This is a genomic window from Jeongeupia naejangsanensis (genome assembly GCF_016865585.1).
GTDB lineage: Bacteria > Pseudomonadota > Gammaproteobacteria > Burkholderiales > Chitinibacteraceae > Jeongeupia > Jeongeupia naejangsanensis.
The window spans coordinates 562,923-617,975 of the sequence record NZ_JAESND010000001.1; the positions used below are offsets into that span (position 1 = coordinate 562,923).

The window sequence follows — 55,053 nt, forward strand, 5'->3', positions numbered from 1 at the left end:
GCACGTCGCGCGTCGGCGACTTCCTGCAGTTGCAGGGCCTGCCGCTCGGGCTGGCGATCGCCCGCGGCGCCGATCTGCTGATGGATTCGATCATGCTGCTGTGCCTGATCTTCATCGCCTTCGCACTGATCGACCTGCCGGTGCAGATCCTGCTGTTCCTGCGCAGCCAGCGCATGACCAAGCAGGAGCAGAAGGACGAGTACAAGACGTCCGAAGGCCGGCCCGAAGTGCGCAACCGCATCCGCCAGCTGCAGCGGCAGATCGCCCAGCGCAGCCTGCGCAAGGCGGTCCCCGGCGCCAATGTCGTCATCGTCAATCCGACCCACTACTCGGTCGCGCTCAAGTACGACGAAAACCGCGCCGAGGCGCCCTTCGTCGTCGCCAAGGGCGTCGACGAAATGGCGCTGTACATCCGCGAGCTCGCGAAAGAGCACGACATCGAGGTGCTGCCGCTGCCGCCGCTCGCCCGGGCGATCTACCACACCAGCCAGGTCAACCAGCAGATCCCGGCGGCGCTGTACAACGCCGTCGCGCAGGTGCTGACCTACGTGCTGCAGCTCGACGCATTCCGCCACGGCCGGCGCAAGTCGCAACCCGCGATGCCGACCGACTTCACCATTCCGGAAGACCTGTTGCCCAAGGCCCGAACATGAACGACCTGACCCGACTCCTCGCCGATCTCGCCAAGCAGAAAATCGCCACGCCGCTGTTCCTGCTGGCCATCCTGTCGATGCTGATCCTGCCCCTGCCGCCGATGGTGCTGGACGTGCTGTTCACGTTCAACATCGTGCTGGCGATCGTGGTGATCCTCAGCAGCGTGTCGGTCAAGCGGCCGCTGGACTTCTCGGTCTTCCCGACGATCATCCTCGCAACGACGCTGATGCGGCTGATGCTCAACGTCGCGTCGACCCGGGTCGTGCTGCTGCACGGCCACGAAGGCACGCACGCCGCCGGCCAGGTGATCGAGTCGTTCGGCAAGGTGGTGATCGGCGGCAACTTCGTCGTCGGTCTGGTGGTGTTCGTCATCCTGATGATCATCAACTTCGTCGTCGTCACCAAGGGCGCCGAGCGGATTTCCGAAGTGTCGGCGCGCTTCACGCTCGATGCGCTGCCGGGCAAGCAGATGGCGATCGACGCCGACCTGAACGCCGGGCTGATCAACCAGGAAAAGGCGCAGGCCCGCCGCCGTGAAGTGGCGGCCGAGGCCGATTTCCATGGCGCAATGGACGGCGCATCCAAGTTCGTCCGCGGCGATGCGATCGCCGGCATCCTGATCCTGCTGATCAACATGATCGGCGGTGTCGCGATCGGCGCACTGATGCACGACCTGAGCTTCGCCGAAGCCTTCAAGCAGTACGCGCTGCTGACCATCGGTGACGGTCTGGTCGCGCAGATTCCGGCGCTGCTGCTGTCGGCTGCGGCGGCGATCATCGTCACCCGCGTCAGCGATGCCAACGGCGATCTGGAGCAGCAGGTCGGCTCGCAGCTGCTGACCTCGCCGTCTGTGCTGTACAGCTCGGCAGCGATGATGGTCGTGCTGGCCATCATCCCGGGCATGCCGTGGCTGCCCTTCCTGTCCTTCGCCATCCTGCTGGGCTATGTCGCCTGGCGCCTGGCCGGGCGCGAGCCGGCGGCGCCGAGCAGCAACACCCAGGCCATCGAGCAGGCGCTGCTCGGCAACCCGCAGCCGGAGCCCGACTGGACCAGCATTCCCTACGTCGAAGTCCTCTCGGTGTCGCTCGGCTACAAGCTGGTCAGCATGATCGACAAGGCCAATGGCGCGCCGTTGCTCAAGCGGACCCAGGGCGTGCGTCAGAGCCTGGGCGATACCCTCGGGGTACTGCTGCCGCCGATCGGTGTCCGCGACGATCTGGGCGTGAATCCGTCGCAATACGTGATCCAGCTCAACGGCTCGGCCATCGTACAGGCCGAAGTCTACGCCGACCGGCTGATGGCGATTCCGTCTCCGCATCTGTTCGGCGAGGTCGACGGCATTCCGGGCATGGACCCGGCGTATAACCTGCCGGTGATCTGGATCCAGCCGGAAGACAAGGCGCATGCACTCGGCCTCGGCTATCAGGTCGTCGACTGCCCGAGCGTCGTCGCCACGCACCTGAGCAAGGTCATCCGCGAATACCTGCCCGAGCTGTTCCGCCACGACGACGTGGCCGCGCTGCTCGAGCGGCTGGCCGCGCTGTCGCCCAAGCTCGCCGCAGCGCTGGAAAAGGCGATGACGCACACACAGTTGCTCAAGGTGTTCCGCACGCTGCTGACCGAAGGCGTCTCGCTGAAGGACATCGAGCCGATTGCCACCACGCTGCTCGATGCGGCCGAAACCACCAAGGACCCGATCCTGCTGGCCGCCGAGGTCCGTTGCACGCTGCGCCGGCAGATCGTCACCGGGCTGATCGGCCAGAAGCCGGAGATGAAGGCGTTCAACCTGACCGCCGCGCTCGAGAACATCCTGCTCGGCGCGCTGAGCCAGGCCCAGCAGACCGGCAAGGCGGCGCTCGACAGCTATCCGGTCGACCCGAATGTGCTGTCGCAGCTGCAGATCAACATGCCGATCATCCGCGAGCAGATGAAGCAGCAGGCAACGCCGCCGCTACTGCTGGTCATGCCGCAGATCCGGCCGATTCTGGCCCGTTACGCCCGGCTGTTCGCGCCGGGACTGGCCGTGCTGTCGTACAACGAGATTCCGGAAAACAAGGACGTCAGCATCGTCGGCACCCTCGGCTGACGTTTTCCACCCGCGCCGAGTACCGTTTACGGTGTTTGCGGTGCGGTCAGCACCTGCAGCACCTGCGCAGCGACATCGAACAGCCTTGGTGCAAGCAGCCCCGGCGCCACCGCACGCCGCCGCAAACGCCAGCCGCCGCGTTGCCCTACCCGTCCGGCGCCGATCCGGCATTCGACCAGCGTGCAGCCGGCGCGCAGCGTCGCCGCGGCCAGCGCGGGCTGCAGCGCACGCAGCAGGTCGCCGGCAGTCGCCGACGCCACGCGGATCTGCAGCCTGACCCCGACGCCGGCCGGGATCACCGCCAGCGCCACCAGACCGATCGCCGGCAACTGCACCGTCAGCAGCAGCACCGGTTCGGCGTCGTCATCATCCGGCGCTGGCGCGCTGTCATCGGGCTCCAGCAGGCCCAGTGTCAGTGGCAGGCCGCCCCACGCAAACGCCGGATACAGCCAGCGGGTTTCGCTCGCTTCGGGTGACCGTTGCAGTGTGGCGCCGACATCGGCCTGCAGCAGCCAGCCCGGCAGCGGCGCTCCACCCGGCAACAGCTTCGGATCGACGTCGGTGGCCATGCGCGTCTGCATCAAAAGGCGCCAGCCGGCCGCCACGGCCATCAGGTCGGGTGCCGCCCAGCCAACCCGGCGCAATGCGAGCTGATCGACGGACTGCATCGCGTAGGAAGACGGCAGCACCGACGCGGATGCGCCGGCCGGCGTCTCGTCGACCACGGCCAGTTGCAACTGCGGCATGGTCGCCAGTACGCGCAACAGCAGCACGTCACCGGGAACAACCGTCCTTCCGGCAAGCTGCGGCAAGGCCAGCCGCTGACCGGCATCGGTCAGCCCGGTCAGGTGACGGTCGCCTTCGCGACCGGTCACGATCGTCACCTGCAGCAGGCTGCCGACGGCCAGCGCCGCGCCCTGAGGCAGGGTGGCGGTTCCGGTGGACGGCGCGGCAACGGGGGCCGACAGCGGATTCAGCGCAGGGGTCATGGAGTGCTCCGGTCAAGAAAAAAGCCAGCCGAGATGACGGCTGGCTTTCGGTACGGGCGAAGTGCCGTTTACTGCATCAGCGACATGACGAGCTGCGACATGCTGTTGCTTTGCTTCAGCATCGACGTGCCAGCCTGCATCAGCATCTGGTGCGTGGTCATGTTGGCGGTTTCGCTGGCGTAGTCGACATCCATGATGCGGCCACGGGCTTCCTGCGTCGTGGTGCTCATGTTCGACAGGTTGTTGTACACGTGGTCCAGACGGTTCGAGTTCGCACCCAGGGCCGAACGCAGTTCGCCCACCTTGTCGAGCGCGGTGCTCAGCTTGGTGATCTGGCCGTTGGCGCCACCGGCTGCGGTCAGTTCGGTACCGGTTGCAGCAGCGGTGTAATTGCCGCTGACGGCGGTCAGCGCGGTATCGACAGCGGTCAGCTGGGTGCTGACGTCAACGTCCATCACTTCGGCAGCGCTGGCGCCGATCTGGAACTTCAAGGCTGCGGCAAGCTTGCCGCCGGTCGGGTCCAGCAGCGACTGGCCGCCGAACGAGGTGTTCTTCATGACGTTCGACAGTTCGAGACCGAGCGAGTCGTACTCGGCCTGCATGGCGGTCTGGTCGGTCGCGGTCGACGATGCGTCGGCAGCCTGGGTCGCCAGATCCTTCATCCGGGTGAGGATGTTGGTCATTTCGTTGAACGCACCTTCGGCGGTCTGCATCATCGAGATGCCGTTCTGGGTGTTGCGCATCGCCACGGCCATGCCGCTGGTCTGTGCGTTCAGGCGGGTCGCGATCTGCAGGCCGGCCGCGTCGTCCATGGCCGAGTTGATGCGGTAACCGGTACCGAGGCGGCTCAGCGAGGTGCTCAGCGAGCTCTGGGTGTTGTGCAGGTTGTTCTGGGTGGACAGCGAAGCGGCGTTGGTGTGCAGGCTCAGCATGATGGAATTTCCTCTGTCAGTGGATTCAGCATTCTGGAAGCGACATCCATTCAGATGCCGTCACTGACACAAGGCGACACGACATCGTCCAACATTAAATCAGAATCGAATAATTTTCTTATTTACCCCGTTTCGCCACATAAAAGCTCGCCCGAAGCTCACCCCGCACAGGCCTCGGCCGGCGGCAAAGCCGCAAGAATGGCGGCCGTCAGACGCTCGACTTCCGCGTTGAATCCGACCAGATCCAGGCCGATGTCGGCACCGACGGCCAGACCTTCTTCGAGCCGCGCCGACAAGGCCCGCAACGTTTCGGCCCCCAGCGTGGCGGCGACCGACTTGATCGAATGCGCCAGCCTCGCCGCCAGCACCGTATCGCCCCGGGCCTTGGCATCGGCGATGCGCCGGGCGATGTCCGGGTAATCGGCGGAAAATTTCCGCAGCAGCTTGAGGTAGGTCGGCTTGCGGCCCATCAGCCGCGCCAGCGCACCGTCGACATCCAGCCCGTCGATGTGCGGGATGTCATCACCTGCGACGACAGCCGGCGCCGCTGCAATGTCCGCAGGCTCCTCCGCGACGTCGAAGCGCCGGTCCCATTTGCGCAGCGTGGTGAACAGCAGGTGCGGATCGATCGGCTTGGTGATGAAGTCGTTCATCCCCATCGCCAGGCATTTTTCTCGGATCGCCGTGTGCGCGCTGGCGGTCAGCGCGATGACGGGCAGCGTCGACAAGGCCTGCTGGGCACGGATATGTGCGGCCGCATCGATGCCGTCGAGTACCGGCATGTGCAGGTCCATCAGCACCACGTCAAAACGGCCAGTGCTCGCCAGCGCCACCGCGGCATGGCCGTCCTTGGCGATCGACACCTCGACACCGGCCACGCTGAGCAGGTCGACGGCGACCTCCTGATTGACTTCGTTGTCCTCGGCCAGCAGGACCTTCAGTCCGCGCAGGCTGCCGAAATCCTCGGAAATCGGTCCCCATGCGCCACCGAGCGCGCCGGGCAGCGGATCGCCGTACGACGGGAAAATCAGCGTATGCAGCGTTTCGAGCAAGGCCGACGACGTGACCGGCTTGTCGATGACGGCCGAAAACGACAGCGGCATGTCGATGACCTCGCCGCCGCGGCCCGGGTGCAGCGCAATCAGCAAGGGATGACTGCCCTGCAGGCCAAGGTCGCGGATGCGCCCGGCTACCGCCGGGCCGTCCATGCCGGGCATCTTCCAGTCGATGAACACGAACTCGTACGGCCGGCCTGCACGGTCGGCGGCAAGAATGGCCTGAATCGCTTCCTCGCCGGAGCGGGCCTCGCCGACGTAGAACGCCATCGACCGGAGCATGGTGGCCAGGGTGCGCCGTGCACTGCTGTTGTCGTCGACCACCAGCACCGAACGGCCGGCGGCTTCGAACGTCTGGACATGTTCGGGCAGGCGGACTTCCGACTCCTGCAAATCGAGCTCGAGCCAGAAGGTGCTGCCGACACCGACGGTGCTCTCGACCCCCACGTGGCCGCCCATGGCCTCGGCAAAACGCTTGGAAATGACCAGACCCAGCCCGGTCCCCTCGGCATTGAACGCCAGCGAGGAGTCGAGCTGCTGGAACGGTTTGAACAGCGCGCCGCGCCGGTGCGCCGGAATGCCGATGCCGGTATCGCGGACCTCGAAACGCACCCGCAGGCGCTGGCCGATTTCGTCGATGACCCGGATATGGATCGCCACTTCGCCGTGCGGGGTGAACTTGACCGCGTTGTTGACGAAGTTGATCAGGATCTGGCCGATGCGCAGGCGGTCGCCGACCAGACCGAGCGGCACGTCGGGGTCGATCTGGATCAGCACCTCGAGGCCCTTGTCGTAGGCTTTTTCCCAGACCAGCGAGATCACGTGGTCGACCAGCTGGTCGAGTGCGAAGTCGGACTCGTTCAGCGCCAGCTCGCCGGCCTCGATCTTGGAAAAATCGAGGATGTCGTTGACGATGCCGAGCAGATGCTGGCCCGAGTCACGGATGCGCTCGAGATACTGCCGGGCACGCGGCGACGCCTGCTGCTGCAGCGCAAGATGCGACAGCCCGATCATCGCGTTCATCGGCGTGCGGATCTCGTGACTCATGTTCGCGAGGAAATCCGCCTTGGCCTGCGACGCCATTTCGGCCTGTTCCTTGGCTGCAGCCAGCTCCGCCGTCCGGACCTTCACCACGGTTTCGAGGTCGTCGGTCAGCTCCCGCAGCCGCTCGGTGGTCTGCAGCTGTTCGGTCACGTCGATCGCCACCACGCCGACGGCTTCGACATCGGTCCCGCCGCTGCCCGGAATCGGAAAACGGATGACGCGGTAGCGGCGGTCGCCGCTTTCCTGCGTCATCGTATCGAGCACCTCGCCCGTTTCGAACACTTGCCGGTCCAGCTTGCGCATCTCTGCCGCCGGCGCCGGCGGCAGGAGGTCCTCGCAATGCCGGCCGATCATGTCGCGGCTGCTCAGGCCCAGCAACTGCTGGGTATACGGATTGGCGACGAGATAGCGGCCAGCCGCATCCCGCACCGAAATCGCGGCAGGGAAATTCCTGATCAATGACGTGAAGCGCACTTCCCGCGACAGGATCTGCCGGCGCGAACGTTGCGACGCCCAGGTCAGGAACACCAGCAGCGCAATTGCCAGACCGGTCATCAGCAGGATCACGTTCCGCGCAAGCCGGTAGGCCGAGTACACCTCGCTGGTGTCCTCTTCGACGATCAGCCCCATGTGCATGTCGTCGAGCCAGCGCCCCGCGCCGAGCACCTCTTCACCGCGGTAACCGACGTAACCGTCGAACAGCTCGGCCTGCCCGCTGCGGATGACCCCGGCGGCCATCGACGTCAGTGGATCGGTCGGCTTGTGCGTCATTCCGCCCTTGGCCTGTACGGCACCGGGCACCCTGGCCCAGACCACCTTGTCGCGCTCGCCCGGCGACGTGTTGAAGCGACTGGGCGAAATCAGCAGGCCGGCGGCATTGATTGCATAAACCTGGCCGGTGTTGCCTACCCGGCCGATCGCCAGCAGGTTGGAGAACATCTGCTCGGCATCCATGCGCAGGCAGATGTAGCCATGGAGCGAGTGCGCGTCCCGCACCGCAGCACAGGCCAGTTGGTAAAGCGCCCCGGCTTGTGCAATCGTACCGTCACGGCGCGTCATCGGATGTTCTGATCGGATCGGCCGGGAGACGGCGCCGTCGCGCAAGGCGGCACGGGCCAGCACTGCACGGACATCACCGGTCGCGTTTTCACCGACGATGTATTTGCGCGATGCACCGACAGCGACGCCGTCCACTGTCCAGACCGACAGACCGCTGAAGCCCAGCGCCACGTAGGCGGACTGCCAGTGTGCGTCCAGCCGTTCGAACATCTGCTGCCGGCGTTCTGCCGAGGGCTCGTCCAGCAGCGCAATCACCGGTTTGGCCATTTCGGGCTGCGATGCCAGCACGCGCGATTCCTGCGCATGCGTTTCGCCCCAGCGCGCAAGCAGGGGCTCCGTCTTGTCCAGCGACGCACGCAGATGACTGGCCGCGAACTCGCGCGCCTGATCGTGAATCAGCTTGAGCGAAAACAAACAGGCCGCAACGAGGATCAGAATCCCTGTTGCGGCCCAGGCGACCGTTGGACGAAGCGTGAATTGCATCAGTTTGAAAACCTGGCCCGCGAGCCCGTAAAAATAGTCAGGATTCGCCCCGGATGCCTAGCTCGGCATCGATCAGCGTGAAATCCTGTTGTCCGCCATCCTCATGTCCGCCATCCTCAGATCAGCGCGGCACGGTTTCTCCCTGCTCGCACAGTGCCGCGACGCGGTCACGGTTCTCGCGGATCCAGTCGAAGACGTCGACCGCGGAAATCGGGCCACCGAAATGATACCCCTGGACGATGTTGCAGCCCATCGACTTGAGCATGGCCAGTTCGGCGGCAGTCTCGACACCCTCGGCCACCGTCGACAGACCGAGGCTGCGCGCCATTTCGAAAGTGGAGCGCAGGATCTCGGCCATATGCGGCTTGCCCGGCGCTTCGGTCACGAAGACGCGGTCGATCTTGAGTTCGGTGAACGGAATCCGCGACAGTTGCTGCATCGACGAAAAACCGGTGCCGTAATCGTCGATCGAGATCGCGAAACCGGCCTGCCGCAAGCGGCCGATCGATTCGAGCACCATCGGTACGTCTGCTGCAAGAACAACCTCGGTGATTTCGAACGTCAGCTTGCGCGGCGAAACCCCCGAAGTACCGACCCGGGCAATGATCTCGCTGATCAGCCAGTGATCCAGCAACAACACCGGCGACAGGTTGAGCGACACCGACACGTCGGTGCCGCGACTTTTCCACGTCACCATATCGGTCAGCACTGCGCCGAGCATGTACAGCGTCAGCTCGCCAACCTGACCGCGCTCCTCAGCCAGTGCGATGAAGGACGCAGGCAGGATCACCGTGCCGGCCGCATCGTGGATTCTGGCCAGCGCCTCGAAACCGGACAGCCGCCCAGTCCGCAATTCGATCTTCGGCTGGTAATGCGGCTGGAGCATCTGGCCATCCAGCGCTTCGCGCAGTGCGTCCGGCGTCATGGCCGCGCGGTCCGACTGGGGCCGCAGACTGCGAAGCGCCAGGTGTTCGGCCAGCGAGGTGAACATCGCGGCGAGCACGTCCAGCGGAATCGGCTTGTGTACACCACCCAGCACATGGAAGCCGAGCCTGCGTGCCTTGTCCTCGACGCTGGCGATCAGCGCGTTGTCCGAATTGCTGGCGATCAGCAGCGCCGGACGATAACCGTCCTCGGCCAGCTGCTCCAGCACCTCCGGCCCGTCGATTCCCGGCAAGGCGATGTCCAGCACGATCAGCGCCGGCGGCACCATCAGGTTGCGGACCAGATTGAGCGCGGCAAAACCGTCGCCGGCTTCGTGAATGCGCTCCACGCCGAGCAGGGTCAGCTGCTCGACGATGTGTGTCCGCTGCAGCGCGCTGTCCTCGACGACAAGCACGCCCTGACGTTGCACCATCGGGTGAATGGCAACCTCGACCCTCATTTCGACCCCATCTTTTGTCGGCTGTGCGCCGGCGTAATTTCGGGCACCGATCGGCCCCAAACGGTTACGCCATCATCGCATGTTTCAATTCGCCAGAAACGCGTTGGCGCTGCTATTTGCAATACCCTGTACCCGCCGCCCTCATGCTGCAAAGCAACACAAATCAATCCTGATTGCGAGCATCAAAAAGCTTACCAAACCCACCTGGAAATCCGGATCTGATTTTCCGTACATTCACGCCCGAATCTTTCAACATAAATACAGACAGGGTATCCAACACCCCGGGGAAGGCAGGAGGCATGACGGCTCACGCAAAGCCCGCGCTGGCATGCGCCATGGCTACGTGGCGCCAGGCCCACTTGATACAACAAGGCGGCAATGCATCGGGAAGAGTTAAATCGGTGGCAACGATCGTTGCAACGATGACACGGCAGGCGGCGGCATCGGGCGTGACGGCGGGCAGTCAATATGCCGCATAAATAAACGCATCCCCGAGCAAATCGCAGCAGCACCGCAATTGATCCGGGAATCAGTACGCAAAAACCGGACTGCAACATCGGGATGGTGGTTCGACGACGTGGCGGACTGATACACAACCACCACCCCGGCAAGGAGGCCAGGCAGCAACATGAAGCGGTGCATGATGGCGAAAGACGTAAAAAAGGGCCTAACCGCTAAGGTTAAGCCCTTGTTTTTACTGGCGCGCCCGACAGGGATCGAACCTGTGACCTTCAGCTTCGGAAACTGACACTCTATCCAACTGAGCTACGGACGCAACGCCAAGGGGTGCGATCATAGCGTGTCGTTGCACCCGCGTCTACACACGGCTTTCTGATGGTCGTCTTTGCCGGTATAATTGCCGCCACAAAAATAGGTATTCCAGCAGTTCCAACAAACAAGACTTCAATTGCATAGGGATGGCAGCATGAGCGGCTCCAACGCATCTGCGGCAAAAAGCGTCGTCGGTCTGATTCTGACCGCGCTCGTCGGTATTCCGGTATTCATCTATCTCGTGGTGAAGCTGTTCACCTCGGGCAGCGGTATCGATCTGGGCAGCACCACGATGACCAACGAGGCCATCGCTGCGCGTCTGCAGGCGGTCGGCAGCATCAAGATCGTCGACAGTGCGCCACCGGGACAACGTACCGGCAAGTCGGTCTACGAAGCGATCTGCATCTCCTGTCATGGCACCGGCCTGGCCGGTTCGCCCAAGTTCGGCGATGCCGGTGCATGGGCGCCGCACATTGCCAAGGGCTTCGACACGCTGGTCAAGCACGCGATTGGCGGTTTCAACGCCATGCCGGCACGTGGCGGCTCGCCCGACCTGACCGATGCGGAAGTCGCGCGTGCGGTGGCCTTCATGGGCAACGCAGGCGGTGCCAAGTTCACCGAACCGCCGGTTGCCGGCGGTGCAGGTGGCGCGGTTGATCCGGCGACCAAGGGCAAGGAAATCTACGAGTCGACCTGCATTGCCTGCCACGGCAGCGGTGCTGCCGGCGCACCGAAGTTCGGTGACAAGGCCGCCTGGGGCCCGCGCCTGAAGGACGGCGCCGACGCTGCAATCGCGATCGGGATCAAGGGCCTGAACGCGATGCCGCCCAAGGGCGGGTATCAGGGCTCCGATGACGAGTTCAAGGCCGCTGCGCTGTACATGATCGGCCAAGTGAAGTAACAGGTATCTACCAGTAATCAAACGGGCGGCCTAAACCGCCCGTTTTGCTTTTGTGGAGATTTGAATGCGCTTTTCCATCCGCCCCGCGGCTCCCGATGACGTCGCCGAAATCCTTACCATGGTGCGCGAACTGGCCGAGTTCGAACAACTCAGCCATCTGGTGACCGGTAGCGTTGAAAAACTGCACGAGGACCTGTTCGGCGCGCATCCGGCCTGCGAATGCCTGATCGGCGAGGCCGATGGCGAGACGGCAGCATTCGCCCTGTATTTCCACAACTATTCGACCTTCCTGACCCGGCGCGGGCTGTACCTGGAAGATCTGTACGTGCGTCCCGCCTATCGCGGACGCGGGTATGCCAAGGCGATCATGGTCCATCTGGCGCAATTGGCACGCGAACGCGGTTGCGGCCGTTTCGAATGGAGCGTGCTCGACTGGAACGCCAACGCCATTGCGTTCTACCAGTCCATCGGCGCTACCGTGCTGCCCGACTGGCGCGTCTGCCGCGTCACCGGCCCGGCACTGGAAACCCTCGCCAGCCGCTGATTTCATGCGCCCGCCTCTCTTTCGGGTTTCCGAGGCGGCGCATCGTTCCCGAGCCCGTTTCAGCAGGACTGATCATGACCAATTACTGGCTCGTTCTCGGCATTGCCGTGTTCACCGAAATCGTCTGGGCGCTGTCGCTCAAGTACGTCCAGATCCACCCCAATCCGTGGGTCATCGGCGGCTCGGTCGGCTTGTCGTTTCTGAACATGGCGCTCTTGTCGTTCGCCATGAAAGGCATTCCGGCCGGCACCGCCTACGCGATCTGGACCGGACTTGGTGCAGTTGGCGTCACCATCGGCGGCATCATCTGGTTTGGCGATCCGCTCGGCCCGGTCCGGGTGTTTTTCCTCGCCCTGATCGTGACAGGCGTGGTTGGTCTGAAAATGGCCTCGTGAGATCAAAAAAGCCGGCGATGCCGGCTTTTTTTCTACATCGGTTTCGGCCTAGCTAAACACCGTGCTGCTTGAACCAGGACAGCATTTTCTGCCAGCCGTCGCGTGCAGCCGCCTCGTTGTAGCTGGGGCGGTAATCGGCGTTGAAACCGTGCCCGGCATCCGGATAGACGATGATCTCGGTCTGAGCCTTGGCCGCCTTGAGCGCGGTACGCATCTGCGCAATCGACTCGGCGGAAATCCCTTTGTCCTGGCCACCATAAAGCCCCAGCACCGGCACCCGGACCTCGGCAGCCACATCGAGCGGCTGCTTTGGCGTGTTGGCCGACGCGGTGCCGCCCAGACGTCCGTACCATGCCACCGCGGCCTTCAACGACGGATTGCGTGCGGCGTACAACCAGACGATGCGTCCACCCCAGCAGAAACCGGTGATGGCCGTGTGCCTGGCGTCGCCGCCGTTGCGCGCGGCCCACGCGACGGTGGCATCGAGATCGGACAGAACCTGCGCATCGGGCACGCTCATCACCAGCTTCATCAGCTGATCCACTTCCGGATAGTTGCGCGGGTCGCCCTGACGGAAGTACAGCTCGGGTGCAATGGCCAGATAGCCGCTCTTGGCCAATCGGCGGCACACCGCCTGGATGTGTTCGTGCACGCCGAAAATCTCCTGCACGACGATGACCGTCGGCAGCGGACCCTTTGTCCTTTCCGGCGCAGCCCGGTACGCAGGCAGCATCGCGCCACCTTCCACCGGGATCTGCACCGAACCGGCCGCCAGCCCGCCGTCGTCGGTGTCGATTGTCGTTGCCGCAACAGGACGGACCGCCAATGCGAAACCGGCGGCGATCGCGCCGGAAATGAAAACGCGCCGGGACGTATCGCCCGGCGCGTTGTGGCCAACAAGATCATCGTTCACGGCTGACTCCGGGCAGGTTTAGCTACCCAGCATAGCCGAGATCGTTCAGGCTGCCGGCACCGCAGCAACGGCGGCCTTGAGCAATTCCCAGAATTTCTCGACCGACGCCACCTCGACCCGCTCGTCCGGCGAATGGGCGCCGCGGATCGTCGGACCGAACGACACCATGTCCATCTCCGGGTATTTGGCGGCGATCAGTCCGCACTCGAGTCCGGCATGGATGACTTCAACCGCCAGCTCGTCACCAAATTGCGATTGATATACCTGTTTCAGCAAGGCCAGCGCCGGCGACGCCGGATCAGGCGCCCAGCCCGGGTATTCGCCGCTTTCGATCACGACCGCGTCGGCCAGCCGACCGATCGCGCGCAGCTTGCGCTTGATGTCGGTCAGGCCGTAGGTATTCAGCGACCGCGCCATCGACACCGCTTCGAAACCATGCGCGGCATCGATGTGGACAACCCCGAGGTTGGCCGAGGTCTCGACCACGCCCTCGACATCCGGACTCCAGCGGAGGACTCCGTGATGGGCCGCCACCAGCAGCTCCATCGATGTACGGCTGCAGCTTTCGCTCAGTGCCTGCATTGCACTGACAGGGGTCACTACCAGCTTTACGTTCGGCTCGACCTGACGCATGCGCACCGACAGCCCGTCGCGCCACTGGCCGACCAGCTCGTCGAGCCACGACACCGCACCGGACGGCAGGGCCAGCGTCACGAAGGCTTCGCGCGCCAGCGCGTTGCGCAATGTACCGCCGCGCATCGAGACCACGCGTGCGCCATATCGCTCGATCGCATCGAGTGCCAGATGCGCCAGTGCGCGGATCGGGTTGCCGTGCAGCTTGTGGATGTCGGCACCGGAATGGCCGCCACGGAAGCCGGTGAGCGCGACCTCGATGGCTTGCCAGTCGGCCGGCATCGGCTCGAACCGGGCCGCCCGCTTGTAGGTCACGTCCACGCCACCGGCGCAGCCGATATAGCACTGCCCCCATTCCTCGGTATCCAGATTGAACAGCAGCTTGCCTTGCAGCCAGCCCGCGCGCAGCGCCTGCACACCACTCATGCCTGCTTCTTCGTCGATCGTCAGCAGCACTTCGAGCGGGCCATGCGGCACGTCGTTCGATTCAAGCAGGGCCAGCGCCGCAGCGACACCGATGCCGTTGTCTGCGCCCAGCGTCGTGCCGTCGGCGTGCACCCAGCCGTCCACCAGCCGGGTCCGGATCGGGTCACGATGAAAATCGTGGCCTCGACCTTCATTCTGCTGGGTCACCATGTCGAGATGGCCTTGCAGCACCACGCCAACGCGATCTTCCATGCCCTTGCTGGCCGGCTTGCGAATCAGCAGGTTGCCGGCCTCGTCCAGCTCCGCGACCAGGCCACGCCCCAGCGCCCAGTCGCGCAGATGGTTGCGCAGCGCGGCTTCGTGCTTGGACGGCCGCGGAAAACTGCACAGAGTGGCGAAATGGCGCCAAAGGTCGGCGGGCTTGAGGGCTGCTACGGCGTTCATGAGGCGGCTCGCAGTTTGTCAGGTACGGTTAAGGAGCTTTGAATGTTAATCCCGTTGTCGTGGCACGTCCTGTGATGGATTACCACGGCCTCTCTTTTCGGTACGAGTAACAGTTTTTAATGCAAATTCCATCCTTTTCCGGCCGATGAATGACGATTGGAGGCTGCATTCAACCGGCGAGCAGCCAATGCTGTCTCCTTAGGCCAACACCGGCCACACCGGAAACCGCACACACTATGCTGAAGCATCGTCGTTCGGGATGGCGCCATGGACAACGCTGCCTTCTTTGCCTCGCTGTGGGACGACTACATTGCCATCGCACCACAATCCGCGCGCATCCACGCGCTGTTTGCCGCCGACAACGCCACGGTCATCAATGACCACGTCGCTTTCCGCACCTTTGACACGGGCCCGCTGTGCCTGTCACGGCTCGAACCGCGGCTGTTCGACCTCGGCTACCGGCGCCACGCCCCCTATGCCTTTCCCGACAAGCACCTGTCCGCCTGGGGATACGCATCATCCGACCCGGATGCACCACTGATCTTTCTGTCGGAGCTCCACGTCAGCGCATTGTCGACGGTTGCCCAGGACATTCTCACGCCACTGCTCGCCAGCCTTGACCCGGCCCTCGCCGAGACGCCCGCCGTGTTCAGTGCGGGGCGTGTCTGGCCGGCGATCAGCTACAGCGACTACCGGACACTCGCGGCCGAAAGCGAGTACGCCGGCTGGCTGGCGGCACTCGGCCTGCATGCCAATCATTTCACCGTTGCCGTACACCGGCTGCGGACCCCCACGACCATCGAGGATGTGCTCGAACGCGTTCGCGCCGCCGGTTTTGCGATCAACGACGCCGGTGGAGAAATCAAGGGCACGCCGGCGGAGTTGCTCGAGCAGGCGGCCACGCTCGCCGATCGCCAGCCGGTTGCTTTCGCGGGCGGGGAAATGCACGTGGTGCCCACGTGCTACTACGAGTTTGCCCGCCGCTACCCCGACGTCGACGGCCGCCTGTATCAGGGCTTCGTCGCGGCCAGCGCCAGCCGGATTTTCGAATCCACGCACCGGAACCCGCGCGGATGAGGCCGGTCCTGATCGTCGGCGCCGGCAAGATCGGCGCCAGCATTGCCAAACTGCTGGTCCACAGCGGCGACTACGATGTCACCCTCGCCGATCGTGACGCCGCAGCCTTGCAGCGCGTGGCCGCACGGGCGCCGGTCCGGACACTGGCACTCCGCGCCAGCGATGCCGACGGACTCGCAGCCAGTCTCGCGGGACAATCCGCCGTGCTGTCGGCCACCAGCTTCGATGCCAATCCGGCCATCGCCCGTGCGGCACTGGCCAGCGGCGCCAGCTATTTCGACCTGACCGAGGATGTGGCGACCACGCGCAAGATCCGCAATCTGGCCCGCCGCGCCGCGCCGCGGCAGATTTTCATGCCGCAATGCGGTCTGGCACCGGGATTCATCGGCATTCTCGCTGCCGACCTCGCCCATCGCTTCGATACGCTCGACACCGTGAAAATGCGCGTCGGTGCGCTGCCGCAGTATCCGAACAACCCGATCATGTACAACCTGACCTGGTCGACCGACGGCCTGATCAATGAATACTGCAACGCGTGCGAGGCCATCGTCGACGGCCAGCGCCGCGACGTTCAGGCGCTCGAAGGGCTGGAACATTTCGCCCTCGACGGGCTCGAATACGAGGCCTTCAACACCTCCGGCGGTCTCGGCACCCTCTGCGAAACACTGGCGCAGCGGGTGCACACCCTCAACTACAAGACGGTGCGCTACACCGGACACCGTTACCTGATGGATTTTCTCGTCAACGGCCTGCGTCTCGGGGCCAGCCGCGCCGGCCGGCGCCAGCTCAAAACGATGCTGGAATACGCCGTCCCGATCACCCTGCAGGATGTCGTCCTGGTGTTCGTTTCGGTCTCGGGCATGATCGACGGCCAGTTCCGCCAGATCACCGATGCCCGAAAGATCTATCACCGCGAGCTGTTCGGCGAAGCCTGGAGCGCGATTCAGCTCACCACCGCCGCCAGCGCCTGCGCCGTCATCGACCTGCATTTTGACGGCGAACTCAATGGCGACGGTCACGGTTTCGTCGCCCAGGAACAGGTCTCGCTCGACCGTTTCCTTGCCAACCGTTTCGGCCGTTATTACGCGATCGACCGATATGCCGAAGAAATCCCGATCTGACGCGGACCGCGTCATGCGGAGGTCATCATGTACACCCTTCCCCACCTTCTCGCCCCGTTGAGGCTCGACCGCTGGCAGCAGGCCGAATGCTGGCCCGGCGCGATCATCGACGGCATTGCCCATTACCCGTCGACGCCGCCCCGCCTGCTCTACAGCCCGATCGACCGCCAGGAACACGGCCAGCTGCTGCCCGCCAGCGCGGTCGAAGTCAGCGCGGCGGTCGGCTGCGCCATCGTGGCGTTCGAGGCGTGGCGCACGGTCCCTGCGCCACGCCGGGGCGAACTGGTCCGGCGCATCGGCGAGGCGGTACGGCTTCACAAGACGCAGTTGGCTCAACTGATCACGCTCGAGGCCGGCAAGATCGCCAGCGAAGCCGAGGGCGAGGTTCAGGAGTGGATCGACGTCTGTGATTACGCCGCCGGCCTGTCGCGGCAACTGCACGGGCTGACCATCGCCAGCGAGCGTCCGCAGCACCGGCTGCTCGAGCAGTGGCATCCGCTCGGCGTGGTCGGCGTGATCAGCGCATTCAACTTTCCGGTCGCCGTGTGGGCGTGGAATGCGATGCTGGCGCTCGTCTGCGGTGATGCCGTCGTGTGGAAACCGTCGGAAAAAACACCGCTTTGCGCACTGGCTGCAACGGCGCTGGTTCTCGACGTACTTCGCGATTTCGGCGACGCACCCGCCGGCCTGATTCAGCTGGTCCAGGGCGATGCCGTCGTCGGCGACCATCTGGCCAGCGACCGGCACATTGCGCTGATTTCAGCGACCGGCTCTGTCGCCATGGGCCGGGCTGTGGCGCAACACGCGGCGACGCGGCTGGGACGCAGCCTGCTCGAGCTGGGCGGCAACAATGCCGCGATCATCACGGCAAGCGCCGACCTCGAACTGGCGGCGCGCGCCATCGTCTTCGCCGCCGCCGGCACCTGCGGCCAGCGCTGCACCAGCCTGCGCCGGCTATTCGTTCACGAAGAGATTGCCGATGCGCTGCAGGAGAAGCTCATCACCGCCTACCAGCACCTGAACGTCGGCGACCCGCGTTTTGCCACGACCCTGATCGGCCCGCTGATCGACGACGCAGCGATGAAACGCATGCACGCCGCACTAGCGCAGGCAGAAATCGAAGGCGGCCGCATCCTGATCGGCGGCGGGCAGGTCCGCGTCGGCGGGAACGTTCCCGATGGCGGTTGCTACGTCCGGCCAGCCCTGCTGGCCATGCCCGAGCAAACCGACGTCGTTCACGATGAAACCTTCGCTCCCGTGCTGTACCTGATGCGCTATGCGCGGCTGAACGAAGCGATCGCGCTGAACAACGCCGTATCACAAGGCCTGTCGAGCGCGATCTTCACGACCGACCTGCGTGAAGCCGGCGCCTTCATCGGCCCGGCCGGCTCCGATTGCGGGCTAGCCAACGTCAACGCCGGCACTTCGGGTGCCGAAATCGGCGGCGCGTTCGGCGGCGAGAAGGACACCGGCGGCGGCCGAGAATCGGGTTCGGACGCCTGGAAAAACTATATGCGCCGCGCGACCAACACGCTCAATGACGGTCATGCATTACCGCTGGCCCAAGGCGTTCGCTTTGGCTGATCCATGGCCGATCCGTACTACGGCCGGGTGAACGGACGCGGTACGGGTTGAGCCGGCGGTTGCGGCACCAGCGATGGAATCGGTTTGTGCGGCGGATGTGGCGGCCTCGGATAAGGGGGACGCGGCCGAGGTCCGTACGGTGGCCCGTACGCCTGGCCATAGATGCCCCAAAGATTGCCCGGCGTGCAGAAATACGGATCGTAGTCCGGATTGTCGACATCACAGTTTTCGGTCAGCCTCGCGTTGGGATCCGGGCGTCGTGACGGTTCGCGCGACCGGGTCGTGACCGGCGTAGGCGATGGCAACGGTTCGACCCTGGCGCTCGGCGGCGGCATTTTGGGCGCCGGCACGACCGAGAACGACCCCTTGCCTTCCGACAACGGTTTGCCACCCGGACATTTCGTCTGGGTATAAAGTACCCCGCCTTTGCCGTCCGGACACTTGTAGACCTCGTCCGCGTGTGCGCTTACTGCCACAAGCGCTACCACGGCCGCCTTGCAGAGCAAAGCAACACGGCGCAAGCTCGCGCCCGAAACCCACAACACCTTGTTCAGCATGTCCAAAACCCTTTTCATCACCGGTGCCAGCCGCGGTATCGGACGCGAATTCGTCCGGCAGTATCTCGATGCCGGCTGGCAGGTCGTCGCCACATGCCGGAACCCGACCGATCTGGCCGACCTGGCGCAGCACCCCGCGCTGACGCTACTGCAACTCGACGTCACCGACTGGGACGCAGTGGCCATGCTGGCCTCGCAACTGGCCCATACCCGAATCGACCTGCTCATCAATAACGCTGGCATTTATGGCGGCGTGATGCAAGACCTCGGTTGCACCGACGTCGGCACCTGGCTCGAAACACTGGCCACCAATGCCATCGCCCCTGTCAAGATTGTCGAGTCGCTGCTACCGCGTCTGGCGCCGCGAGCGCTCATCATCAACATTTCGAGCAAAATGGGCAGCATGGCCGACAACGGGAGTGGGGGCGACTACCACTACCGCAGTGCCAAGGCCGCCCTCAACGCCGCCACCGTCAGTCTGGCACGGGATCTGACTGGCCGGCACTGCTGCGTGGCACTGCATCCTGGCTGGGTGCAGACCGACATGGGCGGCGCCTATGCGCTGATCGATGCCGCGACATCGGTTCGCGGGATGCGCGATGTCATCGCCGGGCTGCAAGCAACGGACAGCGGCCGTTTCATCACCTACGACAATCGCAGCATTCCGTGGTGACCGGCGCCTAGACCGTTTGGGGGATTGTGCCTGCCGGCGTGATGTTGTAACGGCTTCGGCACTACAGATCGTAAAACTTGGTTTAGCGCAAAGTGGCGATGTCAACGGCAAGCGATGCTGGTCTCAAACCGACCCACGAGGAGCGCACGATGACCACGCAAACCCTGGCCCCGCCCCGCAAAACCGGCCCAGCCTACGATGGCGTACCCGACTACCTGATCGACGTTTACGACTGGGCCTACGTCAACCCGTCGCAGGTCGACCGGCTCGACCACAACGTCGTGGTCAAGACGCTGCTGTTCTGCAACGACCAGCGGCTGATGCGCGCCTACCTGAACGAGATCGAACCCGGCTCGCGCGTCTGGCAGGTTGCGCACGTTTACGGCGATCTCGTCAGCCGCGTTGCCGACAAGGTCGGCCCCAATGGCGCGTTCGACCTGACCGACATCACCCCGGCACAGGTCGCCCACGGTGAAGCCAAGCTCGCCGGCAAGCCGTGGGCCAGCGTCATTCGCGCCGATGCCGCCAAGCACACCGCCGATCAGCCCTACGACCTGATCTGCAGCTTCTTCCTGCTGCACGAAGTACCGGATTACAAAAAACGCGACATTGTCGACCATATGCTGGCGCAACTGCCGGAAGGCGGCAAAGCCGTGTTCGTCGACTATCACCGCCCCGCCCTGTGGCAACCGATCCGCTGGATCCTCAAGGTCGTCAACGCCTGGCTCGAACCGTTTGCCAATGCGCTCTGGCAGCATGAAATCCAGCATTACGCCACCCATGCCGACCAGTTCAGCTGGGACAAGCGCACCTACTTCGGTGGCGTCTACCAGTGCGTGATCGTCCGCCGCAAAACCAACTCGTAACAATTTCACCTTTCGTCCCGGCGACAAGCTACTGGCATTGTCGCCGGGCTATCGTATAATGCGATTCCGTTTCACAGTGGTCCGATGCAATGTTCCGGCTCCAGCCGGCATGTGACCGCTCCGTTGTCGTTCCAGTCCGAACCAACCCAAATACCCGATCAGCCGCAGACTGGCGCCCGTGAAAGGCGGCCGGCCGATCACACCGGATAGTCTATGACCTTCTCTTCCCTTGGCTTGAGTGACGTACTCGTGCGTGCCGTGCAGGATGCCGGCTACAACGAACCGACCCCGATCCAGACGCAGGCCATTCCCGCCATTCTCAACGGTGGCGACCTGCTCGCCGGCGCCCAGACCGGCACCGGCAAAACCGCCGGCTTCCTGCTGCCCATTCTCGAACGCCTCGCCCGGAATCCGACCGACCACGGCAAGATCCGCGTACTCGTGCTGACACCGACGCGCGAACTCGCCGCCCAGGTCGAGGAAAGCGTGCGCGTCTATGGCAAGTACAGCGACATCAAATCGATGGTGATGTTCGGCGGCGTCAGCATCAATCCGCAGATCAAGGCACTCAAGAGCAAGATCGACATCCTCGTCGCCACGCCGGGCCGTCTGCTTGACCACGCCTCGCAAAAAACCGTTGATCTGAGCCATATCGACACGCTGGTCCTCGACGAAGCCGACCGCATGCTCGACATGGGCTTCATTCACGACATCAAGAAAGTGCTCGCACTGCTGCCGGCGAGGCGCCAGAACCTGCTGTTCTCGGCGACCTTCTCCGACGACATCAAGGCGCTCGCGGACAAGCTGCTCGACAACCCGGCGCTGATCGAAGTCGCCCGCCGCAACGCCACGGCCGACACCATCGCGCAAAAGGTCCACCCGGTTGATCGCGACAAGAAACGCCAGCTGCTCGCGCACCTGATCAAGCAGCACAACTGGTTCCAGGTGCTGGTATTCACCCGGACCAAGCACGGCGCCAACCGGCTGGCAGAACAGCTCGACAAGGACGGCATCAGCGCACTGGCGATCCACGGCAACAAAAGCCAGAGCGCCCGCACCCGCGCACTGACCGAGTTCAAGGCCGGCACCTTGCAGGTGCTCTGCGCCACCGACATCGCCGCGCGCGGCATCGACATCGACGAATTGCCGCACGTGGTCAACTACGAGCTGCCGAACGTCCCCGAGGACTACGTGCACCGGATCGGCCGTACCGGTCGTGCCGGCGCCGAGGGCGAGGCGGTCTCGCTGGTCTGCGTGGACGAGCACAAGCTGCTCGCCGATATCGAACGGTTGATCAAGCGCCCGATTCCGAAGGAAGTGATCGAAGGTTTCGAGCCCGATCCGGATGCCAAGCCGGAACCGATCCTGCAAGGTCGTCGTGGCCAGCAACAACAGCCGCGTCGTCAGGGCGGTCAAGGTCAGGGCCAGGGTCAACGCCAGCAGCGCCAACCGCGCGCGGAAGGCGAAGGCCAGCAGCGCCGCCAGGGCGGCAACGGTGAACAGCAACCCAAGCCACGTTCGCAAGGCCAGGGCGGCAAGCCGCGCGGCCAGGGTGGTCAAGGCGGTCAAGGCGGTCAAGGCAGCAACCAGGGACAGCCGCGCCAAGGCCAGGGCCAGAAGCGCCAGGGCAACCAGCAAGACCAGGCCAACGGCAATCGCGCGCCACGCGGCAACAGTGCCGGCGGCCAGGGTGGTGGCGGCCAAGGTGGCGGCCAAGGTGGCGGCAACCGTCGCCAGCAAGGTAGCGGCGGTGGCGGCGACAGCTCGCGCTGGGATCACCAGCAGCCGGCGTCGAACGAAAATACGCCGATTGCGGCACTGTTCTCGACCCCGCGTCGCCACGGTGGCGGCGGCCGTCATCACTGATCGAGGCCAGGCAGCATGCGCTTCGAGCATCTGATCGAAGTCAACGACGCCAACAACCCGGCCGTCGTTGCACTGAGCGTCGAGCAACTGTGGCAAGGCCTGATGTTGCGTGTCGAGGCGCCGCAACGTTTTCTCGAACACATCGAGCAAGTGACGATCCTCGAACGCGGCGGCGACTGGGTGTTGCGCGAAGTCGATTTCGGCCAGTTCATCGTGCGGGACCGGATCTCGCTGGTACTGAACTCGGCCATACGGTTCGAAACCGAAGCCAACGCACAGCATCCGGGCGGCACGCTGGCCATCACGCTGGAATCGCCGGAAGAAGGTCACCTCTTCCTGCGTTTCGTCTATGACACCACCGTGCCCGAACCCGGTCCGGGCGCCGGCGAAGGCGAAATCGATTACGCGGCCTACCTGAAAGCGGCGTACCGGCAGATGGACATCGACATGATGCGCCAGATCCGCGAATGGGCAGTACTGGGTCAATTGAGTTGACACACATTTGATCCGACGCAAATACCGGTAAGCCCGGCACCCGCATCATCCTCACGGCCCGGAAGGCCTGCCCGAACGGCAGGCCTTCCTCTTTTTTTGCGACCGGCGCCCATGGCGCCGGCTTTTGTTTTACATGACAGGACCATCATGACCGACATTCAGCTCGTTCAAACCAAGGACACCACCGCCAACCCCGCCCCGCTCGGTCTGCTCGGCTTCGGCATGACGACCGTGCTGCTCAATGTGCACAACGTCGGCTGGATTCCGCTCGGCAGCATGATTCTGGCTATGGGCCTTTTCTACGGCGGGCTGGCGCAAGTGATCGCCGGCGTCATGGAATGGAAGAAGGGCAACACCTTCGGCACGGTCGCCTTCACTTCGTACGGCATGTTCTGGCTCTCGCTGGTCGCACTGCTGGTGATGCCGAAGCTCGGCTGGGTCGAAGCACAAAACGCTGACGGCATGGGCGCCTACATGCTGATGTGGGGGCTGTTCACCCTGTGCCTGTTTGTCGGTACGCTGCGCGCCAGCCTGGCCAGCCGCGTGGTCTTCGGCACGCTGACCATTCTCTTCTTCCTGCTCGCTGCAGCGGAATTCACCGGCAGCGTGGCACTGACACGCTGCGCCGGCGTGGTGGGCCTCGTTTGCGGTGCATCGGCGTTCTATACCGCCATCGCCGAAGTCCTCAACGAAACCTACGGCCGCACCGTGCTGCCACTCGGCGGCAACTAAGCCTCAAAGGACTGCACCGCCTCAATGCGGTGCAGTCTGTACCGATCATCCCGGCGACAACCGGCCTAAACTGGACAGCCACCTTCGGTCGTCCGCCCCATGCAAATCGGCATCCTCTACGCAACCCTGGCCTTCCTGATCTGGGGTCTGCTTCCGCTTTACCTCAAGGCGTTGACCGGTATTCCGGCAGGTGAAATCCTCCTGCACCGGATGGTCTGGTCGCTGGTCTTTCTCGGCGTGATTCTCGCATTCCGCCGCCAGTGGGCATGGCTCGGGCAACTGCGGCATCAGCCGAAACTGCTGGCGGGCTTCATGGTCTCCGCACTGCTGCTCAGCGCCAACTGGTTCACCTATATCTGGGCGGTCCAGGCGGGTCGGGTCATCGATGCCAGCCTGGGTTACTACATCAATCCGCTGGTCAACGTCCTGTTCGGCGTGCTGTTCCTGCATGAACGGCTGCGCCCCGGCCAATGGCTTGCCATCGCCACTGCCGCAGCCGGTGTCGGCTGGCTGACCTGGCAAACGGGCCAGCTGCCGTGGATTGCACTGCTGCTTGCCGTGACGTTCGGGACCTACGGCCTGCTGCGCAAAACCGCATCGCTCGGCGCGCTGGAAGGGCTGTCGCTCGAAACGCTGCTGCTGTTTCCGTTCGCCGGTGGCGCCCTGCTCTGGCTGATCGGCAGCGGGCAGTCCGGCTTCACCGACGCCAGCGGAACCGTTCAGCTGCTCTGCTTGCTGGCAGGGCCGATCACTGCCGTACCGCTCCTGCTGTTTGCGGCCGGCGCGCGGCGCATCCCGCTCTCGCTCCTGGGCATCCTCCAGTACACCGGACCCACCGTGCAACTGCTGCTGGGCATCTGGCTCTGGCACGAGCCTTTCGGGCACGCCAGACTCATCGGCTTCGCCTTGATCTGGCTCGCGATCGTGCTCTATACGCTGGAAGGCCTCTGGATTCGACAACGAAGCCGCTGATCGCCTCGCCACTCATCTGAATTTCCACAGCGACGGTGCGGCGAACACTTTAATTTCAGGAACCGAAACCAACCGTCGCACTCCAGTGCCTAGTCGGTTTCGTTTCCGCGGGCTATCCGGAGCACTCTCCATGCGCAATGCATTGCGCATTTTCTCCCTGTCATTGTGCGCGGCCACGCCCGTCGCCTTGCTCATGCAAAGCAGCGTGGCCATGGCTGCCGGCGTTCAGGCCGATGTGCGAGCCTGGCCCCCGCCGGTCAACAAAGAAACCGTACTGCAACTGGGAGACGGCGAAAAACGGCTGGCACTGACACTGGCCGATCTGGAAGCCTTGCCGCACTACAAGGTCGACCTGTCGCTGATCTGGGGCGAACGGGGGACGTTCCAGGGCATCAAGCTCAATGACCTGCTGAAACGCTACGGTCTTTCGGAGAGCGCAACATTGCGCTTCTCGGCCGCCGACCGCTACACCCTGGACATTGCCGCTGCCAACTGGCGGTTGCGCGATCCACTCATCGCAACCCGCTTTGAAATGCGGGAACTCACCATCAGGCAGAAAGGGCCATTGCGCTTGCTGTGGCCCGACGAAACGGCGTCGCTCGAGTCGACCCGGGGGATGCTATGGATCTGGAATCTGGTCTTGATCAAACCGGTTACGGCCGAATAAGCCGGTTCTGCTATCGCTACCGGCTCAGCCTGCTGATTTCCGGCATTCTGTTCATCGTCGGCATGACACTGGTTGCAAGCGCGGCCACGGTCTTCAGCAGCATGCAACGCACCTTCGACAAACCGGCGAGCATCGTCGGTTATCACAGTGCTCGCCTGTCCTCAGTCTGGGAGCGGTTCAACTCCGTTGTCGAAACCCGCTTGCCGAACTCCCGCGATGGCACGCTGCTCCCCTACCAGAACACCGAAGAACTCCTGATGCTGCAACTGGACCTCATCGAAGCCAGCTATCGCCGCGCAGCGCTCCTGCCGCTGCATCTGGCCCACATGCAGCAGTATCGCGGCAAGCTAGAACGGGTGTTGCAGCAACTGCGCACGCTGATCCTGCACGGCGACAACACCGTGGCCACGCGCACCCGTGTGCGCGGTTTGCTCGAAGAAGGCGGTCAGCTCGTCAACCTGATTTCGCTGGAGACCAGCAATGCCATCACCAAGGCCGACGATGCCCAGCGCAACCTGCTGGTCGAGGCCGGCCATTTCACGCTGATCCTGCTTGCCGTACTGGTGACGCTGGGTGCCGTACTGGCGGGCGCCTTCATCGTCGTACTGACCCAGCGGCGCGCACTGAAAATGCTGGCCATGACCGACGGCCTGACCGGCCTCGCCAACCGGCGCGTGTTCATGCAGCAACTCGAGGCCGAGCACACGCGGGCGCTGCGTTATGCGCTGCCGACCTCGCTGATCCTGATCGACCTCGACCACTTCAAGGCCATCAACGACAACTGGGGGCATCCGGGGGGCGACACCGTGCTCAAGGCGGTCAGCGCGACCCTGCAAACGATGTCGCGCCAATCCGATCTGGTCGCCCGCATCGGTGGCGAAGAGTTTGCGATCCTGATGCCGGAAACCACGCTGGCAGCCGCAACCGATGCGGCAACGCGCTACTGCGAAGCCGTTGCTGCCATGACCGTTCAGCACGGCCATCATTCGCTGGGCGTTACGGCATCGTTTGGCGTCGCGACAATGCGCCACGACACCAACCCGGCGGCATCGGCAACGTTTGCCCAGGCCGATGCGGCGCTCTACCGTGCCAAGCACTGCGGCCGGAACCGCGTCATCGCGGCGCCGGTACTGTCGCTGTCTCCCGAACTGGGCGGTAGCGTTTACAGCGTATCGAGCGATATTTCGCCGACATTCTGAAACACGTAGTCGGGCCGGTACGGGAAATCGTCGATCATGCCCTGCGTGGTCACGCCCGAGAGCACCAGCGCCGTCTTCATCCCCGCCTCCATGCCGCCAACGATATCGGTGTCCATCCGGTCGCCCACCATCAGCGCCTCCTCCGGATGCAGGCCAAGCTTGCGCGACGCCAGCATCATCATCAGCGCATTCGGCTTGCCGACGATATAGGGCTGCTTGCCCGTGGCTGCGGCAATCGCCGCCAGCAAGGTCCCTGCCGCGGGTTCGTATCCGCCCTCGATCGGATCGATCATGTCCGGATTGGTCCCGATGAACTTGGCACCACCATCGATCAGCCTCACCGCCTTCTTCAGCTGTTCGAACGAAAAGCTCGTGGTTTTGCTGACCACGACGTAATCGGGATGCGATTCCGAGATCGAAAAACCGACGTTGTACAGCTCGTTGATCAAGCCGCCGCCACCCACGACAAATACCGTTGCGTGCTCCTTCTGCTGCTTGAGGAACATTGCCGTGGCCATGGCGCTGGTGATGAAGTTGTCTTCGGTCAGCCCGGCAATCCCGAGCTGCTGCAGCTTGAGCTTGAGGTCGAGCGGCGTCTGCTCGGCGTTGTTGGTCAGGAACAGAAACGGCGTATCGGCATCCTGCAGGCGCTTCACGAAGGCTTGCGCCCCCGGGATCAGCTGTTTGCCACGATAGATCACGCCGTCCATGTCACTGATGATGCCCTTGATCATGCCTGTCTCCCGGTTGAATCAACCCATCGTACCGCGATGCACCGCCGACGGCGATGAACCGAATGCCCGCAAGCGGATCAAACAGGCATCAACAGGCTGCTGTCGGAGCGCATCATGCTAGGCTCACTTCATTCGCACGCCCCCGCCAGCGAGCGCATCCCGCTACCCGCGCTGGTGCTGGGCATAGCCGGCCTGTTGCCTTTCGTGTTTTTTGCTGCCCTAGGCTGGAGCGGCGATCCGCTGACGCGCGGGCACGCATTGACGACGTACTTCGCCTACGCCGCCAGCATCCTGAGTTTTCTGGGTGGCCTGCACTGGGCGCTCGGCCTTGAGCCCGACCTCAGCAACAGCGAGCGCTGGCTGCGGATGAGCTGGGCGGTGCTACCGCCGCTGGTGGCCTGGGCCGCCGTCCTCGCCCCGTGGCGCGTGGGCATCTGGCTGATGCTGGCGATGTACGTGGCCCAGTACGGCGCGGACATGCTGCTCAACCGCGCCGATCCGAGCCACTACCCGGCCTGGTTCATGCGCCTGCGCTTCGGCCTGACCGTGGTCGTACTACTGACCGGTCTGGCCGTCGCGACGCGCATCTGACGGATTTCAGTACGGCAGCGCGCCGTTCAGCGCCGGCAGGTAGCGCAGCGAGAAGAACACGCTGTCACGGCCACACTCCGCCCGTTTGGCAAGAATGTGCCTGGCCTCGTCAAGCGGACGCGGCTCGGCACGGAAAGCGGTATCGTCGCCGGTCTGCACGAACAGCTCGAAGACGACACCGCGACTGGCCGGCTTCTGGCAGTCCGCATGCACATTGCTGACCGCGTCCAGATAGACCTGACGCTCGGCAACGTTGAGTTTGCCGGTGCCGGCGCCATCCTGGACCCACAGCCGGACGCCGCTCTCCTGCTCAAGCTGGCCGAGCATCCGGGCATAGGTCTGAGGCGCCATATTGCCGACAAAGAAGCTGCTCGCGTAAACCGGCCGGTCGAGTACCTTGCGCAGCTGCCTGACCTGGTTCGACAGATGGTTCGTCAGCACGTCGTAGGTATCGGCTTCGCGCCATTGGACATCATCGATTTCCGCCGGCAGATACCAGCCCTGGATCAGCGCCGGGTCGAGCCGGCCGGCCCACAGCTTCGCCAGATTCAGATCGTCACGCGACAGGCGGCGGAGATAGCTGGTGAGCGTGCGTGCCGACTGCTGCTGGCGAATGTAGAAGTCCGGATCGGAGTTCAAGCCGAGAATCAGCTTCAGCCCGGCCGCGTTGGCATCGGCAAAGCGGGCCGCAAGCCAGTCCTGATCGGCGGCGGCGGTAAACCCGCCTTCGCCATGCCGGGTCCATTGCACCACAAGCGTATCGAAGCCCTGCGCCCGCGCGACGCCGAAAATGTGCGGCCAGCTGGCTGCCGGCACGTCCCGGTCACGCAGTTGCGGCTGATAGACGATGGCCGTCATGGCCTTCGCCATGACCGGCAACGCGAGCAATACCGCCAGCAAGAGTCCTGTCCAACGCCGTCTCACCAAATACCTCCGAAAGTCACGAACACGCTGTTGGTCTCGTCCAGATAGGTCCGGAACGCGTGCTGGAACTCGACGCCGACACTGGTCTTGTGCCGGTAGGCGTCGTACTCGTTCTGACCGTACCAGAAATTCCAGCGCACCCCGACACCGGCCCGGAAGTCATCACTGCCGCCTTCATCATCATGGATCGCGTTGTACTGGACGTGCGCATACGGTTCGATGGTCTGCCCGCTGAAAACCTTCTTGTGATAGCTGAGACGGTAATCGGCCGTCGCCGCCACGCGTTCCGCCTTGATGTAATACGCGGTATCCAGATAAAGGTTCTGCGCCATCCAGCCCCTGCCCGACTCATGCCAGTCGTCGCTGAAACGCCCGTCGTTGAACAGCGATGCACTCGCGCGCAGCATGTAGTCGAATTCGCCGTTGCCGCTCTTGTCGAGTGGCGTTTGCGCTTCGGCCGCAAGATAAAACGCGCGGGTTCCGAACGGCTTCCAGCGCAGACCGGCGCCAAGCATCGGCTGGTAGATCGGCAATGCATCGTGACCGTCCTCGCTGTCACTGCTGCCGGCAAAGATCCGCGCATAGGCCTCCAGCGTCCGGCCGTCCCGGATCGCCGGATCGCCAAGCCGGTAGGCTGCTTCAACCTGCGCGTAGCTGCGGTAGGGGTTGCCGGGCTCGGCTTGGCTGCTCAGACCACCGGTGCCCGAACCGCTGAACCCGCCTGCGCTGAAGGTCCATCGTCGCCCCAGATCTTCATGCAGACGACGGAAACCGAACCATTGATCCAGCACTTCGTCGGTCTTGTCTTCGGGCGGATAGCTGTTGAGGTCATCGATGGCCAGGCGCGCATAGGCGCGTGCGGCCTTGTTGTCGGTCAAGCGCTGGTTCACGTACACCAGTTGCTGGATGACGGCCGGATCATTCGGATTGCGCGCTCGCACCTGTTCGAGCACCTCGCGTGACTTGGCGGCATCGCCGGCGCGCCAGTAGGCGTAACCCAGCGTGGTCAGCAGCTCCGGATCGTCCGGCTGCAGCGCCTGCGCGCACTTCAAGGTATCCAGCGCCGCCTTGTCGTCCTTGGCTTCACTTTGCAACGCGGCCAGACGGAGGTAGTAATTCACGTCGGGCCGGATCGCAATCGCCTGCTCCAGCGCCTCCGCCTGCCGGGCCGGGTCGGATTCGGTCTGTGCGCGCAGCGACCAGTACTGGTCGTCCTGATTGCCACCCTGCGCCGAATACGCATCCAGCCAACGCCTTGCTGCGGCAGTATCGCCAGCGCTGACACCGGTGGTCGCAGCGGACAGCAGTTCGGCCGGTTTGAGTTCGTCCTGCGGCAAGGACACCCAGGCCTGCAGCGCAGTCGCGTAGTCCTTGGTCGCGAAGGCCTGATAGGCCAGCGCCCGGGTCGCATCGCCGCCCGGTGCGCGCAGGTTCGCTTCGTCGTAACTGTACTGCGCCAGACCCGGGGCCGTTTCGCGGTAGCAGTCGCCCAGCCGCATCCAGGCATCGTGATCGTAGTCCGGCGACAAATCGCCCAGCAGCGTGTGCACCCGTTTGCAGTCCTTGATGCCCGCAAAAATGGCGGCCTGACGGCTCCGCTGGCCCACGGTATCCAGCGGCCGCGCCAGCTTGGTTTTGTCGGCAGCGGTCAGCAGTGCCGGATCCTCGCTCGCCAGTTGCGCCAGTCGCTGCTCCAGCGCGGCCCGACGCAAGGGTCGCGCGTCGTCAAACGGATAGCGATCAAGCAGCAGCCTCGCCGCCTGCGGCTTGCCGCCGGCCTGAATCAACTGGTAGCTGAGCGTATCCAGCAATGCGGGATCATTGCCGCGCTCGCGCAGCAGTGCCGAAGCTTGCCGCTCCGCCTGCGCAAGCTGGCCGCGCTTGAGGCTGAGGGTAAAGCGCTCATTCAGCAACTGGTCCGCAGGCAGGTAGTCGAGCAGGCGTTGTGCGGCATCGTCCTTGCCCTGCTCGATCAGCTTCGGCACCAGCACCGCGGCCTGCTCGCCACGGTTTGCTGCAAACCGGGGCGTGTAGTCGGCAAGCAGTGCTTCGTTTCGCTGCAGCAGCCCCATCCACTGCCGCTCGTCAGCCGCGTTCTGGAATGCGGGCTGCTTGCCTGCCATGAACCGCGTCAGCTCGGCACCGTCACGCTGGCGCGAGAGCGCCTGCGCATAGGCAAGCTGATCCTGGGCGCGACTTGCGCCCCCCTGTTCGAGCAGTGTCCGCGCCGCATCGACCCGGCCCTGCGCCAGCAAAACGTTGAGCCACTGGCTGCGCTCGTTGCTGGTCAGCGCGTTGGCCGATTTCAGTGCTTCCAGCTGCGTCTCGGCCCGTTTCCAGTCTTTCAGGTAAATCGACCGCTGCAACAGGGCATGACGCAGGGCAATGCCTTCAGGACTGGCTGCAAAGCCGGGGTCGTCGAGCTCGGCCTGCGCCTGTGCCAGCTGTCCGCGACGCAACGCCGCATTGCCGGCCATGGCGCGGCACACTGGCGTTCTGTCCTGTGCGCAGTCCGCGGCGGGCGGCGCGCCCTCGGGTGCTGGTGCGCTCTCCGCCGTCTGCGAGTCCGGTTTTGCGTCGAACTCATCATCGGGCGGCGCCACCGGCTTCACCCCTTGCAGCGCAGCCAGTGCTTGCGTCACACGGACATCGTTCGGCGTGGCCCGTCTCGCAGATTCGAGCACCGTTTCCGCACGGTCAGGCTGACCGGTACGCTCGTACGCATTCGCCAGATAGAGTGCGATCGTCGCATTGCGGGGCGCCAGACGCCGCGCGGCCTCGAACTCGTCGATCGCACGCCGGTCATCACCGCGTTCCAGCGACGCAAAGCCTTTCTGCAAATGCGGGTAGAGGATGAAACGCTGGTAGCTGCTGACCTCGTCACCGAGATCGAAGTTCTTTTCCACTGCGCCCACCGCCGGCGCGGCCAGGGCCAAGGCCAGCAAGGTGGGCAGTATTTTCATCTGTGCATTCATGCTGCCGCTGCCGGACGAAGTGAATCGAGCGCATCGACACCGATGCCGTTCTGTTGCAGCAACGCCCGCATGTCGGGTTGCAGTTCGCGCTGCAGCCGCAATGCCTCATCCAGGGTCGCGCTGCTGATGACCCCCTCGTCGACCAGAAACTGGCCGAAGGTCAGGTCACTGCGCTCGTGCCGCAACAGCAGTGCATTCAGGGCGGCAAGGCCGATATGCCCCAGTGACATCAGGATTTCCGCAAGCAGCACCTGCATGGAAACGAACGATTGCCAGATATCTTCCGCCCGTGCGCGGTCGAGCAACTGCGCAGCCACGGCCGCATCGAGCAAGGCACGCGGGTCTTCTTGCGGCGCCCGGACATACCAGCGACGCAGACCGACCGCGACCTGCCCCTTGGCGGCAATCACGTAACGGACCGGCCGGTCCAGCTTGCGCGACAGTGCAGCCATCGACACCGGATCGATGTCCGACTCGCTGGCCACGACGAGCGTATCGCCCTCCTCGCGAACCGGCACGATCACGTAATGCAAGGCAATCGGCGCCGGGACCTTCGCGACCAAGTCCTCGGACAAGGCGTAGGCATCGACCGGCTCGTAGTCGACATGACTCTGTACTGCGACTGCCCTGGCGAGCTGCTCCGCGCTGATCACGCCTTCGTGGACCAGACAACTGCCGAGACGAAGGCCGGGTATGCGGTGCGCCAGCGCGGCTTCCAGCTGTGCCTGCGTCAGCACGCCTTGCTCGATCAGGATCTGCCCCAGTGGATGACGTGCCCGGTTCTCGCCGCCAACGCTCGGAAAATCGTGTGTCGTCTTGTCCCATGCCACCCGGCGCGGATCCCCTTGGGCAATGATCTGGCTCAACGCCCGCCAGTTGGCGAGGAAGTTGATCAGATTGCCCCAGAACAGGCGCGGCAGCGCCATCAGCCCTTGGGAAAGGCCGTAATAGCCCGAAACGAAGATGATCCGCTGCAGCATCCGGTTGCTCATCAGCAGGAAGTTGATCCACAGCAGCGAGACCAGCCAGATGTCGCCTTCGAAAATCGACAGGAAATGGTAGGCATCGGGCCACAGCCGCTGGTACAGCCACAGGCCGAGCAACTGCAGCAGGATCAGCGACGCGATGAAGCTGACGAAGTTGCTGATCGCGCCCTTGCGATCGCGCCACAGGAAATAGTTGAGCGTCCAGTTGCTGGTCCAGCGGTGGGTTTTGAACCCCTGATAGACGATGCCGATGATCCAGCGCGATTTCTGCCGGACCGCCGTCTGCATGGTGTCGGGGAAGTACTCGCGAACGCAGATCACGTTCGAGTCGCGCTCGTTCTGCCCGAACAGCAGATTGCCGACGCCCTTGCGCTGCGACTCGCGAATGACCGGAAAACGCACGAAGATTTCCTTCATGCCCTTTTCCTTCAGCCGGAAGCCGATGTCGTAGTCCTCGGTCAGACTCTGGACGTCGAAGGCAATACCGTCACCGTCGGCCAGCAGCGCCAGCACCGCGCGGCGGCTGAAGCAGGTACCGACCCCGGCGCTCGGCACCTGGCCGGCCAGCGCTTCCCGCACCGGCACATCCTTGCCGTGCAGTTCGGCGAACTCGTCGAGATAGGACAGGCTGGTGAAGTTGGTCCACGTACGCTCGAACGGGTAGACCGGGATCTGGATCAGATCCTTGCGATCGATCAGGTAATTGAACAGCCGCAACTCCATGTCGGAAATCACGTCTTCGGCATCGTGGAGGATGAAACCGGCGAACTCGAACTTGGCGCTGTGCTCGAACTGCTGGATCGCGTCGAGCACGTTGTTCAGGCAGTCGGCCTTGCTGGTCGGCCCCGGACGCGCGCAGACGACCTTGTGGACATTGGGAAAGCGCGCGCAGACCACATCGACATCGTTCTGCGTATCCGGATCGTTCGGATAGGTACCGACGAAGATGTGGTAGTTCTCGTAATCGAGCGTCGTCGCCGCCAGCTCGGCCATCTTGCCGATCACGCCGGTTTCGTGCCAAGCCGGCACCATGATCGCCAGCGGCTTCTCGGCCGGTTCGTACAAGGCCTTGTAATCGAGGTGATCATGGTTGCGGTAGACGGTAATCGCCCGCCAGAACCGGCGCGACCAGTACACGATGTCGATGAACAGGTCATCGAGGCCGCTGATCAGCATCATCATCGCGAAGATGATGGCGACCAGCTTCAGGCCGTACAGGTAGGTCGAAAAAATATCCAGAAATGACATTCAGCTAGTCCGCGGTCAGGCGAAATCCGGAGCCTGGTTGTGGGGCGTGTAGGAAAGGCCCTTGCGCAGGGCGGCCACGATGTACTCGCAGGATTTGCCGTCACCGAACGGATTGCCGGCCCGCTGCATCGCACGGTAGGCATCGGCGTCAGACCAGAGCGCTTCGACCTGCTCGACGATCGTTTCGCGGCGCGTGCCGACCAGCCGGGCACAACCGGCCTCGATTGCCTCGGGGCGCTCGGTCTCGTCACGCAGCACCAGCAGCGGCACGCCGAACGTCGGCGCTTCTTCCTGCAAACCGCCCGAATCGGTCAGGACCAGCCATGAATCGGCCAGGGCCTGCTGCATGTCCAGATAATCCATCGGCGCAGTCAGCTTCACGTTGGCCACATGGCCGAGAATGTTGCGTACCGGCTTCTGGATGACCGGATTCAAGTGCACCGGAAACAGCACCTCAAGTTCGGGATGACGCGTCGCGATATCGGCAATCGCATGACAGATTTCCTCGACGTCATTGCCCCAGTTTTCGCGGCGATGCACGGTCACCAGCATGTGTCCGCGCCCTTCCGCACGACGACGGATGCCGCGGTTGTTCATCACCCACTGCTGCGCGTCGACCACGGTATTGCCGCTCATGGTGATGTGCTTGTCGGCGATGTTTTCCTTGAGCAGGGCTTCGCGTGCACGCGGTGTCGGCGGGAAATGGAAACGGGCGACCCGGCCGATCATCTGGCGGATCCCCTCTTCCGGGAACGGCCGGTCGGGGTTGTAGGTACGCAGGCCTGCCTCGATATGGGCCACCGGCACGCGGTGATAGAAACCGGCCAGGGCGCCGAGAAAGGCGCTTTCGGTATCGCCTTGCACAACCACCAGTGACCAGCTCCTGCTCAGCATGACTTCTTCAAGCTGCTCGCGGCAACCGATGCTGAAATCGGCCAGGCTACTGCCACGGCGTTCGAGCACGATGTCCGGCACGATATCGAAACAGGCGAGGATCTGCTGCGCCATCTCGCCATGCTGACCGGTATGCAGCCATTGAACGTTCGCCCGCGTATGGGCTTTGAGGGCATGGTACAGCGGCGCGATCTTGATGATTTCGGGACGCGTCCCGGATACCAGCAGAATGTCTTGCATGAGTACTCCTCAAGCAATCCTCCCGGCCCGGCAACCTGAAAACCCACAGGGGGAGGACAGCGTATCCTGAATTGCAATGGTTTATACCATTGATTTGAAAAACAACTACATGCCCTCTTTCCCTTAGTAAGGGAGTGCCGCTTCCTTTCATTGGTTCTAGCATGTCACAAGCCCTATGCCAGCGCGGGCTTTCGCGGCTGCGGCCCGGAAGCGGGGCACGTCATTGCAAAATATGGCAAGTATTTTGACACAAAAGGCAACCCTTACTACAGCCAAAAAGTTACCAGTAACAACCATGAAAACAACCCATAGAAAGAACAAAACCGCACATCTGTGCGGTTTTGTTTGCCGGATTCGACACGTGCCCTATCGGCTGGCCATGTTCTGGACCACGGTCTCGACATCCTTGGGTTTATGGATGGCGTCACCGGCACTGGCGTAGACCACCAGCTTGCCCTTGGACATCATGCCGACCTCGAGCTTACGATTGGCTGGATCGATCAGCAAATAAGCGCTTCCGTCACCGGCCGCGTGCGGCTTGTTGCCGGTGGTATAGAGCACACCCTGCTCCTGCTGCAGCGGCCCCTGCGTCTCCATCCATGCTTTGAAGGTCTCAAACCGGGCGCCCAGCAGACGCTTGAGTTCGGGGGCAATCGGGCTGACATCGGTATACAGGCCGATATCGCGCGGATATTTGCCGACGTGCTGCTCCAGCGAGCGCCAGTCGCCGGCGCCAAGCGATGCAGCCTGCTCCTTGAGCGCCGCACGCGCCTTTTCCTTGAGCGAGTCGACCGCGGCGCTGGCATCGATCCCCATGCCCGACAGCGTGTCGTTGGCGTCGCTCTTGGCTTTGTCGAGCACCGCTTGCGCCTGCCCGCCGGCCTGCTTCAGCGTTTCGGCAACCACGGCCGACGCCGCCTGCTGGGCGATCGGCTCGACCTTTTCGCAGGCAACAAGCCCCAGGGCGAGCGGAAGTAACAAGAGGGAGCAAGCGCGCATGTATTCGGTTCCTTTGTGCAGATTGGCAAGCTAATGGAGCGACAGACCCCGGACCAAGTTCCCCGCCAGCGATTTTGACATCAGTGGCGGTGATGGCCGCCGTGATGCCCGTGGCAGCCGCTCCGGCGGCACCGACTCAAGATCGCAACGGTTGGCAACACCCGGCGTCTGGATCGAATCGGTTCGCCTGCACTTGCCAGTACCTGCCAAACGATCGTGGCAAGCAGCGGCGCCCCGTGTTGGCCCCGGCGGGGTCATCGGGGTCACGGGACTCCTGGAGAGAAGCGCACCCCCGAGCCTACGCCCCTCGCGCGTACCGGGTCTGTGAACGCCTTCACCACCTAGCGGCGCCGGAACACCTCGCCCTCCGGGGCAATCAGCCGCGTCACCAGTCCGTTGACCTGCTGCACGCCACGCGTTGCCTGCAGATGCGATGCATCGCGCGTCCACGCATTCTGCACGGTAGCGCGTTCGTTGTTGTCGAGCGTAAACGCCAGACTCCCGAGGTAGACGACCTCGCCAGCCTTGACTTCGAACTCGCGATTGATGGGAATGAAGGTCTGGCGCGCATTGCTGTCGACCCCCGCACCACCGACACCCCAACTCGTATACGCGCCGACCACGACATAACGCCCCGGCTTGAGATCCAGTACCGCCAACTGCCCGTTCGGGTCCGACTGGGCCGTCATGGTGCGCAGTACGTCACGCCGGCTGGCGTACAGCCGGGTCTTGAATGCCGGGTCATCGACCCCACGGATGTCGGTCTCGGCCTTGGCAGTCAGCTTGTCGGTCGAATCGACCGTCGCCGAAACCAGTGCAATGCCGCCACCGGTTGAAGGCAGCAATTCGGCAGACTGCGGCACCGTTGCGCACGCCACCAGCCCCGCACACCCCATCAACGTCAATGCTTTCATCGTCTCCACTCCTTGTCGCGCCCCAATCCGCCTGACGGCGCTCCGTGCTTTATGGCGTAGACAAAAAAATCCCTCCCGTCGGCTCTGATGGACGGACGGCCGCCTTCGCCCCGCCAGACATGACGCGGCAACCACGCACCGGGGTATAAGTGAAAAGACGTCCCGTGCGCGCAATCTCCGCGCGGGAGGGCACCGTTGCCTGCAACCAGGAGCCGAACCATGAGCAGGAAATACATCGATTGCCGTGACTACCCGGGCAGCACCTGTTCGGTGAAGATCTCCGCCGACACCGACACGGAGCTGCTTGAAGCCACGATCGAGCACGCTGTAAAGGCGCACGGCCATCAGGACTCCCCTGAACTGCGCTCGCAACTGGCCGCCATGTTCAAGGATGAGCCAGGAAGCATCGAACCGCGCCTTGCAGCCTGAGGCGCCGGCACCAGCGGGAGGCGATCGGGCATCGATCGTCTCTTCCCGACAAAACCCATGCCAAACAATCAGTTACCGTCCTTGTGAGCTTGCTCACAAGCCTTTCCGTGCGCCGTGGGTATGCTGGAAGCAGCGATACCACAACAGGCCAAGCAGCCATGCCCGCAAGCAGCTGCCGCCATGCAAGCCGGACCACCACGCCCGGACGGAAGCAAGAAAGGAGAACCACATGAAACATCGCCACATTCTGATCCGTGCCGCTGCGGCCCTGGCGGCCGCCGGCGCGCTACTGGCCGCGCCAGCACAAGCGCGAACCAACATCGATATCGGTATCGGCATCGGCGTTCCCGGCGCCGTGGTCGTTCAGCCCGCGCCGGTCGTCATCGCCCCGGCTCCGCGACCGGGTTACGTCTGGGTTGAAGGCGGATGGATTCAGGCGCCCCGCCCTTACTGGCGCGAAGGCTACTGGCGCCGCGCCGAGTATCGTCCGGCCCGCCCGCCGTGGGGCTACGATCGCCACCGCTACTACGACGGTTATCGCGACGGCTATCGTCACGGTCGCCGCGACGACGACGATGATCGCCGCCACCGTCACGGACGCGACTGGGACGACTGAACCACCGTCGCACGCTTGGGGCGCTAGACTGGAACATGTTTCAACCGGAGCGCCCCGATGGATACCAGTCACCACACCCTTGCCGCACTGTTCAAACAGCTGGGCCTGCCCGACGATGCCCACAGCATCAGGCAGTTCATAGCCAGCCACCGTCTGGCTGCAGACACCGAACTGCCTGCGGCCCCCTTCTGGACTGAAGCGCAGTCCGAATTTCTCGCCGAAGCACTCGACGACGATTCGGACTGGGCCGAACTGGTCGACGAACTCGCCGCCGCCCTGAGCGACTGAGCTTTCATCCCGCCGCACAGCAGGCGGGGATGCGCCCGATTCGGCTCAGCCCTTGTTGCCAAACGTATTGCAGTCCTGCATCCGCCCCGAATCAAAGCCGCGCTGCAGCCACTGCATGCGCTCGGCAGCCGAACCGTGCGTAAAGGAATCCGGCGCCACGTTGCGCCCGGCATTCCGCTGCAAAGTATCGTCACCGATCGCCTGGGCCGCGGTCAGCGCATCCTGCAGATCGCCGGCCTCCAGCAGGCCACGCGACTGCGCGTAATGCCCCCAGACACCAGCCAGACAATCGGCCTGCAGCTCGAGCTTCACCGACAGCGCATTCGCGGCGGCCTCGTTCTTGCCTTGCTGCAGGCGATGAACCTTGTCCGAAATGCCCATCAGGTTCTGCACGTGATGCCCGACCTCGTGGGCAATCACGTAGGCCTGCGCGAACTCGCCTTTGGCACCAAACCGCTGGCTCAGCTCGCGGAAGAAACCGAGGTCGAGGTACACGGTGCTATCCGCCGGACAATAGAAGGGACCGATCGCAGATACCGCCTGACCGCAGCCCGAATGCGTCGGATTGTTGAACAGCACCAGCTGTGGCGCTTTGTAGGCCATGCCATTGTCGGCAAACAGCTTGCCCCAGGTGTCCTCGGTATCGCCGAGCACCCGTGACGCAAACTGCTTGCCTGCGTCATCGCCGGCCGGTTGCGCAGTCTGCTGCTGCGTGACCTGACCGCCACCGGTGAATTGCGAAACGAGGCCCAGCATCTCGAGCGGATTTTTGCCGAGCAGCAAGCTGATCACGACAACGGCGATGATCCCGCCAATTCCGAGCCGAAAACCGCCGCGGCCACCACCGCCCTGCCCACGCCGATCCTCGACGTTTGCGCTCTCGCGCATATCCTTCCAACGCATCATTCACTCCCGACCGGCGTTTCGCGCCCTGCCATTAAAATAGCGCCGATCGTCCTGGCGCGCCGACCCGGCTGCTTCGGTTGCACGCAACAGCGCCGGCAATGCCAGCGCCAGCGTAATGCCGCGCAGCATCATCAGGATCATGAAGGCCAGCCACAGGCCGTCATTGCCGAGCATCGGCGGCAGCACCTGGATCGCCAGCGCAAAACCGGCCAGCGACAACAGCATGCCGCGCATCAGCGCACCGGTCCGGGTTGCGCCGATGAAAATGCCGTCAAACAGAAAACCCCAGACCGACAGCAGCGGTGCCAGCACCACCCACGGCAGATAGCGCAACGCGGCTTCGCGCACCGACGGCTGATCGGTCAGCAGACTGACGATCGCCGGGCCGAACTGCAGATAGGCCAGCGAAAAGAGCACGGCGACACCCAGCGACCAGCACAGCGTCACCTTGACCGTTTGCCACAGCGCATCGCGCCGGCGTGCACCGACGGCCGTACCGGCCAGCGCCTCGGCGGCATGGGCGAAACCGTCGAGTCCGTAGGCCATGAAGGTCTGGAAATTGAGCAGAAGCGCATTGGCAGCCAGGATCGCATCCCCCTGGCTGGCACCGGCACGGGCAAACCAGGCAAACCCCAGCAACAGGCAGATGGTGCGGATGAAAAGATCGCGGTTGATCGCAACCAGACGCCACAGCGCGGCACGCTCGGTGACGATGCGCCAGGATGGCCATGCACCCCGCACGCTGCGGTACAGCAAGGGCACTGCGACCACAAACCCCAGCACATCCGCCGTAGCCGTCGCGGCACCAATGCCGGCGACACCGGCATTCAGGCCATAGACGTAGGCCCACACTGCCAGCGCGTTGACGAGGTTGATCCAGATTTGCAGCGCCAGCGCCAAACGTACGCGCTGAATACCCAGCAGAAAGCCCAGTACGACGTAATTGCCAAGCGCGAACGGCGCAGCCCAGATGCGCGCGCCGGCATACGCTGCAGCATGTGCCTGCACCTCGGCGCTACCGCCGAGCGCCGCCAACCCCAGGCCCAGCAACAGCGGCTTGAGCAACAGCAGGCAGCCCCCAAGACCGAACGCCAGCAACAGGGCACGCACCAGCGTCGCCCGAAGTACATCACCGTCGCCCGCGCCATGTGCCTGCGCCACCAGCCCGGTGGTGCCCATGCGCAGGAAGCCGAAACCCCAGAAAACGAAATTGAGCAGCAGGCCGCCGAGCGCAACGCCGCCAAGATAGGCCGGATCGGGCAGATGCCCGGCGACGGAGGTATCCACGGCGGACAGCAAGGGCTGGGTCAGATTGGCGAGCACCACGGGCACCGCCAGGTACAGGACGCGGCGATGCCAGGCGGCGGAATCGGAGACGGCAGGCAGGAACGCAGGCATGAGGGCAACGACAGCGGGCAATGCCGAATTGTCGGCGCCCCGTCGGCCTGCGGCAAGCCAGCCCGCAGGACTACCAGGTCAGATGAAGGTTGCGACTGCCCTGCTTGCTGACTTGCAGCATCCGCTGCTGCGGACGCTCGTCGAGCGTCACGACCAGCTGATAACGCCCCGGCTTGAGTTTCATGTAGAAGTAGGGACCGTCCGCCACCGCATCAAGGACCGGCTTGCCCTTGGCGTCGAGCACCTGCACCGCCGCATTGGCCAGATACTGCCCCTGCTTGCCGGTGAGCAACAGCCGGACGTTGTAGTCGCCCGCTGCGGCACGAATGGCACTGGCTTCTTCGTCCCCAACACCGCCACTCAGATAGGCCACCCCTTGCGCCGAATGCTGCACATCGGGCAACGGCTCTGCAAGGGCGGCCACCGGCGTGGCAAGCGAAACGACGAGGGCAGTCTGGATCAACTGGCGTGGCATGCGCTTCATGGGCGGTCCTCCGTAGTCGGCCTTCGGGGATGAAGGCCCGTTCAGGATGTGTCCACCATAGCGGCACACGGGTTCCGCCTGCGCGCACATTTAAAATGTACACGGACCGAAGGCTGAACCTTCAGACACCCCGCAAGTCATCATCCGTCAGCACCGGCAGGACATGCTCGGCCAGCAAGGGCGCCAGCGGCACCGGCGAAGGCGCACCGAGCACCAGCCAGTGCAAGGCCTCGATTTCGGCCGCCAGTTCAATTTCACCGTCAAGCTCGCCGCGATAAACCCGCGCGAGCACCCGCCGCCCGGGCTCGTTTGCCGCCATAGCGGAAAATTCGCCAAGCAGCGTGCTGGTAGCCACGGCGCACCGAAGTTCCTCGGCCACTTCGCGCGCCAGTGTCGCCACGTCGGCTTCGCCGGTATCGGGCTTGCCGCCCGGCAGCATGAATCGTTCGGTACCGCGCTTGCGGACCGTCAACAGCCGGCCGTCGCGAACAACAGCCAGCGTCACCACCCGAATCGGCTCGGCGCTCATCGATCTCAGCGCCGGCGGAACGACCCGGGAGCCGGTGCGTTGGCGTCCTTGTGACGGAAGCTGACCCGCCCCTTGGTCAGGTCATAGGGCGACATTTCCACGGTGACACGGTCACCTGCGAGGATGCGGATGTGGTGCTTGCGCATCTTGCCCGATGCATAGGCCGAGATCTGGACCCCGTTGCTGAGCTCCACGCGAAAACGCGTGTCCGGGAGTACTTCGAGTACGACACCTTCGAATTCGATCGAATCTTCCTTGGCCATGTAGGTTCCTTTGAGTACGGGGGTAAGCCCCGTGCCGGCAACGGCAATGCGCAGCCCGGACGCTCGTGCGCCGGAAAAGCGTAGGTAACGGCAAGGGGGAAAGGCGGACCAGCTCAAACCCAATGCATGGGTCGGTCCGATGGGAGGTAAACACTGATTGTACGCTTAGTCTCCTGTTTGGCGGAGCCGATGTCGGTGTACTTGCCCGGGGAATATGACCATGCGGCCGCAGCGCAACACCCGGAATAGCCATTTGTCATTTATGCAAATGAACGAACAAATTCCACTTGCAGCCCTCCTCAAACGGGGGTAAAAAGGCAATCGCAGGATTTTCAAGCAGTGAGTTGTCGGTATCTGTAGTGCCTCTGGCAGTACCTCGTATCCCCCCACATCCCTTGATTTCCGTGCACCCCGGGCCTCGCCCGTTTTCATTCAACACCTGTTTCAAGCAAGGGATATTCTCATGGCTACCGGTACCGTTAAGTGGTTCAATGACTCCAAGGGCTTCGGCTTCATCACTCCGGACGAAGGCGGCGACGACCTGTTCGCGCACTTCTCGCAAATTCAATCGAACGGTTTCAAGACCCTGGCCGAAGGCCAGCGCGTGACCTTCGATGTCACCACCGGCCCGAAGGGCAAGCAAGCCTCGAACATCAAGGCTGCTTAATTGATCGCGGCCTGAGCCGCATCGATTCAGGAAAAGCCCGGCACAGCCGGGCTTTTTTGCGTTCAGGCGCTGCGGCAAGACTATGCTGAATCTACTTCAAGGGAGAATCAGCATGAGCGAACACGTCTACAAGCTGGTCGAGCTGGTCGGCTCGTCCACCCAGGGCAGCGACGACGCAATCCGCAATGCCATCGCCAAGGCGGCACAAACCATCAAGCACATGGACTGGTTCGAGGTCACCGAAACGCGGGGCCACATCGTCGACGGCAAGGTCGGCCACTGGCAGGTCACGCTGAAAGTCGGTTTCCGTGTCGACTGAACACCATCCATCGGCGACACGAGCAGCGCGCTAGTCGACGACCTTGCCGCGCAGCGCCTTGATCGAACCGCGCTGGGTTTTCTTTTCCAGCCGGCGCTTCTGCGAACCGTAGGTCGGCTTGGTCGCCCGCCGCGTTCTGGCGACGTGCGCAACGCTGTCGACCAGCGCCTGCAGCCGCACCAGCGCATCCAGCCGGTTCTGCTCCTGGCTGCGCGACTGCTGTGCCTTGATCACGACCACGCCGTCCTTGCTGATCCGGTTGTCGTTCAGCGCCAGCAGGCGCTCCTTGATGAAATCGGGCAGTGACGACGCCCTGATGTCGAAGCGCAGGTGCACCGCGCTCGACACCTTGTTGACGTTCTGGCCACCCGCACCCTGGGCACGGATGGCACTGAACTCGACTTCGTCCTCGCGAACGGCAATCACCGGAGCGCGCCCGGTTCGGCCCCGCAGTTCAAGGGGCGTTGGCGTCGAGGAAGGTTTCGCCGTCCTCGGCCTTGTCGAACTCGGCGCCGACCGGCGAATCGAGCAGCGGAATGATCGCCTCGTCGTAATTGGCGACGATGTTGACGTCGACGACGGCGAAGTTCTTGCTGTTGTCGATGTAGCTGTCGGTTTCCAGCCCGGAAAGGAAGCGCCAGCCGCTGTCGTCGGCATCTTCGGGCTCCTCGCGGTACATGAAACCGACGCCATGGCCGTCGACGGTGATCATGTCGCTGACGACACACAGGCCATGCCCGGTGGCGAGTTCGCGGAGCTGGGTCTTGTCGAGTTTGAATTGCTTTTGCATGGGGCTTCCTCAATGGCGTGTCCGGCAAGGATACGCGTTGCCATCCGGGCCGTCATGGGCACCCCGCCCTGCAACACGCCGGCATAGAGGAAAGCCGCAACAGCCGTGATTCGCCGCGATGCTAAGATCGACACGACAATGATAAAGATATGAATCAACCATGAGTCATCCGCTGTCCGGCCAGGGCGTACTGCTGTCGGTCGTCGCATCAGTCGTGTTCGCCGTCCTCGGCTGGTTTACCACCCAGCTGCTGCCGCTGACCGGGCTGGAAATCTTTGCCTGGCGGATCGTGTGGACGGTGCCGGGCATGATCGTCGTCGTGTCGCTGCTGCGTCACTGGCCCAAGTTTGCCGCCACCGCAGCCCGCCTGTGCCGCGAGCCGGTGCTTTGGCTGGCGCTGCCGCTGGGCGGCTTTCTGCTCGGCGTACAGCAATGGCTGTTCATGTGGGCGCCGCTCGAAGGCCGGCTGCTCGAAGTCACGCTCGGTTACTTCCTGCTGCCGCTGGTGATGGTGCTGGCCGGGTTCATCTTCTACGGAGAGCGCCCCAGCCGGCTGCAGTGGCTGGCCGTCGCCTTTGCCTGTGCAGGCGTGCTGCACGAGCTGTGGCTGACGCGGGCGTTTTCGTGGGTCACGCTGGTCACCGCGCTCGGCTACCCGCCCTACCTGATGCTGCGCCGTGCAGTCCGGCTCGACCCGGTCAGCGGCTTCCTGCTCGAAACGCTGGTGATCCTGCCATTTGCCGCATGGCTGATCGTCACGCACCCGCCGGCCACCGATGCTCTGCACACCACGCCACGGCTGTGGCTGCTGCTGCCCTGCCTCGGTGCCATGACCGCGATCGCATTCGCCTGCTACCTCGGCGCCAGCAAGCTGCTGCCGATCAGCCTGCTGGGCATCCTCGGCTACGTCGAACCGGTGCTGCTGTTCGTCATTTCGCTGCTGTTCCTCGCCGAACCGTTCAGCGCGGACGGACTCGGCACCTATGTGCCGATCTGGATCGCCGTGACACTCACCTGCAGCCACAGCGCAATGACGCTGGCCCGCCAGCGCCGCAGCGGGGTCAGCGCTTCTTCGCCGACACCCACATCGTGATCGTCGCGCGCACGACAACCTGACCGGCCGCATCGATCACGTCGACGTTGACCGGCAGATCCTGCCCGTCGCCCCACACTGGCGGCTGCGTCACCGTCGCGATCGCACGCAGCCCGGTTTCCGCCTTTTTCAGGTAATCGACCTGCATGCCTTTCGGAATCCAGCGGTGCGTGGCCGGGATCGTGACATCGGTCATCGTCCCGGCCGCCAGCTCGGCCATATTGCACATCGCGATCGCATGCACGGTGCCGATGTGGTTGAGCACCTTGCGGCGTTTGGCGATGCGCAACTCGCAGCGACCAGCCTCGAGCCGCTCGAAACGCGGCGAGATCGAACCGAAGTACGGCGCCTTGAAACACACCAGCCTGGAAAACAGCCAGCGCCCGGCGGGCAACCGGGAACAGCGCTGCCACAGGCTCAGGATCGCGTTGCTGCGGGCCATGTCTCGTCCTCTTTCCTTGTTGGAATTGTCCCGCCAGCATTGCACAGCGAGATCAAGGCGCCGATGCGGGCACGCGATGATACGACCGTTTCAAACGAAACCTGCCCTGCCGCATCGGCGTTGCCGTCACGGCCAAGGCAGCGCACACTTCGCGCTCGCCTCCAATGTGTCCGACACCATGACCGCCCTCGACCAGCTCGCCGACGACATCCGCAACGCCCACCACATCGCCGTACTCTCCGGCGCCGGAATGAGCACCGAATCGGGCATTCCGGACTTCCGCTCGGCGAACGGCCTGTTCACCGGCAACCGCAGCTTTGCCGACGTGGTGTCGATCGACTACTTCATGGACGACGCTGCCGGCTTCTGGGCCGCCTTCCGCGAGATTTTCAAGATCAAGCTGGCCGGCGGCTATCAGCCCAACGCCGGCCATGCCTTTCTGGCCGATCTGGAGAAAAATCACGGCAAGCGCGTGTCGGTGCTGACGCAGAACATCGACGGCCTGCACCACAAGGCCGGCAGCGACGAAGTGCTGGAAATGCACGGCTCGCTGATGGGTGCAACCTGTTTGTTCTGCCACACTCCGCACGATCTCGCCTGGGTACAGCAGCACGACGTGCCGCGCTGCCGCAGCTGCGGCATGGTGATCAAACCCGATGTCGTGCTGTACGGCGAAGCGGTGCCGCTGATCGAACCGGCGTTCGAGCTGGCGACGCAGGCCGATCTGCTGATCGTGATGGGTTCGTCGCTCGAAGTCGGCCCGGTGAACATGATCCCGCTGGAAGCCCGCCGTGCCGGCGTGCAGACCGCGCTGATCAACCTGTCCGAAACCCGACTCGATCATGCGTTCGACGTGCGGATCGAAGCCGGCATCGGCGACACCTGCCGCCGGCTTGGCGATCTGCTCGCCTAAACCCGGCGGGTGATGCTGGCAGGGTCGATACCGAACACCCGCGCCAGCGGCGCCGGCTGTTGCAGCAGGTCCGCCAGTGTATGGCGCCCCAGCTCGGCGTAGAACGCCTCCTGCGCATCACGCAGCAGCCCGGTCAGCCTGCAGACGCCGCCGATCCGGCATTGCGAATGCTCGCGGTCGAAGCACTCGACCAGTACATCCTCGGTCTCGGTCAGCCGCACCAGCTCGCCCAGATTCACCGCAGCCGGATCGCGACCGAGCCGCAGCCCGCCGCCCTTGCCGCGTTGCGTTGCCAGATAGCCGTGCTGGCTGAGGAAGTGCACGACCTTCATCAGATGGTTCGATGAAATCGCGTAGGCGTCGGCCAGCTCGGCAATCGTCACCAGCCGCTCGCTGGCCAGCCCGGCATACATCAGCACGCGCAGGCTGTAATCGGAAAATCGTGTCAGTCTCATAAGGTGTATTTTACATATTGATTTTGCGTTTTGCTTCGTGATAATTTTGATGCATCAAAAATACACCTTATGAGGCACAGCGATGGCGATCACGCATGAACAGGTCATGGATGCCCTCGCCGGTGTCATCGATCCCGAGGTCGGCGAAGACATCGTCGCGATCGGGCTGATCTACGACGTCGCCATCGATACCGCCGCGATCACCGTCACGATGACGATGACCTCGGCCGCCTGCCCGATGGGCGACCTGATCCTCGAAGAAGTCCGCTATGCACTGGCCGAAATCGCGCCGGACGGCACCGCCATCGACGTCAAACTGGTATGGGAACCCGCTTGGACGCCGGGACGGATGACGCCGGCGCTGCGACAACACTTCGGCTGGTCGGAATGAGACGCCTGCCCTTCCTGCTGCTGCCGGTGCTGCTCTACCTCGCCATTGGTGGCGGTCTGGCCCGACTGGGGCTGGCGCTGCCGACCACGCTCGGTGCGATGGCCTGGCACGGCGCGGTGATGATCGGTGGCGTGTTCGGCGGGCTGATCGCGGTCGAGCGGGCTGTCGCTGCAAAAGCAGCATGGGCATGGATCGCGCCGGTGGCTGCGTTCGCCGGCGCCATCCTGCTGCTGGCCGGCCGGATCGAAGGCATAGAGGCAATCACAATGGCGAGCGCGCTGCTGACGGCGGTGACGCTGATGTTGTGGCGCAAGCAGCCGCAGCCGTTCACGCTGCTGCTCGCGGTAGCCGCTGCGTGCTGGCTGGTCGGCAACGTGCTGATGCTGGCCGGATTCGACATCAACGCCGTACTCGGCTGGTGGATTGCCTTTCTTGTGCTGACGATTGCGGCCGAGCGGCTGGAACTGTCGCGCCTGACACCGAAGCCGCGCCGGGCCGAAGCGGCTTTCATCGCCATCGTCGCGCTGATGCTCGCCGGGCTGCTTTCAGTGCAGGCATGGCTGATTGCCGCGTCGCAACTGCTGCTGGCCGCGTGGCTGCTGCGCTTCGACGTTGCCCGCCACACGATCAAGGCACGCAGCCTGCCGCGCTACATCGCGGTCTGCCTGCTCTCGGGCTACGGCTGGCTGGTCATCGGTGCGATCGCGCTGTGGGCCAACGGCAGCCACCTTGGCGGCCGGTTCGACGACATCGCGCTGCACGCGGTGCTGGTCGGCTTCGTGATGGCGATGGTGTTCGGCCACGCGCCGATCATCCTGCCGGCGGTCACCGGATGGCGCTTGCGCTACCACGCCGTGTTCTATCTGCCGCTGGCTTTGCTGCAGCTCGGCCTGCTGTGCCGACTGGCCGGCACGCTGATGCAGGCTGCCTTACCACTGCAACTTGGCGCCAGCCTCAACGGCATCGCCCTGCTGGTATTCGTCGTCACCGCCGTACTGCGGGTGCAACGCGGCCCGCGCAAACCGAATCCGTAAACTCGCGTGATCGCGACCGGGCAACGATCACGCGCTTTTTTTGCCCTTAAAGATGTATTTATTTTGAATCTTAATAACGAGGTCTACACCATGGCATTCCAGGTCAAGAACAACATCCACTGGGTCGGCAAGCAGGACTGGGAACTGCGCGAATTCCACGGCAGCGAATACAGCACGCATCGCGGTTCGAGCTACAACAGCTACCTGATCCGCGAGGAAAAGGTCGCGCTGATCGACACCGTCTGGGCACCGTATGCCGAGGAGTTCGTCGCCAACCTCGCCAAGGAAATCGACCTCGACAAGATCGACTACATCATCGCCAACCACGGCGAGATCGACCACAGCGGCGCGCTGCCGGCGCTGATGGCGCGCATCCCGAATACCCCGATCTACTGCACCGAGAACGGCGTCAAGTCGCTCAAGGGCCACTACCACCAGGACTGGAACTTCAAGGTGGTGAAGACCGGCGATTCGCTCGATCTGGGCAACGGCAAGCAGTTGGTGTTCGTCGAGATGCCGATGCTGCACTGGCCCGACAGCATGGCCACCTACATGACCGGCGACGCGGTGCTGTTCAGCAACGACGCCTTCGGCCAGCACTATGCCAGCGCGCAGATGTTCAACGATCAGTGCGACCAGAACGAGCTGTACGAGGAATGCATCAAGTACTACGCCAACATCCTCACGCCGTTCAGCCCGTTGGTGACGCGCAAGATCGAGGAAGTGCTGTCGCTCAAGCTGCCGATCGACATGATCGCCACCAGCCACGGCATCATCTGGCGCGACAATCCGACGCAGATCGTCGAGCAGTACTTGAAGTGGGCCGACAACTATCAGGAAAACCAGATCACGCTGATCTACGACACGATGTGGAACGGCACGCGGATGATGGCCGACGCCATCGCCGCCGGCATCCGCGCTGTCGACCCCGACGTGGTGATCAAGCTCTTCAACCTGTCGAACACCGACAAGAATGACGTGCTCACCCACGTGTTCAAGTCCAAGGCCATCCTCGTCGGCAGCCCGACGATCAACAACGTGATGCTGCCGCACGTCGCCGCCCTGCTCGAAGACATGGAAGGCCTGCGCTTCAGAAACAAGACTGCAGCGGCGTTCGGCACCCACGGCTGGAGCGGCGGCGCGGTAGCGCGGATCGCCAAGCGCCTCGGCGAAGCGGGCTTCAAGGTGATCAACGAAGGCATCACCGCCGAATGGCGCCCGACCGATGACGCACTGGCCAACGCCACCGAGTTCGGCAAGCGCTTTGCCGCCACGCTCGCAGCGCCCGAGGCCGAAACCGCCGGCGGCTGCAGCTGCGCACAAAACGGAAAAATGCGCTGCAAGACCTGCTCGTGGGTCTACGACCCGGCCATCGGTGACGCCAACCAGGGTGTCGCCACCGGTACCGCTTGGGCCGACGTACCGGACTCTTTCCTGTGCCCGACCTGCTTCATGGGCAAGAGCGACTTCGTTCCCGCCTGAGCGTCTGCCTGACACCAGGGGCCGGCACGCCGGCCCGACCACAGAACAGAGGAAACACGATGAACCGACCCATCGTCATCATCGGCAGCGGCCATGGCGGTTACACGCTGGCACGCGCCTACCGCAAGCTTAACCGGACCCGCCCGGTCGTCGTCGTCACCGCCGACGACGGCGCCGACTACCCGAAACCGCAGCTGAGCCACGCCTTCGGCAACGGCGCCAGCGCCGAGCGGCTGATCCGCCAGACCGCCAGCGAGGTCGCTGCAGAGACCAGCATCATGGTGCTGCCGAACACCAAGGTGCAGCGCATCGACTTCGACAAGCAAGTGGTCGAACTGGGCAACCGGACCCTGCCCTATGGCGAGCTGGTGCTGGCCGTCGGCGCCCGGCCCTTCGTGCCACCGATGACCGGAGACGCCGCGGAGGCAGTGCTGACGCTGAACAGTCTCGACGATTACCGGCAGTTCCAGACAAGACTGGCCAATGCCAACGATGTGCTGGTGATCGGCGGCGGGCTGATCGGCACCGAAATCGCCCACGACATCGCCCGCCACAAACGGGTGACACTGGTCGACGTCAACGCCCGGGTACTGTCGAAACAGGCGCCGGCTGTCATCAGCGCCCGGCTGCAGGCAGCGCTCGGTGATGTCGATTTCCGCTTCGGCAACCGGGTGACGGCAATCGATCACGACGGTGACCGCCTGCGGGCAACACTGGCCGACGGCGACACGCTGGTGATTGACGCTGTCGTCTGCGCTGCGGGGCTGAAACCGCGGCTCGATCTGGCGCAGGGGCTGGATACGGCCACCGGCATCGTCGTCGACGCCGAGCTGCGCACCTCGCGCGAGCACGTGTATGCGCTCGGCGATTGCGCCGAAATCGAAGGCCGCGTCCTGCCCTATCTGCAGCCGATCACGCTATCTGCCAATGCGCTGGCGCAGACGCTGGCCGGCACGCCGACCGCGGTCGCTTTCGGGCCAATGCCGGTCGCAGTCAAGACACCGCGCTATCCGGTGCAGCTCGGCGGCATCACCGGTGGTGACATCGACTGGCAGGTCGACGAGGACGACAACGGTCTGACGGCGAGGGCGATGCGCGACGGCCGGCTGGTCGGCTACGCCACTGGCGGCGGCCACAACGGCTTCCGGCTGTTGCCGCAACTGGCGCGCTGAATCAGGCCCGGTACTTGAACGCGCCCTGTGCCGTGGCGATCAGCGTACCGGCCTCATCGAGCACTTCGGCCTGCGTGTAGTAGATCGTCCGGCCGCCGCCGGTGCGCCTGGCCTTGACGGTCAGACGCCCTTGGCGGGCTGCAGCGACGTAGTTGATCGCCAGCGACAGTGTCACCGCATGGCGGGGTGGCGTGTCGGGTGGCACATGCAGTCCGGCATAGCCCGAAGCGACGTCGAGCAGGGTCGCCAGCACACCGCCGTGCACCATCGCCTGCCGGCTCAGATGATCCGGCCGCACCGTCATGGCGAACTCGGCGAAATCCGCCGACCATTCAATCAGCTCGATACCGAGCAGCGTGATGAACGGGTTGTCGACGTTGTCGTACGCCTCCATCAGCGGCTCACGATCAGCCGCAGCCCGAGCGCGACGAAGATCGTTCCGGCGATCCGGTCCAGCCACAGGCCAGCGCGCGGCCGGCGGTTCAGCCACTGGCCGACTGCGCCGGAGAAGTAGCCGAGCAGGCCAAACAGCAAGGCCGCCTGCGCGGTAAATACCAGACCGAGCTGCGCCGTCTGCCAGCCAACGCCGCCGTGTGCGGTGACGACGAACTGCGGCAGGAAGGCGAGAAAGAACAGCACCACTTTCGGATTGATCGAATTGGCAAACAGCCCCTTGCCGAACAGCCGCCACAACGACTCTGCCGACGCTTGTGCACCATCAGCCGTTACCCTGCCGCTACTGCGCAAGGCCTGAATCCCCAGCCAGACCAGATACAGCCCGCCGCAGATTTTCAGCGCAGTGAACGCCAGAGGCGACGCCGCGATCAGCGCGCTGATGCCCACTGCCGCCAGCACGGTGTGGCTGAGGCAACCCAGCGCGCAACCGAGGCCGAACACCATGCCCTGGCGACGCCCGCGCGAAATGCCGGTACCCAGCACCATCAGGTTGTCCGGGCCCGGCGACGCGGTGATCAGCATCGCGGCAGCGAGAAAACCGAAGAACTGTTCGGGAGAAAGCAGCACGGGCAGCTCCGTTCCATACGTTGATGCCGCGATGATAAGCCGCTTGCCGGGGATACGCATCCGCAAGCAGGCCTCGCCGTACGTCGCCGCATCGGCTTGTTCAAGCCGGCCCGGCAAGATTCGCCAACCAAGATGTAAAACAAAGCAACGTATTCATTTGCCCCGCCCCGAGCCAACCCCGGTATTGGGCGTACCGACGGATGATCCGATATGCGCGCGCAGGAGGCATCATGCTATTCGCTGTCAGCTACCAGTTTCGTCCGAATACCACCGAAGACACCCACAAACGTGTGCTGACTCTTTTTACCAATTGGCAGCCACCAGCGACTTATGCCTTCAAAGCGCATTACACCTGTGCCGATGGCAGTGGTGGCCTCGCGTTGGTCGAGACGGACTCTGCCATGGCCGCACTGGAAGTGCATAACACTTGGGCGCCATTTTTTGAGTTCAAGGTCGTGCCCGTTGTTGAAACCGAAAAGGCAGTTCAAATCGGTCTCAGCAATATCAAATGGCGGGAATCCATCTAGGTGGGTCGTTCATCGATGCAGTGTCGATGTCACCGGACACCCCTTTCAATTCAGCAGATGCCGAGGGCAATGATCGAACCGGGCATTGATCATTGAATCTCGCCAGGACAATTCATGATGAGCAATACCACCGGCGAGACATACGGTTTTCTTTCACAAATGTTCCAGCTTTACCTGATGGTGATCGACCGGCTGCTCCAGACCCCCGAACTTTCGGCGGAGCTGCGATACACGCTCATTCTGGTTTACTCCTGCGTTTTCGTAATCATGCTGTCACTGCTTTTTCTGTTTGCGAAATTCCTCCTGTCGTTGATCGCAAAAGGGATTTCCGCGCTCTTTTTGTATCTGACTGCTTCCCTCGACAACCCCCGCAGCCTTCCCTACGTTTCCACGCTGGCCTTCGTCCAGTCCATTCCCTGGTACTTCAGCCTCCTTGTCCTCATCCTCGGTTTTTGTGGCTTGGCCGCGCTGATCACGGGCAATCCCGTCTGGAGCGAATCGTTCAAGTACATCATGGGTGCAACGGTCGGCTCCCTGATCGGCGTCGTTCAAAAGAAAGAACAGGTGGAAATCGAATCCCGCCTGTACGGATTGCTCGAACGCGAGACGAAACAATCGCTCGGCGTTGAATCCGGCCGAATCCCGAAACCGGCAGACGATATCGGCGCTTGATCAAGCAGCCTGCGCCCCTGCCAAAGCTCCCGCACGGGCCAGTTAAAGCCCGCCGCAAACCCGAGCACACTGAACACGGTCGGCGACCCGGCGATCAGTGCGCGCACGCTCCTTGTAGCCATCCTCAGCACGGCCGAAGAGCGCTACACACAACCGGGGCCAGCACCGACAAACAGGTCGAATACTTACAAATAAAAATAAACAATCCAACGAAAAGCTTTCTTTTATCTTGTTTAAAGCATTGATAAGATCGCTGGTTACTGCCGAAGATCGAGCCAGATCGGTCCGACCCGATGTCGTCGACATCGCCGATGCGGCACACAAAACCACAAGGAGACGAACATGAAATCCCAACAGACAATCCAGCGCCCCTCCGGCGCCTTCATCGCCTCATCCTGGGCCGCCATGCTCGTCGGTGCGGCGGTCTATCTGATCGGGTTGTGGAACGCGCAGATGCAGCTCAATGAAAAAGGCTACTACTTCGTCATCCTGATGTACGGCCTCTTTTCCGCGATTTCGCTGCAGAAATCGGTGCGGGACAAACTGGAAGACATCCCGGTCACCGGGCTGTACTTCATTCTGTGCTGGCTTTCCCTTGTGCTGGCCATTGGCCTGCTGGCCGTCGGTCTGTGGAACGCAACGCTCGCCGACTCTGAAAAAGGTTTCTATGCAATGGCTTTCCTGCTGAGCCTGTTTGGTGCCATTGCCGTGCAGAAGAACGTTCGAGATCAGCAAGTCGCGCTCAAGCAGGACCCCCTGACCCAGCCGCTTCAACCTTAAGCCGGCAACGCTGGATGACGGTGCAGCCAGGCCAGCCGTCCCGTCGGCCCACACAGCGGCCACCGATCATTTCCACCCTGCCTGCATCAACCCACCGGACGCGCCATTTCCCCCCTTGCAGGAGAATCCCATGCCGTATGAAACCGATCCCTTTGTCAGGCAACTGGCGGCTTACAAGGCCGCCGTTCTGGCCAAAGACGTTGGCGCGTTTAGCGCGCTGTACGACGACGAAGTGCTGATTTTCGATATGTGGGGAGCATGGTCGCTGCAAGGCATCGACGCATGGCGCAATCTGGTCCGCGACTGGTTTGCCTCGCTCGGCGACGAGCGCGTCATTGTCGATATCGCGCAGCCACATTCGGCACAGGCGGACACACTGATAGTCGGCCACGCCATCCTGACATTCACGGCGATCGCCGCCGATGGCCAAGTCCTGCGTTCGCAAAGCAACCGCATCACGATGGCACTGAAGCGAATCGGAAACGATTGGAAAGTGATCCACGAACACACGTCGGCGCCACTGGACTTCCAGTCGCAACAGGCGATACTGCGGTACGCGCCTACCTAGCATGCGCACGACCAAGCGCACGGTATAGCCATAGCAACCGGCTCAAGCGCACTGCAAGCCTCCAATACCTTGCACACCTGGCAACCAAGCAACTCTCTGGCTGCGCCGCGCCGCGGCTGTCGCATAAACGCTCCAACGCCCTCACCAACAGTCGCGGTCCTTCCGTGGTCAGCAACGCGGTATTGCTGGCAGCTTGCGTCGTGCCAGTAGCCACCTTGTGGCCTCACCTGATGGCGAGGCTTGAGCCAGGTCACATTGCGAATGGTCACGCCGAACGGGTAGCAGATCAGGAACGCCCGAACACTTGCCTGCAACAAGAACGGCAATCAATCGGCAAAAGTATGATTTTTCAAATGAAAATTCATACTGAGGCGCATTTTCACCAAAGCAAATTCGGCCCACCATATTGGCACGGCAATCGAGCCGAAACACCAAGAACAACAATGTGAATCAGCAAAAATAACTACAACCTCTCCCGATGAAGGCATCGATAAAAATTCAAATCAGTCCATGAGAAAGATCGACAAGAAAAATCGCACATCCCCTATAAAACCCCCAACATCAACACTGACATATCCTTTAATGCCAACCGCAATGGCAAGGACATAAAATGCGCCAACCGGACAAAGCCAAAGTCCTTCTGCTTGTTTCAATATTCCTCATGGGTGTTGGCTCGGCCTTCTTCGCCCCACTTCAAAGTTTCTATTTTGTTCGCGAGCTTGGGGTGGCACCTTCGATGGTCGGCACTTACCTCGCGCTCACCGGATTTACGGCAATTGTCGTAT

58 protein-coding genes and 1 tRNA gene (2 of these 59 running past the window's edge) are annotated in these 55,053 nt (G+C 63.3%); 34 read left to right on the top strand and 25 right to left on the bottom strand.

Going from position 1 to position 55,053, the window contains the following annotated elements:
• Both flhB and JMJ54_RS02705 read left to right on the top strand, forming a co-directional pair.
• Positions 1 to 653, top strand: the 3' portion of a protein-coding gene (flhB, locus tag JMJ54_RS02700; protein ID WP_203536397.1) for a flagellar type III secretion system protein FlhB. It extends 487 nt beyond the left edge of the window; the window shows 653 of its 1,140 coding nt (coding positions 488–1,140); its start codon lies beyond the left edge, outside the window; its stop codon occupies positions 651 to 653.
• Positions 650 to 2,740, top strand: coding sequence for a flagellar biosynthesis protein FlhA (locus JMJ54_RS02705; RefSeq protein ID WP_203536398.1), 2,091 nt, complete (start codon positions 650 to 652; stop codon positions 2,738 to 2,740). The genes flhB and JMJ54_RS02705 overlap by 4 nt, the downstream gene beginning before the upstream one ends.
• Positions 2,741 to 2,766: 26 nt before the next feature.
• Here the strand turns inward: JMJ54_RS02705 and JMJ54_RS02710 are convergent, their stop codons facing one another.
• The 5 genes from JMJ54_RS02710 to JMJ54_RS02730 all read right to left on the bottom strand — a co-directional run bounded on the left by JMJ54_RS02710 (position 2,767) and on the right by JMJ54_RS02730 (position 10,461).
• The gene (locus tag JMJ54_RS02710) at positions 2,767 to 3,729 is read right to left on the bottom strand and encodes a hypothetical protein (protein WP_203536399.1); all 963 of its coding nucleotides are present in this window, start codon (positions 3,727 to 3,729) and stop codon (positions 2,767 to 2,769) included.
• Between the two features lie 68 nt (positions 3,730 to 3,797).
• Positions 3,798 to 4,661, bottom strand: a complete 864-nt coding sequence (locus JMJ54_RS02715; protein WP_203536400.1) for a flagellin N-terminal helical domain-containing protein — start codon at positions 4,659 to 4,661, stop codon at positions 3,798 to 3,800.
• A gap of 158 nt (positions 4,662 to 4,819) precedes the next feature.
• A complete protein-coding gene (locus JMJ54_RS02720; RefSeq protein WP_203536401.1) occupies positions 4,820 to 8,302 on the bottom strand; it encodes a response regulator in 3,483 nt (1,160 codons plus the stop codon).
• Between the two features lie 121 nt (positions 8,303 to 8,423).
• Positions 8,424 to 9,686 carry an EAL domain-containing response regulator gene (locus JMJ54_RS02725; RefSeq protein ID WP_203536402.1) on the bottom strand — a complete coding sequence of 421 codons (1,263 nt, stop codon included), beginning with the start codon at positions 9,684 to 9,686 and terminating at the stop codon, positions 8,424 to 8,426.
• 698 nt (positions 9,687 to 10,384) lie between these two features.
• A tRNA-Arg gene (locus JMJ54_RS02730) sits at positions 10,385 to 10,461 on the bottom strand.
• A 150-nt stretch (positions 10,462 to 10,611) separates the two neighbouring features.
• Here JMJ54_RS02730 and JMJ54_RS02735 point away from each other — a divergent pair.
• The 3 genes from JMJ54_RS02735 to JMJ54_RS02745 all read left to right on the top strand — a co-directional run bounded on the left by JMJ54_RS02735 (position 10,612) and on the right by JMJ54_RS02745 (position 12,297).
• Positions 10,612 to 11,358, top strand: a complete 747-nt coding sequence (locus tag JMJ54_RS02735; RefSeq protein ID WP_203536403.1) for a c-type cytochrome — start codon at positions 10,612 to 10,614, stop codon at positions 11,356 to 11,358.
• 64 nt (positions 11,359 to 11,422) lie between these two features.
• Positions 11,423 to 11,902 (top strand): GNAT family N-acetyltransferase, encoded by a 480-nt coding sequence (locus JMJ54_RS02740; protein WP_203536404.1) that lies wholly within the window; start codon positions 11,423 to 11,425, stop codon positions 11,900 to 11,902.
• 74 nt (positions 11,903 to 11,976) lie between these two features.
• Positions 11,977 to 12,297, top strand: a complete 321-nt coding sequence (locus tag JMJ54_RS02745; protein ID WP_203536405.1) for a DMT family transporter — start codon at positions 11,977 to 11,979, stop codon at positions 12,295 to 12,297.
• Positions 12,298 to 12,349: 52 nt separating this feature from the next.
• Here JMJ54_RS02745 and JMJ54_RS02750 read toward each other — a convergent pair whose 3' ends face one another.
• The gene (locus JMJ54_RS02750) at positions 12,350 to 13,210 is read right to left on the bottom strand and encodes a dienelactone hydrolase family protein (RefSeq protein ID WP_203536406.1); all 861 of its coding nucleotides are present in this window, start codon (positions 13,208 to 13,210) and stop codon (positions 12,350 to 12,352) included.
• 45 nt (positions 13,211 to 13,255) lie between these two features.
• Positions 13,256 to 14,713 carry an aminoacyl-histidine dipeptidase gene (locus JMJ54_RS02755; RefSeq protein ID WP_203536407.1) on the bottom strand — a complete coding sequence of 486 codons (1,458 nt, stop codon included), beginning with the start codon at positions 14,711 to 14,713 and terminating at the stop codon, positions 13,256 to 13,258.
• A gap of 267 nt (positions 14,714 to 14,980) precedes the next feature.
• Here JMJ54_RS02755 and JMJ54_RS02760 point away from each other — a divergent pair, with 267 nt between their 5' ends.
• The 12 genes from JMJ54_RS02760 to JMJ54_RS02815 all read left to right on the top strand — a co-directional run bounded on the left by JMJ54_RS02760 (position 14,981) and on the right by JMJ54_RS02815 (position 26,522).
• Positions 14,981 to 15,790: a DUF1338 domain-containing protein gene (locus tag JMJ54_RS02760; protein WP_203536408.1), complete on the top strand. Its 810-nt coding sequence runs from the start codon at positions 14,981 to 14,983 to the stop codon at positions 15,788 to 15,790.
• Positions 15,787 to 16,911, top strand: a complete 1,125-nt coding sequence (locus JMJ54_RS02765; RefSeq protein WP_203536409.1) for a saccharopine dehydrogenase family protein — start codon at positions 15,787 to 15,789, stop codon at positions 16,909 to 16,911. Before JMJ54_RS02760 ends, JMJ54_RS02765 begins: the two co-directional genes overlap by 4 nt.
• A 27-nt stretch (positions 16,912 to 16,938) precedes the next feature.
• Positions 16,939 to 18,495, top strand: a complete 1,557-nt coding sequence (gene amaB, locus JMJ54_RS02770; protein ID WP_203536410.1) for an L-piperidine-6-carboxylate dehydrogenase — start codon at positions 16,939 to 16,941, stop codon at positions 18,493 to 18,495.
• A gap of 210 nt (positions 18,496 to 18,705) precedes the next feature.
• Entirely contained in the window at positions 18,706 to 18,909 is a 204-nt protein-coding gene (locus tag JMJ54_RS02775) for a hypothetical protein (protein WP_203536411.1), read from the top strand.
• Positions 18,910 to 19,050: 141 nt separating this feature from the next.
• Entirely contained in the window at positions 19,051 to 19,725 is a 675-nt protein-coding gene (locus tag JMJ54_RS02780; RefSeq protein ID WP_203536412.1) for an SDR family oxidoreductase, read from the top strand.
• A 149-nt stretch (positions 19,726 to 19,874) separates the two neighbouring features.
• Entirely contained in the window at positions 19,875 to 20,591 is a 717-nt protein-coding gene (rquA, locus tag JMJ54_RS02785; RefSeq protein ID WP_203536413.1) for a rhodoquinone biosynthesis methyltransferase RquA, read from the top strand.
• A gap of 213 nt (positions 20,592 to 20,804) precedes the next feature.
• Positions 20,805 to 22,457 carry a DEAD/DEAH box helicase gene (locus tag JMJ54_RS02790; protein ID WP_203536414.1) on the top strand — a complete coding sequence of 551 codons (1,653 nt, stop codon included), beginning with the start codon at positions 20,805 to 20,807 and terminating at the stop codon, positions 22,455 to 22,457.
• 15 nt (positions 22,458 to 22,472) lie between these two features.
• Positions 22,473 to 22,952 carry an SRPBCC family protein gene (locus JMJ54_RS02795; protein ID WP_203536415.1) on the top strand — a complete coding sequence of 160 codons (480 nt, stop codon included), beginning with the start codon at positions 22,473 to 22,475 and terminating at the stop codon, positions 22,950 to 22,952.
• 147 nt (positions 22,953 to 23,099) lie between these two features.
• Positions 23,100 to 23,684 carry an acetate uptake transporter gene (locus JMJ54_RS02800; RefSeq protein ID WP_203536416.1) on the top strand — a complete coding sequence of 195 codons (585 nt, stop codon included), beginning with the start codon at positions 23,100 to 23,102 and terminating at the stop codon, positions 23,682 to 23,684.
• 99 nt (positions 23,685 to 23,783) lie between these two features.
• Positions 23,784 to 24,656 carry an EamA family transporter RarD gene (rarD, locus tag JMJ54_RS02805; protein WP_203536417.1) on the top strand — a complete coding sequence of 291 codons (873 nt, stop codon included), beginning with the start codon at positions 23,784 to 23,786 and terminating at the stop codon, positions 24,654 to 24,656.
• 130 nt (positions 24,657 to 24,786) lie between these two features.
• A complete protein-coding gene (locus JMJ54_RS02810; RefSeq protein WP_203536418.1) occupies positions 24,787 to 25,323 on the top strand; it encodes a molybdopterin-dependent oxidoreductase in 537 nt (178 codons plus the stop codon).
• Complete coding sequence (locus JMJ54_RS02815) at positions 25,278 to 26,522, top strand: GGDEF domain-containing protein (RefSeq protein WP_203536419.1); 1,245 nt, start codon at positions 25,278 to 25,280, stop codon at positions 26,520 to 26,522. Before JMJ54_RS02810 ends, JMJ54_RS02815 begins: the two co-directional genes overlap by 46 nt.
• Here the strand turns inward: JMJ54_RS02815 and JMJ54_RS02820 are convergent.
• Positions 26,486 to 27,256 carry an HAD-IIA family hydrolase gene (locus JMJ54_RS02820; protein WP_238999840.1) on the bottom strand — a complete coding sequence of 257 codons (771 nt, stop codon included), beginning with the start codon at positions 27,254 to 27,256 and terminating at the stop codon, positions 26,486 to 26,488. The genes JMJ54_RS02815 and JMJ54_RS02820 overlap by 37 nt on opposite strands.
• A gap of 114 nt (positions 27,257 to 27,370) precedes the next feature.
• Between JMJ54_RS02820 and JMJ54_RS02825 the strand changes: the two genes are divergently transcribed.
• Complete coding sequence (locus JMJ54_RS02825; RefSeq protein WP_203536420.1) at positions 27,371 to 27,847, top strand: DUF3429 domain-containing protein; 477 nt, start codon at positions 27,371 to 27,373, stop codon at positions 27,845 to 27,847.
• 6 nt (positions 27,848 to 27,853) lie between these two features.
• Here the strand turns inward: JMJ54_RS02825 and JMJ54_RS02830 are convergent, their stop codons facing one another.
• The 6 genes from JMJ54_RS02830 to JMJ54_RS02855 form a co-directional block, all read right to left on the bottom strand.
• Complete coding sequence (locus JMJ54_RS02830; protein WP_203536421.1) at positions 27,854 to 28,771, bottom strand: DUF4434 domain-containing protein; 918 nt, start codon at positions 28,769 to 28,771, stop codon at positions 27,854 to 27,856.
• On the bottom strand, positions 28,768 to 31,734 hold the full coding sequence (locus JMJ54_RS02835; RefSeq protein ID WP_203536422.1) for an NfrA family protein: 2,967 nt from the start codon (positions 31,732 to 31,734) through the stop codon (positions 28,768 to 28,770). The genes JMJ54_RS02830 and JMJ54_RS02835 overlap by 4 nt, the downstream gene beginning before the upstream one ends.
• An 8-nt stretch (positions 31,735 to 31,742) precedes the next feature.
• The gene (gene nfrB, locus JMJ54_RS02840; RefSeq protein ID WP_203536423.1) at positions 31,743 to 33,980 is read right to left on the bottom strand and encodes a cyclic di-3',5'-guanylate-activated glycosyltransferase NfrB; all 2,238 of its coding nucleotides are present in this window, start codon (positions 33,978 to 33,980) and stop codon (positions 31,743 to 31,745) included.
• 15 nt (positions 33,981 to 33,995) lie between these two features.
• On the bottom strand, positions 33,996 to 35,114 hold the full coding sequence (wecB, locus tag JMJ54_RS02845; protein WP_203536424.1) for a non-hydrolyzing UDP-N-acetylglucosamine 2-epimerase: 1,119 nt from the start codon (positions 35,112 to 35,114) through the stop codon (positions 33,996 to 33,998).
• A 366-nt stretch (positions 35,115 to 35,480) separates the two neighbouring features.
• On the bottom strand, positions 35,481 to 36,113 hold the full coding sequence (locus JMJ54_RS02850) for an Ivy family c-type lysozyme inhibitor (RefSeq protein WP_203536425.1): 633 nt from the start codon (positions 36,111 to 36,113) through the stop codon (positions 35,481 to 35,483).
• A 341-nt stretch (positions 36,114 to 36,454) separates the two neighbouring features.
• Positions 36,455 to 37,027 carry a hypothetical protein gene (locus JMJ54_RS02855; protein WP_203536426.1) on the bottom strand — a complete coding sequence of 191 codons (573 nt, stop codon included), beginning with the start codon at positions 37,025 to 37,027 and terminating at the stop codon, positions 36,455 to 36,457.
• Between the two features lie 219 nt (positions 37,028 to 37,246).
• On the opposite strand from JMJ54_RS02855, the gene JMJ54_RS02860 reads away from it, so the two are divergent.
• The 3 genes from JMJ54_RS02860 (at position 37,247) to JMJ54_RS02870 (ending at position 38,360) form a co-directional block, all read left to right on the top strand.
• Positions 37,247 to 37,456: a DUF1059 domain-containing protein gene (locus tag JMJ54_RS02860; RefSeq protein WP_203536427.1), complete on the top strand. Its 210-nt coding sequence runs from the start codon at positions 37,247 to 37,249 to the stop codon at positions 37,454 to 37,456.
• A 229-nt stretch (positions 37,457 to 37,685) separates the two neighbouring features.
• The gene (locus JMJ54_RS02865; protein WP_203536428.1) at positions 37,686 to 38,072 is read left to right on the top strand and encodes a hypothetical protein; all 387 of its coding nucleotides are present in this window, start codon (positions 37,686 to 37,688) and stop codon (positions 38,070 to 38,072) included.
• A 57-nt stretch (positions 38,073 to 38,129) separates the two neighbouring features.
• The gene (locus JMJ54_RS02870) at positions 38,130 to 38,360 is read left to right on the top strand and encodes a DUF2789 domain-containing protein (protein WP_203536429.1); all 231 of its coding nucleotides are present in this window, start codon (positions 38,130 to 38,132) and stop codon (positions 38,358 to 38,360) included.
• Positions 38,361 to 38,405: 45 nt separating this feature from the next.
• On the opposite strand, the gene ypfJ is transcribed toward JMJ54_RS02870, so the two are convergent.
• The 5 genes from ypfJ to infA form a co-directional block, all read right to left on the bottom strand.
• Complete coding sequence (gene ypfJ / locus JMJ54_RS02875; RefSeq protein ID WP_203536430.1) at positions 38,406 to 39,263, bottom strand: KPN_02809 family neutral zinc metallopeptidase; 858 nt, start codon at positions 39,261 to 39,263, stop codon at positions 38,406 to 38,408.
• Between the two features lie 3 nt (positions 39,264 to 39,266).
• Positions 39,267 to 40,664 carry an MATE family efflux transporter gene (locus tag JMJ54_RS02880; protein ID WP_203536431.1) on the bottom strand — a complete coding sequence of 466 codons (1,398 nt, stop codon included), beginning with the start codon at positions 40,662 to 40,664 and terminating at the stop codon, positions 39,267 to 39,269.
• A 70-nt stretch (positions 40,665 to 40,734) separates the two neighbouring features.
• On the bottom strand, positions 40,735 to 41,148 hold the full coding sequence (locus tag JMJ54_RS02885; RefSeq protein ID WP_203536432.1) for a hypothetical protein: 414 nt from the start codon (positions 41,146 to 41,148) through the stop codon (positions 40,735 to 40,737).
• 121 nt (positions 41,149 to 41,269) lie between these two features.
• A complete protein-coding gene (locus tag JMJ54_RS02890; RefSeq protein WP_203536433.1) occupies positions 41,270 to 41,677 on the bottom strand; it encodes an NUDIX hydrolase in 408 nt (135 codons plus the stop codon).
• A 5-nt stretch (positions 41,678 to 41,682) separates the two neighbouring features.
• Complete coding sequence (infA, locus tag JMJ54_RS02895) at positions 41,683 to 41,940, bottom strand: translation initiation factor IF-1 (RefSeq protein ID WP_203536434.1); 258 nt, start codon at positions 41,938 to 41,940, stop codon at positions 41,683 to 41,685.
• 463 nt (positions 41,941 to 42,403) lie between these two features.
• Here infA and JMJ54_RS02900 point away from each other — a divergent pair, with 463 nt between their 5' ends.
• Together JMJ54_RS02900 and JMJ54_RS02905 are read left to right on the top strand one after the other, a co-directional pair.
• Positions 42,404 to 42,607, top strand: a complete 204-nt coding sequence (locus JMJ54_RS02900) for a cold-shock protein (RefSeq protein ID WP_189460387.1) — start codon at positions 42,404 to 42,406, stop codon at positions 42,605 to 42,607.
• Positions 42,608 to 42,719: 112 nt separating this feature from the next.
• Positions 42,720 to 42,926: a dodecin gene (locus tag JMJ54_RS02905; RefSeq protein WP_203536435.1), complete on the top strand. Its 207-nt coding sequence runs from the start codon at positions 42,720 to 42,722 to the stop codon at positions 42,924 to 42,926.
• 30 nt (positions 42,927 to 42,956) lie between these two features.
• Here the strand turns inward: JMJ54_RS02905 and arfB are convergent, their stop codons facing one another.
• Positions 42,957 to 43,352, bottom strand: coding sequence for an alternative ribosome rescue aminoacyl-tRNA hydrolase ArfB (arfB, locus tag JMJ54_RS02910; RefSeq protein ID WP_203536436.1), 396 nt, complete (start codon positions 43,350 to 43,352; stop codon positions 42,957 to 42,959).
• A 28-nt stretch (positions 43,353 to 43,380) separates the two neighbouring features.
• Entirely contained in the window at positions 43,381 to 43,716 is a 336-nt protein-coding gene (locus JMJ54_RS02915) for a DUF2185 domain-containing protein (protein WP_203536437.1), read from the bottom strand.
• 160 nt (positions 43,717 to 43,876) lie between these two features.
• Between JMJ54_RS02915 and rarD (JMJ54_RS02920) the strand changes: the two genes are divergently transcribed.
• Positions 43,877 to 44,809 (top strand): EamA family transporter RarD, encoded by a 933-nt coding sequence (rarD, locus tag JMJ54_RS02920; protein ID WP_203536438.1) that lies wholly within the window; start codon positions 43,877 to 43,879, stop codon positions 44,807 to 44,809.
• Here rarD (JMJ54_RS02920) and JMJ54_RS02925 read toward each other — a convergent pair.
• Positions 44,778 to 45,251 (bottom strand): hotdog fold domain-containing protein, encoded by a 474-nt coding sequence (locus tag JMJ54_RS02925; protein WP_203536439.1) that lies wholly within the window; start codon positions 45,249 to 45,251, stop codon positions 44,778 to 44,780. The two genes, rarD (JMJ54_RS02920) and JMJ54_RS02925, sit on opposite strands and share 32 nt — an antisense overlap.
• A gap of 178 nt (positions 45,252 to 45,429) precedes the next feature.
• On the opposite strand from JMJ54_RS02925, the gene JMJ54_RS02930 reads away from it, so the two are divergent.
• Complete coding sequence (locus JMJ54_RS02930) at positions 45,430 to 46,164, top strand: NAD-dependent protein deacylase (RefSeq protein ID WP_203536440.1); 735 nt, start codon at positions 45,430 to 45,432, stop codon at positions 46,162 to 46,164.
• On the opposite strand, the gene JMJ54_RS02935 is transcribed toward JMJ54_RS02930, so the two are convergent.
• Positions 46,161 to 46,619, bottom strand: coding sequence for an RrF2 family transcriptional regulator (locus JMJ54_RS02935; RefSeq protein ID WP_189460372.1), 459 nt, complete (start codon positions 46,617 to 46,619; stop codon positions 46,161 to 46,163). The genes JMJ54_RS02930 and JMJ54_RS02935 overlap by 4 nt on opposite strands.
• Positions 46,620 to 46,701: 82 nt before the next feature.
• Here JMJ54_RS02935 and JMJ54_RS02940 point away from each other — a divergent pair, with 82 nt between their 5' ends.
• From JMJ54_RS02940 to JMJ54_RS02955, 4 genes are all read left to right on the top strand, one after another.
• A complete protein-coding gene (locus JMJ54_RS02940; RefSeq protein ID WP_203536441.1) occupies positions 46,702 to 47,010 on the top strand; it encodes a metal-sulfur cluster assembly factor in 309 nt (102 codons plus the stop codon).
• On the top strand, positions 47,007 to 48,044 hold the full coding sequence (locus JMJ54_RS02945; RefSeq protein WP_203536442.1) for a DUF8744 domain-containing protein: 1,038 nt from the start codon (positions 47,007 to 47,009) through the stop codon (positions 48,042 to 48,044). The genes JMJ54_RS02940 and JMJ54_RS02945 overlap by 4 nt, the downstream gene beginning before the upstream one ends.
• A 90-nt stretch (positions 48,045 to 48,134) precedes the next feature.
• Positions 48,135 to 49,526, top strand: coding sequence for an anaerobic nitric oxide reductase flavorubredoxin (norV, locus tag JMJ54_RS02950; protein ID WP_203536443.1), 1,392 nt, complete (start codon positions 48,135 to 48,137; stop codon positions 49,524 to 49,526).
• 59 nt (positions 49,527 to 49,585) lie between these two features.
• A complete protein-coding gene (locus JMJ54_RS02955) occupies positions 49,586 to 50,698 on the top strand; it encodes an FAD-dependent oxidoreductase (RefSeq protein WP_203536444.1) in 1,113 nt (370 codons plus the stop codon).
• A gap of 1 nt (position 50,699) precedes the next feature.
• Here the strand turns inward: JMJ54_RS02955 and JMJ54_RS02960 are convergent, their stop codons facing one another.
• Together JMJ54_RS02960 and JMJ54_RS02965 are read right to left on the bottom strand one after the other, a co-directional pair.
• Complete coding sequence (locus JMJ54_RS02960) at positions 50,700 to 51,092, bottom strand: PaaI family thioesterase (RefSeq protein WP_203536445.1); 393 nt, start codon at positions 51,090 to 51,092, stop codon at positions 50,700 to 50,702.
• On the bottom strand, positions 51,092 to 51,721 hold the full coding sequence (locus tag JMJ54_RS02965) for a LysE family translocator (RefSeq protein ID WP_203536446.1): 630 nt from the start codon (positions 51,719 to 51,721) through the stop codon (positions 51,092 to 51,094). Before JMJ54_RS02965 ends, JMJ54_RS02960 begins: the two co-directional genes overlap by 1 nt.
• Positions 51,722 to 51,951: 230 nt before the next feature.
• Here JMJ54_RS02965 and JMJ54_RS02970 point away from each other — a divergent pair, with 230 nt between their 5' ends.
• From JMJ54_RS02970 to JMJ54_RS02990, 5 genes are all read left to right on the top strand, one after another.
• Positions 51,952 to 52,248: a DUF3303 domain-containing protein gene (locus tag JMJ54_RS02970; RefSeq protein WP_203536447.1), complete on the top strand. Its 297-nt coding sequence runs from the start codon at positions 51,952 to 51,954 to the stop codon at positions 52,246 to 52,248.
• Between the two features lie 114 nt (positions 52,249 to 52,362).
• A complete protein-coding gene (locus JMJ54_RS02975; protein ID WP_203536448.1) occupies positions 52,363 to 52,920 on the top strand; it encodes a hypothetical protein in 558 nt (185 codons plus the stop codon).
• Positions 52,921 to 53,262: 342 nt separating this feature from the next.
• Positions 53,263 to 53,700, top strand: coding sequence for an inner membrane protein YiaA (gene yiaA, locus JMJ54_RS02980; RefSeq protein WP_203536449.1), 438 nt, complete (start codon positions 53,263 to 53,265; stop codon positions 53,698 to 53,700).
• Positions 53,701 to 53,830: 130 nt separating this feature from the next.
• Positions 53,831 to 54,268 carry a YybH family protein gene (locus JMJ54_RS02985; RefSeq protein WP_203536450.1) on the top strand — a complete coding sequence of 146 codons (438 nt, stop codon included), beginning with the start codon at positions 53,831 to 53,833 and terminating at the stop codon, positions 54,266 to 54,268.
• 610 nt (positions 54,269 to 54,878) lie between these two features.
• Positions 54,879 to 55,053: the start of a sugar efflux transporter gene (locus JMJ54_RS02990; RefSeq protein WP_203536451.1), read on the top strand. 1,007 nt of this gene lie beyond the right edge of the window; 175 of the gene's 1,182 nt are visible here — the first part of the coding sequence; it begins with the start codon at positions 54,879 to 54,881; its stop codon lies off the right edge, out of view.

Bases quoted from the DNA above. Each gene is read 5' to 3' on its own strand.
- JMJ54_RS02705 (WP_203536398.1), top strand. From the start codon at position 650: ATGAACGACCTGACCCGACTCCTCGCCGATCTCGCCAAGCAGAAAATC.
- JMJ54_RS02710 (WP_203536399.1), bottom strand. From the start codon at position 3,729: ATGACCCCTGCGCTGAATCCGCTGTCGGCCCCCGTTGCCGCGCCGTCC.
- JMJ54_RS02715 (WP_203536400.1), bottom strand. From the start codon at position 4,661: ATGCTGAGCCTGCACACCAACGCCGCTTCGCTGTCCACCCAGAACAAC.
- JMJ54_RS02720 (WP_203536401.1), bottom strand. From the start codon at position 8,302: ATGCAATTCACGCTTCGTCCAACGGTCGCCTGGGCCGCAACAGGGATT.
- JMJ54_RS02725 (WP_203536402.1), bottom strand. From the start codon at position 9,686: ATGAGGGTCGAGGTTGCCATTCACCCGATGGTGCAACGTCAGGGCGTG.
- JMJ54_RS02735 (WP_203536403.1), top strand. From the start codon at position 10,612: ATGAGCGGCTCCAACGCATCTGCGGCAAAAAGCGTCGTCGGTCTGATT.
- JMJ54_RS02740 (WP_203536404.1), top strand. From the start codon at position 11,423: ATGCGCTTTTCCATCCGCCCCGCGGCTCCCGATGACGTCGCCGAAATC.
- JMJ54_RS02745 (WP_203536405.1), top strand. From the start codon at position 11,977: ATGACCAATTACTGGCTCGTTCTCGGCATTGCCGTGTTCACCGAAATC.
- JMJ54_RS02755 (WP_203536407.1), bottom strand. From the start codon at position 14,713: ATGAACGCCGTAGCAGCCCTCAAGCCCGCCGACCTTTGGCGCCATTTC.
- JMJ54_RS02760 (WP_203536408.1), top strand. From the start codon at position 14,981: ATGGACAACGCTGCCTTCTTTGCCTCGCTGTGGGACGACTACATTGCC.
- JMJ54_RS02765 (WP_203536409.1), top strand. From the start codon at position 15,787: ATGAGGCCGGTCCTGATCGTCGGCGCCGGCAAGATCGGCGCCAGCATT.
- amaB (WP_203536410.1), top strand. From the start codon at position 16,939: ATGTACACCCTTCCCCACCTTCTCGCCCCGTTGAGGCTCGACCGCTGG.
- JMJ54_RS02780 (WP_203536412.1), top strand. From the start codon at position 19,051: ATGTCCAAAACCCTTTTCATCACCGGTGCCAGCCGCGGTATCGGACGC.
- rquA (WP_203536413.1), top strand. From the start codon at position 19,875: ATGACCACGCAAACCCTGGCCCCGCCCCGCAAAACCGGCCCAGCCTAC.
- JMJ54_RS02790 (WP_203536414.1), top strand. From the start codon at position 20,805: ATGACCTTCTCTTCCCTTGGCTTGAGTGACGTACTCGTGCGTGCCGTG.
- JMJ54_RS02795 (WP_203536415.1), top strand. From the start codon at position 22,473: ATGCGCTTCGAGCATCTGATCGAAGTCAACGACGCCAACAACCCGGCC.
- JMJ54_RS02800 (WP_203536416.1), top strand. From the start codon at position 23,100: ATGACCGACATTCAGCTCGTTCAAACCAAGGACACCACCGCCAACCCC.
- rarD (WP_203536417.1), top strand. From the start codon at position 23,784: ATGCAAATCGGCATCCTCTACGCAACCCTGGCCTTCCTGATCTGGGGT.
- JMJ54_RS02810 (WP_203536418.1), top strand. From the start codon at position 24,787: ATGCGCAATGCATTGCGCATTTTCTCCCTGTCATTGTGCGCGGCCACG.
- JMJ54_RS02815 (WP_203536419.1), top strand. From the start codon at position 25,278: ATGGATCTGGAATCTGGTCTTGATCAAACCGGTTACGGCCGAATAAGC.
- JMJ54_RS02820 (WP_238999840.1), bottom strand. From the start codon at position 27,256: ATGATCAAGGGCATCATCAGTGACATGGACGGCGTGATCTATCGTGGC.
- JMJ54_RS02825 (WP_203536420.1), top strand. From the start codon at position 27,371: ATGCTAGGCTCACTTCATTCGCACGCCCCCGCCAGCGAGCGCATCCCG.
- JMJ54_RS02835 (WP_203536422.1), bottom strand. From the start codon at position 31,734: ATGAAAATACTGCCCACCTTGCTGGCCTTGGCCCTGGCCGCGCCGGCG.
- nfrB (WP_203536423.1), bottom strand. From the start codon at position 33,980: ATGTCATTTCTGGATATTTTTTCGACCTACCTGTACGGCCTGAAGCTG.
- wecB (WP_203536424.1), bottom strand. From the start codon at position 35,114: ATGCAAGACATTCTGCTGGTATCCGGGACGCGTCCCGAAATCATCAAG.
- JMJ54_RS02850 (WP_203536425.1), bottom strand. From the start codon at position 36,113: ATGCGCGCTTGCTCCCTCTTGTTACTTCCGCTCGCCCTGGGGCTTGTT.
- JMJ54_RS02855 (WP_203536426.1), bottom strand. From the start codon at position 37,027: ATGAAAGCATTGACGTTGATGGGGTGTGCGGGGCTGGTGGCGTGCGCA.
- JMJ54_RS02860 (WP_203536427.1), top strand. From the start codon at position 37,247: ATGAGCAGGAAATACATCGATTGCCGTGACTACCCGGGCAGCACCTGT.
- JMJ54_RS02865 (WP_203536428.1), top strand. From the start codon at position 37,686: ATGAAACATCGCCACATTCTGATCCGTGCCGCTGCGGCCCTGGCGGCC.
- JMJ54_RS02870 (WP_203536429.1), top strand. From the start codon at position 38,130: ATGGATACCAGTCACCACACCCTTGCCGCACTGTTCAAACAGCTGGGC.
- ypfJ (WP_203536430.1), bottom strand. From the start codon at position 39,263: ATGCGTTGGAAGGATATGCGCGAGAGCGCAAACGTCGAGGATCGGCGT.
- JMJ54_RS02880 (WP_203536431.1), bottom strand. From the start codon at position 40,664: ATGCCTGCGTTCCTGCCTGCCGTCTCCGATTCCGCCGCCTGGCATCGC.
- JMJ54_RS02885 (WP_203536432.1), bottom strand. From the start codon at position 41,148: ATGAAGCGCATGCCACGCCAGTTGATCCAGACTGCCCTCGTCGTTTCG.
- JMJ54_RS02890 (WP_203536433.1), bottom strand. From the start codon at position 41,677: ATGAGCGCCGAGCCGATTCGGGTGGTGACGCTGGCTGTTGTTCGCGAC.
- infA (WP_203536434.1), bottom strand. From the start codon at position 41,940: ATGGCCAAGGAAGATTCGATCGAATTCGAAGGTGTCGTACTCGAAGTA.
- JMJ54_RS02900 (WP_189460387.1), top strand. From the start codon at position 42,404: ATGGCTACCGGTACCGTTAAGTGGTTCAATGACTCCAAGGGCTTCGGC.
- JMJ54_RS02905 (WP_203536435.1), top strand. From the start codon at position 42,720: ATGAGCGAACACGTCTACAAGCTGGTCGAGCTGGTCGGCTCGTCCACC.
- JMJ54_RS02915 (WP_203536437.1), bottom strand. From the start codon at position 43,716: ATGCAAAAGCAATTCAAACTCGACAAGACCCAGCTCCGCGAACTCGCC.
- rarD (WP_203536438.1), top strand. From the start codon at position 43,877: ATGAGTCATCCGCTGTCCGGCCAGGGCGTACTGCTGTCGGTCGTCGCA.
- JMJ54_RS02925 (WP_203536439.1), bottom strand. From the start codon at position 45,251: ATGGCCCGCAGCAACGCGATCCTGAGCCTGTGGCAGCGCTGTTCCCGG.
- JMJ54_RS02930 (WP_203536440.1), top strand. From the start codon at position 45,430: ATGACCGCCCTCGACCAGCTCGCCGACGACATCCGCAACGCCCACCAC.
- JMJ54_RS02935 (WP_189460372.1), bottom strand. From the start codon at position 46,619: ATGAGACTGACACGATTTTCCGATTACAGCCTGCGCGTGCTGATGTAT.
- JMJ54_RS02940 (WP_203536441.1), top strand. From the start codon at position 46,702: ATGGCGATCACGCATGAACAGGTCATGGATGCCCTCGCCGGTGTCATC.
- JMJ54_RS02945 (WP_203536442.1), top strand. From the start codon at position 47,007: ATGAGACGCCTGCCCTTCCTGCTGCTGCCGGTGCTGCTCTACCTCGCC.
- norV (WP_203536443.1), top strand. From the start codon at position 48,135: ATGGCATTCCAGGTCAAGAACAACATCCACTGGGTCGGCAAGCAGGAC.
- JMJ54_RS02955 (WP_203536444.1), top strand. From the start codon at position 49,586: ATGAACCGACCCATCGTCATCATCGGCAGCGGCCATGGCGGTTACACG.
- JMJ54_RS02960 (WP_203536445.1), bottom strand. From the start codon at position 51,092: ATGGAGGCGTACGACAACGTCGACAACCCGTTCATCACGCTGCTCGGT.
- JMJ54_RS02970 (WP_203536447.1), top strand. From the start codon at position 51,952: ATGCTATTCGCTGTCAGCTACCAGTTTCGTCCGAATACCACCGAAGAC.
- JMJ54_RS02975 (WP_203536448.1), top strand. From the start codon at position 52,363: ATGATGAGCAATACCACCGGCGAGACATACGGTTTTCTTTCACAAATG.
- yiaA (WP_203536449.1), top strand. From the start codon at position 53,263: ATGAAATCCCAACAGACAATCCAGCGCCCCTCCGGCGCCTTCATCGCC.
- JMJ54_RS02985 (WP_203536450.1), top strand. From the start codon at position 53,831: ATGCCGTATGAAACCGATCCCTTTGTCAGGCAACTGGCGGCTTACAAG.